The organism is Enterobacter sp. BIGb0383 (genome assembly GCF_003751845.1).
GTDB lineage: Bacteria > Pseudomonadota > Gammaproteobacteria > Enterobacterales > Enterobacteriaceae > BIGb0383.
This window is the reverse complement of record NZ_RJKQ01000005.1, coordinates 230,259-287,929: the sequence shown is the minus strand read 5'-3', so window position 1 is coordinate 287,929 and position 57,671 is coordinate 230,259. Positions and strand designations below refer to the sequence as shown.

The 57,671-nt window shown below is 56.2% G+C and carries 44 protein-coding genes and 1 pseudogene (2 of these 45 cut by a window edge); 23 read left to right on the top strand and 22 right to left on the bottom strand.

Annotated elements, in window-relative coordinates:
- Nucleotides 1-1,200 carry the 5' portion of a glycoside hydrolase family 28 protein gene (locus EDF81_RS21345; protein ID WP_123350170.1) on the bottom strand. The gene continues 183 nt to the left of window position 1, outside the view, so only the first 1,200 of its 1,383 coding nucleotides appear in the window; it begins with the start codon at nucleotides 1,198-1,200; its stop codon lies beyond the left edge, outside the window.
- A gap of 459 nt (nucleotides 1,201-1,659) precedes the next feature.
- On the opposite strand from EDF81_RS21345, the gene mmuP reads away from it, so the two are divergent.
- Nucleotides 1,660-3,060 carry an S-methylmethionine permease gene (gene mmuP / locus EDF81_RS21335; protein WP_123350168.1) on the top strand — a complete coding sequence of 467 codons (1,401 nt, stop codon included), beginning with the start codon at nucleotides 1,660-1,662 and terminating at the stop codon, nucleotides 3,058-3,060.
- Nucleotides 3,047-3,976 (top strand): homocysteine S-methyltransferase, encoded by a 930-nt coding sequence (gene mmuM, locus EDF81_RS21330; protein WP_123350167.1) that lies wholly within the window; start codon nucleotides 3,047-3,049, stop codon nucleotides 3,974-3,976. Before mmuP ends, mmuM begins: the two co-directional genes overlap by 14 nt.
- Nucleotides 3,977-4,024: 48 nt before the next feature.
- Here the strand turns inward: mmuM and fbpC are convergent, their stop codons facing one another.
- The 6 genes from fbpC to EDF81_RS21300 all read right to left on the bottom strand — a co-directional run bounded on the left by fbpC (nucleotide 4,025) and on the right by EDF81_RS21300 (nucleotide 11,813).
- A complete protein-coding gene (gene fbpC, locus EDF81_RS21325) occupies nucleotides 4,025-5,071 on the bottom strand; it encodes a ferric ABC transporter ATP-binding protein (protein ID WP_123350166.1) in 1,047 nt (348 codons plus the stop codon).
- Nucleotides 5,072-5,075: 4 nt separating this feature from the next.
- Nucleotides 5,076-7,154: an iron ABC transporter permease gene (locus EDF81_RS21320; RefSeq protein ID WP_123350165.1), complete on the bottom strand. Its 2,079-nt coding sequence runs from the start codon at nucleotides 7,152-7,154 to the stop codon at nucleotides 5,076-5,078.
- A gap of 68 nt (nucleotides 7,155-7,222) precedes the next feature.
- Complete coding sequence (locus EDF81_RS21315; RefSeq protein WP_123350164.1) at nucleotides 7,223-8,254, bottom strand: ABC transporter substrate-binding protein; 1,032 nt, start codon at nucleotides 8,252-8,254, stop codon at nucleotides 7,223-7,225.
- Between the two features lie 14 nt (nucleotides 8,255-8,268).
- Complete coding sequence (uhpC, locus tag EDF81_RS21310; protein ID WP_123350163.1) at nucleotides 8,269-9,558, bottom strand: MFS transporter family glucose-6-phosphate receptor UhpC; 1,290 nt, start codon at nucleotides 9,556-9,558, stop codon at nucleotides 8,269-8,271.
- Nucleotides 9,559-9,642: 84 nt separating this feature from the next.
- The gene (locus EDF81_RS21305; RefSeq protein ID WP_123350162.1) at nucleotides 9,643-11,184 is read right to left on the bottom strand and encodes an MASE1 domain-containing protein; all 1,542 of its coding nucleotides are present in this window, start codon (nucleotides 11,182-11,184) and stop codon (nucleotides 9,643-9,645) included.
- Nucleotides 11,184-11,813, bottom strand: a complete 630-nt coding sequence (locus EDF81_RS21300) for a response regulator transcription factor (protein WP_123350161.1) — start codon at nucleotides 11,811-11,813, stop codon at nucleotides 11,184-11,186. The genes EDF81_RS21305 and EDF81_RS21300 overlap by 1 nt, the downstream gene beginning before the upstream one ends.
- Before the next feature lie 322 nt (nucleotides 11,814-12,135).
- Here EDF81_RS21300 and EDF81_RS21295 point away from each other — a divergent pair, with 322 nt between their 5' ends.
- The 6 genes from EDF81_RS21295 to tauD all read left to right on the top strand — a co-directional run bounded on the left by EDF81_RS21295 (nucleotide 12,136) and on the right by tauD (nucleotide 17,839).
- Nucleotides 12,136-13,263 (top strand): YdcF family protein, encoded by a 1,128-nt coding sequence (locus EDF81_RS21295; RefSeq protein ID WP_221180835.1) that lies wholly within the window; start codon nucleotides 12,136-12,138, stop codon nucleotides 13,261-13,263.
- Between the two features lie 94 nt (nucleotides 13,264-13,357).
- Nucleotides 13,358-14,287 carry a haloacid dehalogenase-like hydrolase gene (locus EDF81_RS21290; RefSeq protein ID WP_123350160.1) on the top strand — a complete coding sequence of 310 codons (930 nt, stop codon included), beginning with the start codon at nucleotides 13,358-13,360 and terminating at the stop codon, nucleotides 14,285-14,287.
- A gap of 141 nt (nucleotides 14,288-14,428) precedes the next feature.
- Complete coding sequence (gene tauA / locus EDF81_RS21285) at nucleotides 14,429-15,391, top strand: taurine ABC transporter substrate-binding protein (RefSeq protein WP_123350159.1); 963 nt, start codon at nucleotides 14,429-14,431, stop codon at nucleotides 15,389-15,391.
- Between the two features lie 11 nt (nucleotides 15,392-15,402).
- A complete protein-coding gene (tauB, locus tag EDF81_RS21280; RefSeq protein WP_123350158.1) occupies nucleotides 15,403-16,170 on the top strand; it encodes a taurine ABC transporter ATP-binding subunit in 768 nt (255 codons plus the stop codon).
- A complete protein-coding gene (tauC, locus tag EDF81_RS21275) occupies nucleotides 16,167-16,994 on the top strand; it encodes a taurine ABC transporter permease TauC (protein WP_123350157.1) in 828 nt (275 codons plus the stop codon). Before tauB ends, tauC begins: the two co-directional genes overlap by 4 nt.
- Complete coding sequence (gene tauD, locus EDF81_RS21270) at nucleotides 16,991-17,839, top strand: taurine dioxygenase (protein WP_123350156.1); 849 nt, start codon at nucleotides 16,991-16,993, stop codon at nucleotides 17,837-17,839. Before tauC ends, tauD begins: the two co-directional genes overlap by 4 nt.
- A gap of 27 nt (nucleotides 17,840-17,866) precedes the next feature.
- On the opposite strand, the gene EDF81_RS21265 is transcribed toward tauD, so the two are convergent.
- From EDF81_RS21265 to ampH, 8 genes are all read right to left on the bottom strand, one after another.
- Nucleotides 17,867-18,652 carry a hypothetical protein gene (locus tag EDF81_RS21265; RefSeq protein ID WP_123350155.1) on the bottom strand — a complete coding sequence of 262 codons (786 nt, stop codon included), beginning with the start codon at nucleotides 18,650-18,652 and terminating at the stop codon, nucleotides 17,867-17,869.
- A complete protein-coding gene (locus EDF81_RS21260; protein WP_260232749.1) occupies nucleotides 18,637-19,050 on the bottom strand; it encodes a hypothetical protein in 414 nt (137 codons plus the stop codon). Before EDF81_RS21260 ends, EDF81_RS21265 begins: the two co-directional genes overlap by 16 nt.
- A gap of 176 nt (nucleotides 19,051-19,226) precedes the next feature.
- Nucleotides 19,227-20,045, bottom strand: a complete 819-nt coding sequence (locus EDF81_RS21255) for a sugar phosphate isomerase/epimerase (RefSeq protein WP_123350154.1) — start codon at nucleotides 20,043-20,045, stop codon at nucleotides 19,227-19,229.
- Nucleotides 20,046-20,154: 109 nt separating this feature from the next.
- Nucleotides 20,155-20,613, bottom strand: coding sequence for a hypothetical protein (locus EDF81_RS24155; protein ID WP_123350153.1), 459 nt, complete (start codon nucleotides 20,611-20,613; stop codon nucleotides 20,155-20,157).
- Nucleotides 20,614-21,264: 651 nt separating this feature from the next.
- Nucleotides 21,265-21,768, bottom strand: coding sequence for a hypothetical protein (locus EDF81_RS21245; protein WP_148049949.1), 504 nt, complete (start codon nucleotides 21,766-21,768; stop codon nucleotides 21,265-21,267).
- A gap of 647 nt (nucleotides 21,769-22,415) precedes the next feature.
- Nucleotides 22,416-24,143, bottom strand: coding sequence for a lysophospholipid acyltransferase family protein (locus EDF81_RS21240; protein ID WP_123350151.1), 1,728 nt, complete (start codon nucleotides 24,141-24,143; stop codon nucleotides 22,416-22,418).
- 107 nt (nucleotides 24,144-24,250) lie between these two features.
- A complete protein-coding gene (gene hemB / locus EDF81_RS21235; protein ID WP_123350150.1) occupies nucleotides 24,251-25,222 on the bottom strand; it encodes a porphobilinogen synthase in 972 nt (323 codons plus the stop codon).
- Between the two features lie 99 nt (nucleotides 25,223-25,321).
- Nucleotides 25,322-26,467 (bottom strand): D-alanyl-D-alanine-carboxypeptidase/endopeptidase AmpH, encoded by a 1,146-nt coding sequence (ampH, locus tag EDF81_RS21230; protein WP_123350149.1) that lies wholly within the window; start codon nucleotides 26,465-26,467, stop codon nucleotides 25,322-25,324.
- A gap of 428 nt (nucleotides 26,468-26,895) precedes the next feature.
- Between ampH and EDF81_RS21225 the strand changes: the two genes are divergently transcribed.
- The 5 genes from EDF81_RS21225 to sbmA all read left to right on the top strand — a co-directional run bounded on the left by EDF81_RS21225 (nucleotide 26,896) and on the right by sbmA (nucleotide 43,276).
- Entirely contained in the window at nucleotides 26,896-34,404 is a 7,509-nt protein-coding gene (locus tag EDF81_RS21225; RefSeq protein ID WP_123350148.1) for a neuraminidase-like domain-containing protein, read from the top strand.
- 52 nt (nucleotides 34,405-34,456) lie between these two features.
- On the top strand, nucleotides 34,457-38,719 hold the full coding sequence (locus tag EDF81_RS21220) for a SpvB/TcaC N-terminal domain-containing protein (RefSeq protein ID WP_123350147.1): 4,263 nt from the start codon (nucleotides 34,457-34,459) through the stop codon (nucleotides 38,717-38,719).
- Nucleotides 38,720-38,779: 60 nt separating this feature from the next.
- Nucleotides 38,780-41,269: an RHS repeat-associated core domain-containing protein gene (locus tag EDF81_RS21215; protein WP_123350146.1), complete on the top strand. Its 2,490-nt coding sequence runs from the start codon at nucleotides 38,780-38,782 to the stop codon at nucleotides 41,267-41,269.
- Between the two features lie 135 nt (nucleotides 41,270-41,404).
- Nucleotides 41,405-41,938: an isochorismatase family protein gene (locus tag EDF81_RS21210; RefSeq protein ID WP_123350145.1), complete on the top strand. Its 534-nt coding sequence runs from the start codon at nucleotides 41,405-41,407 to the stop codon at nucleotides 41,936-41,938.
- A gap of 117 nt (nucleotides 41,939-42,055) precedes the next feature.
- A complete protein-coding gene (sbmA, locus tag EDF81_RS21205; RefSeq protein ID WP_123350144.1) occupies nucleotides 42,056-43,276 on the top strand; it encodes a peptide antibiotic transporter SbmA in 1,221 nt (406 codons plus the stop codon).
- A gap of 46 nt (nucleotides 43,277-43,322) precedes the next feature.
- Here the strand turns inward: sbmA and EDF81_RS21200 are convergent, their stop codons facing one another.
- Complete coding sequence (locus tag EDF81_RS21200) at nucleotides 43,323-43,625, bottom strand: DUF2755 family protein (RefSeq protein WP_123350143.1); 303 nt, start codon at nucleotides 43,623-43,625, stop codon at nucleotides 43,323-43,325.
- A 257-nt stretch (nucleotides 43,626-43,882) separates the two neighbouring features.
- On the opposite strand from EDF81_RS21200, the gene EDF81_RS21195 reads away from it, so the two are divergent.
- Nucleotides 43,883-44,104 (top strand): DUF2754 domain-containing protein, encoded by a 222-nt coding sequence (locus EDF81_RS21195; protein WP_123350142.1) that lies wholly within the window; start codon nucleotides 43,883-43,885, stop codon nucleotides 44,102-44,104.
- On the opposite strand, the gene ddlA is transcribed toward EDF81_RS21195, so the two are convergent.
- The gene (ddlA, locus tag EDF81_RS21190) at nucleotides 44,105-45,205 is read right to left on the bottom strand and encodes a D-alanine--D-alanine ligase (RefSeq protein ID WP_123350141.1); all 1,101 of its coding nucleotides are present in this window, start codon (nucleotides 45,203-45,205) and stop codon (nucleotides 44,105-44,107) included.
- A gap of 96 nt (nucleotides 45,206-45,301) precedes the next feature.
- On the opposite strand from ddlA, the gene EDF81_RS21185 reads away from it, so the two are divergent.
- The 3 genes from EDF81_RS21185 to iraP all read left to right on the top strand — a co-directional run bounded on the left by EDF81_RS21185 (nucleotide 45,302) and on the right by iraP (nucleotide 47,876).
- Nucleotides 45,302-45,985 carry an extensin family protein gene (locus tag EDF81_RS21185; protein ID WP_260232758.1) on the top strand — a complete coding sequence of 228 codons (684 nt, stop codon included), beginning with the start codon at nucleotides 45,302-45,304 and terminating at the stop codon, nucleotides 45,983-45,985.
- 168 nt (nucleotides 45,986-46,153) lie between these two features.
- The gene (locus EDF81_RS21180; RefSeq protein ID WP_123350139.1) at nucleotides 46,154-47,368 is read left to right on the top strand and encodes a multidrug efflux MFS transporter; all 1,215 of its coding nucleotides are present in this window, start codon (nucleotides 46,154-46,156) and stop codon (nucleotides 47,366-47,368) included.
- Between the two features lie 250 nt (nucleotides 47,369-47,618).
- Nucleotides 47,619-47,876: an anti-adapter protein IraP gene (gene iraP / locus EDF81_RS21175; protein ID WP_123350138.1), complete on the top strand. Its 258-nt coding sequence runs from the start codon at nucleotides 47,619-47,621 to the stop codon at nucleotides 47,874-47,876.
- Between the two features lie 56 nt (nucleotides 47,877-47,932).
- Here iraP and proC read toward each other — a convergent pair whose 3' ends face one another.
- Nucleotides 47,933-48,742, bottom strand: coding sequence for a pyrroline-5-carboxylate reductase (gene proC / locus EDF81_RS21170; RefSeq protein ID WP_123350137.1), 810 nt, complete (start codon nucleotides 48,740-48,742; stop codon nucleotides 47,933-47,935).
- Between the two features lie 113 nt (nucleotides 48,743-48,855).
- Here proC and EDF81_RS21165 point away from each other — a divergent pair, with 113 nt between their 5' ends.
- The 5 genes and pseudogenes from EDF81_RS21165 to ppnP all read left to right on the top strand — a co-directional run bounded on the left by EDF81_RS21165 (nucleotide 48,856) and on the right by ppnP (nucleotide 51,641).
- Nucleotides 48,856-49,314 (top strand): YaiI/YqxD family protein, encoded by a 459-nt coding sequence (locus EDF81_RS21165; RefSeq protein ID WP_123350136.1) that lies wholly within the window; start codon nucleotides 48,856-48,858, stop codon nucleotides 49,312-49,314.
- A gap of 292 nt (nucleotides 49,315-49,606) precedes the next feature.
- Nucleotides 49,607-50,119: pseudogene (aroL, locus tag EDF81_RS21160) on the top strand (shikimate kinase AroL); the annotation flags it as partial.
- Nucleotides 50,120-50,169: 50 nt separating this feature from the next.
- On the top strand, nucleotides 50,170-50,361 hold the full coding sequence (gene yaiA / locus EDF81_RS21155; protein WP_123350135.1) for a protein YaiA: 192 nt from the start codon (nucleotides 50,170-50,172) through the stop codon (nucleotides 50,359-50,361).
- Nucleotides 50,362-50,604: 243 nt separating this feature from the next.
- Entirely contained in the window at nucleotides 50,605-51,282 is a 678-nt protein-coding gene (locus EDF81_RS21150; protein ID WP_123350134.1) for an AroM family protein, read from the top strand.
- Between the two features lie 74 nt (nucleotides 51,283-51,356).
- The gene (ppnP, locus tag EDF81_RS21145) at nucleotides 51,357-51,641 is read left to right on the top strand and encodes a pyrimidine/purine nucleoside phosphorylase (RefSeq protein ID WP_123350231.1); all 285 of its coding nucleotides are present in this window, start codon (nucleotides 51,357-51,359) and stop codon (nucleotides 51,639-51,641) included.
- Nucleotides 51,642-51,684: 43 nt separating this feature from the next.
- Here the strand turns inward: ppnP and rdgC are convergent, their stop codons facing one another.
- The gene (gene rdgC, locus EDF81_RS21140) at nucleotides 51,685-52,596 is read right to left on the bottom strand and encodes a recombination-associated protein RdgC (RefSeq protein WP_123350133.1); all 912 of its coding nucleotides are present in this window, start codon (nucleotides 52,594-52,596) and stop codon (nucleotides 51,685-51,687) included.
- 128 nt (nucleotides 52,597-52,724) lie between these two features.
- Here rdgC and mak point away from each other — a divergent pair, with 128 nt between their 5' ends.
- Nucleotides 52,725-53,633 carry a fructokinase gene (gene mak / locus EDF81_RS21135; RefSeq protein ID WP_184999556.1) on the top strand — a complete coding sequence of 303 codons (909 nt, stop codon included), beginning with the start codon at nucleotides 52,725-52,727 and terminating at the stop codon, nucleotides 53,631-53,633.
- An 18-nt stretch (nucleotides 53,634-53,651) separates the two neighbouring features.
- Here mak and EDF81_RS21130 read toward each other — a convergent pair whose 3' ends face one another.
- The 3 genes from EDF81_RS21130 to sbcC all read right to left on the bottom strand — a co-directional run.
- The gene (locus EDF81_RS21130; protein WP_123350131.1) at nucleotides 53,652-54,521 is read right to left on the bottom strand and encodes a nucleotidyl transferase AbiEii/AbiGii toxin family protein; all 870 of its coding nucleotides are present in this window, start codon (nucleotides 54,519-54,521) and stop codon (nucleotides 53,652-53,654) included.
- On the bottom strand, nucleotides 54,515-55,564 hold the full coding sequence (locus EDF81_RS21125; protein WP_260232746.1) for a type IV toxin-antitoxin system AbiEi family antitoxin: 1,050 nt from the start codon (nucleotides 55,562-55,564) through the stop codon (nucleotides 54,515-54,517). Before EDF81_RS21125 ends, EDF81_RS21130 begins: the two co-directional genes overlap by 7 nt.
- A gap of 166 nt (nucleotides 55,565-55,730) precedes the next feature.
- On the bottom strand, nucleotides 55,731-57,671 hold the 3' portion of the coding sequence (gene sbcC, locus EDF81_RS21120) for an exonuclease subunit SbcC (protein WP_123350129.1). Its footprint extends 1,122 nt past the window's final position; only the last 1,941 of its 3,063 coding nucleotides appear in the window; its start codon lies beyond the right edge, outside the window; the stop codon is at nucleotides 55,731-55,733.

The window sequence follows — 57,671 nt, the reverse complement described above, 5'->3', positions numbered from 1 at the left end:
CGCCTTGCTGTTGCCGGTAGAGGTCAGGTTCTCCACGGTGATATTGCTGAAGTGCGGCGTCTTATGCTGGTCGAACGGCTGCTTCGGATCGCTGTCCGGCGGATAGATCTGCTCCCCGAGGGTAAAGCCACCGGCTTTCAACTGCTCGTCCACTTCGGCCTGCACGATCGGCGCGGCTTTGTAGTAGGCGGAGAACACCAGCGGGACTTCGACATTGTGCATTTTGGTATCGCGGTAGACGATATTCTTCACCTCACCGCCTTTACCCCGTGGGCTCTTAATTCGCAGACCGTACATCGATCCTTCGAAGGTATTATTTTCGACCACCACGTTATTTACGCCGCCGGCGCTTTCGCTGCCGATGGAAATACCCCTGCCTTGTTTCAGGGTATTATTAGCGATATAGATATTGTCGACCACGCCATCCGGGAAACGGCTGTCCGGTTTTTCCGCTTTAATGGCGATATGATCGTCATTACAGTCAATATAGTTATTGGTAATGCGGATATTCTGGCTATCGATTGGGTCGATCGCGTCGGTATTTGGCGCATGCCACGGGGATAAAATACGCGTGCCGTTCACGTCCACATCATGGGAATAGCGCATGACTACGTGGAAGCTGGGGGAATGGGTCAGGGTGACGCCGTCCACCAGGACGTTGCTGGAGCGTTTGATATAAATCAGACGCGGGCGGTCGGTACTGCCTTTTTTACCGGTAGCGCGAATGTTTTCACGCCAGCGCTCCCACCAGACCGCGCCCTGGCCGTCGATGGTGCCTTCGCCGGTAATGGCGACGTTTTTCGCGTCGGCGATGCTGATAAACGGCAGCCAGCCGTTCTCCGCTTCTGCGTATTTGGTTTGCTCATTAGCCCGATAGGCGGCGACTTCCGTCGAGGCGACGATAGTGGCGTCTTTCTCCAGCTTGAGCTGAACATTACTCTTTAAAAATAAGGGGTTGGTCAGGTAGTTACCGCGCGGCACCAGCACCGTACCGCCGCCCGCCTGGGCGCAGTCGTCGATGGCTTTCTGAAAGGCTTCGGTATTCAGGGCAATCTGCAGACGATGGCCTTCAGCGCCATATTGCGTCACGTTGCAAATTTTGTCCGGAAATTTTACATCACTTGCAGCAGAGGCAGAGGTAAAGGGTAATGCGCTGGCAAGACACGCCAACGCGCAAGACAGACCGATCCTGTTTCGCATCTCTATTCCTTATTGAAATAATGTTTCTAAAAATTAACACCATTATTTCTTTTATGTTTTCGAGTAGATCACGCTTTATTCAAAATCGTTAATTTGCCTGGTTTTTGTTGCTATTTTGTGGCCCAGTCGACACGTTTTTCGGGCAAATGTCTATTGCCCTGAGAGGTGGCGCATTTTCATCCGATTCTGAATCAGGAGAGTGACGAGGAGCCAGGAAATAAATCCGGGGAGCTGCCACAGTTTGATTATCATCAGACAGGACGGAGGTGTTTATGGCCTGGCGACCGATACTCTATGTGATTGTGACCGCGTATCCGCTGCGGACGCCGCCGCGGGGGAGACTGGTGCTGATTCGCTGATGCTCTTCAGCCTGTTGCCTTCCTTCTCGCTTTTTCTTTACAAAAGCGCTATAACGTACGTCATTTAGCAGTTTAGATGTCCATACGTTTAGAAGGTAATATGCAAACAGAACCGCAGGGTGGGCAGCTTAAGCGCACCATGAAAACCCGCCATCTGGTGATGCTCTCCCTCGGCGGAGTGATTGGCACCGGCCTGTTTTTTAACACCGGCTATATCATCTCCACCACGGGCGCAGCAGGCACGCTGCTGGCCTACGCTATCGGCGCGCTGGTGGTCTGGCTGGTCATGCAGTGCCTCGGCGAGCTCTCGGTGGCGATGCCGGAAACCGGCGCCTTTCACGTTTATGCTGCCCGCTATCTCGGACCGGCGACGGGCTATACCGTGGCCTGGCTCTACTGGCTGACCTGGACCGTGGCGCTCGGGTCGAGCTTTACCGCCGCCGGGTTCTGCATGCAGTACTGGTTTCCGCAGGTGCCTATCTGGGCGTGGTGCGGCCTCTTCTGTGCGGTGATCTTCGCCCTCAACGTGATCTCTACTCGCTTCTTTGCCGAAGGGGAATTCTGGTTCTCACTGGTGAAGGTGATCACCATCATCGCTTTTATTCTTCTCGGCGGAGCGGCAATCTTTGGCTTTATCCCGATGCAGGATGGCTCACCCGCGCCGGGCCTGTCGAACATTACCGCTGAGGGCTGGTTCCCGCACGGCGGCCTGCCGATCCTGATGACCATGGTGGCGGTAAACTTCGCCTTCTCCGGCACCGAGCTGATCGGGATTGCCGCCGGTGAAACGGAAAATCCGCATAAGGTTATCCCGGTTGCCATTCGCACCACCATTGCCCGGCTGATTATCTTCTTTATCGGCACCGTATTTGTGCTGGCGGCGCTGATCCCGATGGAGCAGGCGGGCGTGGAGAAAAGCCCCTTTGTGCTGGTCTTTGAAAAGGTGGGGATCCCTTATGCGGCGGATATCTTTAACGTTGTGATCCTGACGGCGATCCTCTCCGCGGCCAACTCCGGGCTGTATGCCTCCGGTCGTATGCTGTGGTCCCTGTCGAACCAGAAAACACTGCCGGCCTGCTTTGCCCGGGTCAATAAAAATGGCGTGCCGCTGACGGCGCTGTCGGTCTCCATGCTTGGCGGCGTGCTGGCGCTGTTCTCAAGCGTGGTCGCGCCGGATACGGTGTTTGTTGCCCTGTCGGCAATTTCCGGCTTTGCGGTTGTGGCGGTATGGATCAGCATCTGTGCCGCGCATTTTGTCTTCCGCCGTCGCCATCTGCAGGCCGGGAAAACCCTGGCGGATCTGCAGTATCGCGCTCCCTGGTATCCGCTGGTGCCGGTACTGGGCTTTGTACTTTGCCTGGTGGCCTGCGTCGGACTGGCTTTTGATCCCAGCCAGCGCATCGCCCTTTACTGTGGGCTGCCGTTTGTCGCGCTGTGTTATGGTGCGTACTTCTTAACGCGTCCTAAATTTGTGCAGGAGCCTGAACATGTCGCAGAATAATCCGCTTACCGCCCTCCTTGAACGCCCCTTTGTGGTGCTGGACGGGGCGATGGCGACGGAGCTGGAAGCGCGAGGTTGTAACCTGGCCGATAGCCTGTGGTCCGCCAAAGTGCTGATGGAAAACCCATCGCTTATCCGCGATGTCCATCTGGACTATTTCCGCGCCGGGGCGCAGGTGGCGATCACCGCCAGTTACCAGGCGACGCCGGCCGGTTTTGCCGCGCGTGGTCTGGACGAGGCGCAGTCCCGTGCGCTGATTGGTAAAAGCGTGGAGCTGGCGCGTAAAGCGCGTGAGGCGTATCTGGCCGAGAACGCGAATGCCGGCACCCTGCTGGTGGCCGGTTCCGTGGGGCCGTACGGCGCGTACCTTGCCGATGGCTCGGAGTATCGCGGCGACTATGTGCGCAGCGAAGAGACTTTTATCGATTTTCACCGCCCGCGCGTCGAAGCGCTGCTGGACGCCGGGGCCGACCTGCTGGCCTGTGAAACCCTGCCCTCGTTTGCGGAAATCCGCGCCCTGACGGCGCTGCTGGCAGAGTATCCTCGCGCCCGGGCATGGTTCTCCTTTACCCTGCGCGACAGTGAACATCTCAGCGACGGCACGCCACTGCGCGAGGTGGTGGCCTGGCTTGCGGAATGCCCGCAGGCGGTGGCGCTGGGGATTAACTGCATTGCGCTGGAAAATACCACGGCGGCGCTTGCGCATCTGCATAGCCTGACCGCGCTACCGCTGGTGGTCTATCCCAACTCCGGTGAGCACTATGATGCGGTCAGCAAAACCTGGCATCACCACGGTGAAGCCTGTGAAACGCTGGCGGGATATTTGCCGCAGTGGCTGGCGGCGGGGGCGAAGCTGATTGGCGGCTGCTGTCGGACAACGCCGAAGGATATTGCGGGGCTGGTGGCGACGCGGTAGTCATATTCCCCTCTGCCAAAAACGGGAGAGGGGAATATCCGGTTTTATTTATGCGGCATCCGCCAGCACAAACATCCCGTACGGGTGGATCTCCAGATAGTAGCTTTCCCCTACGTCCGGCTGCAGTCGGGTCGCATTGACCTGCAGCAGGATCTGCTGCCCGTGCCACTCCACCATCACCTCATACTGCGGTCCCATATAGGCCACGTGACGGATAATACAGCGCTGGCTCTCCGTCCCGCGATCGCTCAGGGTAATGGCTTCCGGACGTACGCCAACGGTGCCGTTGCCGCTGCTGATAAAGTGCGCCGGGCGCGGCAGCGCATAGCCGTAAATATCCACATGATCCGCCGTGAAGGTGGCCGGGAAGAGGTTGGCATCGCCCATAAAACTGGCCATAAAGCGTGACGCCGGCTGGCGATAGAGATCCTGCGGCGAGCCGATCTGCATAATATTCCCCTTGTTCATGACCAGCACCGTATCGGAGACGGCAAAGGCTTCGCTCTGATCGTGGGTGACGTACAGGGAGGTAATATTAAACTGCTTTTGCAGTTCGCGAATTTTATCGCGCATGCTGCGGCGCAGGTTGGCATCGAGGTTACTTAATGGCTCATCAAACAGAAGTACCTTCGGCTTGAGGATCAGCGCACGGGCCAGGGCCACACGCTGCTGCTGACCGCCGGAAATCTGATCGACATAGCGGTCTCCAAATCCTTCCAGATCGACCATCGCCAGCGCCTCGTGCACCCGCGTTTTAATCTCACTTCGCGACACGCCCAGCATCTTGAGGCCGTAGCCGACGTTCTCGCCCAGTGACATATGCGGGAAGAGCGCGTAGGACTGGAACACCATACAGATATCGCGCTGCTGAATTGAGCGATGGGTGACGTCCTCACCGTCGATAAAAATCTGCCCTTCGCTGGGTTTCTCCAGTCCGGCGACCAGACGCAGCACGGTGGTTTTGCCGCAGCCCGACGGCCCGAGCAGGGTCACCATCTCACCCTGAGGGATGGCGAGGTTGATATTTTCAATCACGCTATTGCTGCCAAAGCGTTTGCTGACGTTGCGCAGCTCAACAAAATGTTTCTGAGTCATAGTATTACGCCTGGTTTTTGGCTTTGGAGCGGGAAATACGTGCTTCACCGATCAGCCAGTCAAAGAGGAAAATAATCGCCAGCATCACGACGATCAGAATGGAGCCGTAGGCGATAGCCACGCCGTATTCGCCGTCTTCCACGCGGTTCAGGATATAGGCCGTCGCGACGCGGGTATCCGGCGTGACGAGGAACACAATGGCGCTGACGGTGGTGATCGCACGCACGAAGCTGTAGATCAGCGCCGAGAGGATCGCCGGGCGCAGCAGCGGCAGCAGGATATGCGTGATGGTACGCAGGGACCCGGCGCGCAGGCTAAGAGAAGCTTCATCCAGCGACTTGTCGATCTGACCCAGACCGGCGATACCGGCGCGGATACCGACCGGCACGTTACGCATTACCATCGAAATAATCACGATGGCCGCCGTCCCGGTGAGATACACCGGCGCGCTGTTAAAGGCGAGGATATAGGAGACCCCGGCCACGGTGCCCGGCACCGCAAAGCAGAGCATGGTGGTGAACTCGATGGTCTTCTTGCCCTTAAACTGCTGGCGCACCACAACCCAGGCAATCAGCAGGCCAAAGATAGCGGTAATCGGTGCCGCGATCCCGGCGTAGAGCAGGGTATCGAGCAGGGAAGGCCACGCGCCGTCGCTCATGCCCTGGCCGAACAGCTTGATAAAGTTATCGAAGGTCAGTGTGTAGTCCACGCCCCAGTTCACCGTAAAGCTGCCGTAGAAAATGCTGCCGTAGAGCAGGGCGTTAAAGGCGATCCACACCGCCAGCAGGGCCAGCACGCTCCAGACCAGGGTAACCGGCAGCGGCTGAACATCGCCACGGTAGGACTTGCCGGACACGGTGACGTAGGAGCGCTTGCCGATCCACATATACTGTACGCAGAACACCAGCAGCGAGAACAGCAGCAGGAACGCGCCCAGGGTACTGGCGGCCTGATAGTCGAGCTGGGAACCGGTGATATAGAAGTAAATTTGCGTTGCCAGCACGTCGAAGTTGCCGCCGAGCACCAGCGGGTTACTGAAGTCCGCCAGCGACTGCACCACCACGATCAGGAAGGCGTTCGCCAGGGCCGGTTTCAGCAACTGAACAAAGACGCCGTTAAAGGTCTGCCAGCGGCTGGCGCGCAGGGTATAGGACGCCTCTTCCAGCGACGGATGGATCGTCTTGATCGCCCCGTCGAGGATCATAAAGGCCATCGGGGTAAAGGCCAGTACCTGCGCCAGCCAGATCCCGGTAAAGCCGTACAGCCAGTTGGTATTGGTCAGCCCGAACCAGTCCACCATCAGCTCGGTAATATAGCCGGATCGGCCCATCATCAGGGTTACGCCGAGGCCAACCACAAACGGCGGCGTCACGATCGGCAGGATCGAGAAGATACGGCCAATAATGGCTCCGCGCTGTGCAATACGGGTGGTGTAGATCGCCAGCACCAGGCCAAAGAAGGTACAGCCGACGCCCACGGCGATAGAGAGAAGAATCGAGTTCAGGATGACCTGAATGATATGGGCCTGGGACAGGACGTTTATAAACGCCAGCGGGGCGAATTCACCCGCGTCGTTGCTGAACATCGGGATAAAAATCGCGATGCTGGGCCAGACGATAAAAATACCGATCAGCGCAACGATGGCGATAAGCGAGCCGATCACAAACCGGTCGCCGCCCAGCCATTCCAGACGGGTTAAGGCCTGAGCCATAATGGCCCCGAGAGCCACAAACAGTACGATGGTGGCGTAGCCCAGACCGCGACCTTCCACGGTAGCGCTGACGGCGATAAAGGCGATGCACAGCAGCGCCCAGCCCGCGTCAAACCAGTGGCGGCCACGGGCTTCGCGTCGGGCTTCACGCCACGGGCGCACCAGCAGGAGCGTTGGCAGCAGATACCACAGCCAGCTCAGGTTAGGCTCTGACCAGCCGTAGGCCGCGTAGATTTCGTCCGAGGTGGACTCCAGCAGGCCGTAATCCAGGCTCCAGCTCGGCAGCAGGGCAAACGCCAGCCAGCCGAGTAAAACCCACAGGAATACCGCATCCCGTTTTTTGACGGGAGGGAGAGTGATTGCATGTGACATAGTGGCACCGAGTTGACTGGCCCGACAGCGACGCGCCGCCGGGCGATAAGGCTCTTCTTATGGCGGGCTTATTTGCCCATCTTCACTTCGCTAACCCATTTGTTGATCAGCGCTTTACGCACGTCAGTAGAACCGTACTTGTCCATGTCGTAATTAATCAGCTTCAGATCATCCAGTTTGAGCGAGTTCGGTGAGGTTTCGGCGGTGGTGTTGGTCAGGATCTGATAGGACTTCCCTTTTTTCCACGCCAGCTCCTGGGCTTCTTTCGACAGCACCCAGTCCACGAACAGCTTCGCATTATCCGCGTTGCGTGCCCCTTTCAGGATGCTGACGCCGCCGATTTCATACCCGGTGCCTTCGCACGGAGAAACTAGCGTCAGCGGTGCTCCCTGCTCTTTTTCCAGGGAGTAGTCGTGGAGGAAGCCGATACCGATAGCGGTTTCACCGCGGGCGGCGTTACGCGCCGGGGCGATACCGGACTTGGTGTACTGGGAAACGTTGGCATTTAGCTGTTTCAGATATTCGAAAGCCGGTTCATCGCCCCACAGCTGGGCGAAGGTCGCCAGCGCGGTGTAGGCGGTGCCGGAGCTTTGCGGGTCGGCAATCTGGATTTCGCCTTTGTATTCCGGCTTGGTCAGATCTTTCCAGCAGGCCGGTACAGGCAGGTTTTTCTCTTTCAGACGCTGGGTGTTCACGCCAAAGCCGAGAATGCCGACGTAAACGGCGGAGGAGTAGTTACCTTTTACCTTTGCCGGATCGCGGAACTGCTCCATGATATTTTTCAGCTCGGGCGACTTGTACGCCTGCAGCAGGCCCATTTCACCAGCCTGAGATTGCGGGTCGAGGGTGCCACCGTACCAGACGTCGGCCTGCGGGTTTTTCTTCTCGGCGTCGATTTTCGCCAGCGTGCTGCCGGAGCCGTTGCGGATAAACGAGGTTTTGACATCATACTTTTCGCCGAAGGCTTTGGTTTCGGCCTCGCACATCTCGTTGGTGGCGCTGCAGTAAACCACCAGGCGGCCTTTGGCCTGGGCGGCGCCCGCAAGGGTTGCCAGCGTAATACCGGCGGCGATCAGGGTACAGAGCGGTGTCATTTTCATTATTGTGTCCTTTATCATTTCAGGTGACTGCGTGAGGCGGTTATCCCCGCCATCAGCAGCGGCATCAGCAATAAACCCATCAGTACGGCGGCAACCGAGAGCAGGCTGAACATTCCGGACCAGCCGTAGCGTTCAATCACCTGCGACAGCGGCCATCCCGCCAGTGCGGCTCCCAGGTAGGCAAAGACCCCAAGGAAGCCGGTTATCGAACCCGCAGCCCCTTTATGGCCACACTCGACGGCGGCGAGGCCAATCAGCATTTGCGGGCCAAAGACAAAAAATCCGACGCTAAAGAAGCACATCGACAGCAAAACATAGTGATGCACCGGCGCCAGCCAGAGGGCGGCAACCGACACCACCAGCCCGAGAGTAAACAGCAAAATCATCGGTGCGCGCTGGCCGCTGAACAGCAGGTCGGAACCCCATCCCGCAAAGAGCGCGCCCAGTAATCCGCCCACTTCAAACAGCATCACCGCGCCGTTAGCGCTCAGCAGGTTGATACCGTGGCTTTCCGTCAGCCAGATATTGCCCCAGTCGTTAAGCGCAATGCGGATGAGATATACCAGTACATAGGAGACGCCCAGTAGCCAGATCAGTGGGTTATGCAGCATCGTTGTGCGCAGCATCTGCCACAGTCCCATCGGCGGGCTGGCGGCGGTCTGTCGCAGCTCCAGCGGATCGTGCCGCCATTCACCCACCGTCGGCAGACCCTCTTCCTGCGGTGTTCCCCGCAGTTGCGTGGTCAGCCATATCCCCAGTGCCATGCTGATGATCCCCGGTGTCAGCATCGCCGCCTGCCAGCCCCACAAATGGGCGGCAAAGGCGCAAATCAGCGGGATAATCGCCCCGCCGATATTGATTGAGGCATTCCAGCATCCCCACCACAGTCCGCGTTCGTTGCGCGAGTACCAGTGAGTCAGCAGGCGAGCGCAGGGAGGCCATCCCCATCCCTGAAAAAATCCGTTCAGCGTCCAGACCACCAGCAGCATCGGCAGCGATTCGCCAAAGGCGAAAAGTACGTTCAGCACGCCGGTAGCGAACAGCCCGACGCCCATAAACCACTTCTGTCCATGGCTGTCGTGCCACAGTCCGGCGGCAAATTTCGACAGCCCGTAGCTGAGATAAAACAGCGAGCCGAGCAGGCCGATATCACCTTTATCTAACCCCAGATCCGTCTGCAGGGCGGGCAGGATGGTGTTCACGCTTTTTCGCGTCAGGTAAAACGCGGCGTAACCTATCACCATGCACAGCAACAATCGCGGGCGCAGGGCCCGGTACTGCTGGTTGATTTGATCTGCGCGCATACGGCCTCCACTGGCGCTGACTATAAGTAAGTGGCTAAGAAAGGGGATGAGACAAAGTCCGGCGTGACTAAGACTTTTTCCTGGTTAGCGTGGGGTTTGTTGCAAAAGTGTGGGCAGGTTAACAATTACGCGCGTGCCCTGACGTGATTCCAGGGTTAGCTCACCGCCGAGCGCGCTGACGCGCTCGCGCATTCCCTGGATGCCGAAACCTGGCTGGCCGCCGCTGACAAGGCCGACGCCGTTATCCCTGACCGCCAGATGCAGGCGATCGTTCTGCTGCCAGAGGGCGATGCTGACCTCGCTGGCGTCCGCGTGTTTGCAGACGTTGTTCAGCAGTTCCTGAAGCAGGCGGTAGAGGGTAAAAACCAGGGTTTCACTCTGTGGCGGCTGCGCCAGACGGTAGTCAAAACGGCACTGAATGCCGCGTTCGGCAAAGGCGAATTCGTTGACCAGATGGTGCAGGGCCTCTTCAAGCGATAATTCATCCAGTACCGGCGGACGCAGCTGGCGCAGGAGCTGGCGCGTAGAGTGGTGAATACGCCGTGCCAGTTCGTTAATCTGCCCGGCCGCCGCCAGCGCCAGGTCCGTATCGCTGCTGCGCTTGACCAGCTGGGTCTGGATTTGAATGGCGGTAATGTTCTGGCCGATCTCATCGTGCAGCTCCCGGGCCAGGCTTTTACGGGTGTCTTCCTCGCTGTGGATCAGCTTCTCCGTTAGCTGGCGACGGGCATCCAGCTCCGCTTCCAGCCTTCGGCGGTAGTGGTCCAGGTTCTGGGCCAGGTGCTGCTGACGGCTGATGGCGATCCCCAGACCGATTCCCAGCAGTGACTGGGTGGAGAGAAAAATCTCCAGTTCAATCAGGCTGCTGAATCCCACGCCGACCTGGCGGGCGATGGTAATCATCATGCTCCCCAGCAGCCCGGCCAGCACGCCGCCCTGCCAGCCAAACTTCCACGCCATCACCACGTTCGGTAAAAACACCACGATCAGCAGCAGGCGCTCGATCTGGGGTGACATCACCATCTGGGTGCCGATACCGATGATAAAGAACAGGCTGCACCAGATAATCAGGGAGGTGCGCAGCGGCGGGTTGCTGGTATCCAGCCCCAGCAGGTGGTAGCGATGCTGCTGACGCAGAAACTCAAAGATCAGATAGACAAAGGGCGTCAGCAGTACGCCGCCGGTAAAGGCCGCCATGCCGATCATAATGGCGCTGCTGTGCAGGAAGGGTGCCAGCAGCAGGGTGTTAAGCAACGAGGCGAAGGTCACGGCACCGAGCAGCAGCGATAGCCGCTGCCAGTAGAGGGGAAAGCGATGCCAGTAGTGCTGGGCCACCAGCGCCGGGATCAGGTTGATCAGCGGCGTGGCCAGCATGGTGTAGCTGGTGAGCAACTGTTCGCTGTGCAACCAGAGCGTCGCGACCAGCTGAGGCAGCACCAGCGCGGGCCAGAAGCGCCGGGAGAGTAAAATCAGCAGCGCGAGGCTGACGCCGTGGGGCAGAAACAGTACTGCCTGCTGGCCGTTCTGAGTGAGGTAGACGCTAAGCGTCCACAGCATCAGCCAGCCGGATCCCCAGGCGAGGGTAATAAACAGGGACAGTACGGTCAAACGCAGGGATCGCGACATCAGTGGCCTGCCAGCAGCTGATTATCCAGCGCGAAGTGCACCAGCTCGATGGTGCTGGTGCACTGGAGTTTGCCCAGCACATTAGCCCGGTGAACATGGACGGTTTTATGGCTGAGATCGAGGCGGAAGGCAATCTCCTTCACGCTGTGGCCCTGTACCAGCAGGGTAAAGACTTCCCGCTCGCGTGGGGTCAGGGCATCCAGCACCGCAGGCGTTCGCTCGCCGCCGCGCAGGGCTTTTAGCGCATCAGAGCAGAGATAGTGGCCGCCGAGCCCGACGGATCGCACCGCATGGACCAGCTCTTCCGGCCCGCAGCGCTTGGTCAGATAGCCGCTGGCGCCTGCATCCATCGCGCTCTGCACAAACGCCGGGGTGTCATAAATACTGAGGATAATCGCGCGGAAGGCGGGGCGCTGCTGGCGAAGGCGCTTCAGCAGGCTCAGGCCATTTTCATCCGGCATGGCAACGTCGAGAACCGCCACGTCAACGTCATCGCGCAGCAGCGCGGGCCAGGCGGCAGCGGCGCTGCTGAACTGATCGGTAACCTGCAAATCCTCTTCCAGATTTAACAGCTGGGAGAATCCGGAGCGTACTACCACATGGTCGTCCACCAGTATCACTCGAATCATAACGTCATTCTCTTGCCATAAAAGGATATATCATGCCTGCCAGGATGGGGCAGGCAACGTACTTATTTCTGGAATGTAACGGATGTAACATAAATGCAATAGTCACATTTCAGGAAATCCATCCGCTATTTGCCTTGCTGTAAAAATGACAAAATGCTATTTGTTATTTCGCATAAAGAAATAACCTTGTTGTATCAAGGCAGGAAATAAATAAACGTAATGCTTATGCATATGACAAATAACGTGATTTATTTCACCGGGTAAGCCGTAATAGACCGATAGCTGACCGCTATCCGACTGAAAATGACACAGGAATTTCGCAATGAAAAATAAGCGTTCTTATCGCCATTCAGGCAGCCGGCTACTGATGCTCACTATCGGTGCTCTCTTTTCGCTGCAAAGTGCCGCTTTTAGTGGGGTAACGCAGCCGGAAGCGAGCTTTGACCAGTACGTTACGCAGCGACAGACCGTCGATATGCTGGTCGCCGACGCGCTGCAGGCTTTTAAAAATCCGGCCCGTATCTCCGGGGCTGGATTTACCGGAAAAACTGCCTCCAATATGGAAATTGTGGCGGAGAAATTACTCCAGGCCCATCAGCTGGAACCCTACCGCGTCGACCTGCTATTCAGCGCGGCCAGCGCGTATATCTATAATGGCAATATCGACAAAGCCGTTGCGTTATACCAGCAGATTTTGTCTGACGCGCCGGGAGACGTGGATGCGCTGATCTACCTTTCCGCCTGGAATCGCTTCCTGAAACAGAATGCCGAGAGCGAAAAGTCTCTGGCCGCGCTGAAAGAGATCGATCCCCTGCAGGCAGAAAAAGTGACGCGTTTCTTTAAGGCGATAGACGATGCTTCGGCGATAAAAATTACCGATAGCCTTACTGCGGCCCAGGTTGAGCAGATCAACGCCGACGGCAGTACTCCGGCAATCGTAACGCTGGGCTATGCCCTGAATCCGGACGGCACCATGAATGAGGTGCTGATCCAGCGACTGGAAAAAACGCTGGAAGTCGCAAAACAGCTGCCGGAGTCTCTGATTATCGTGACCGGCGGCGTGCCGCAGAATGGCAAAACCGAAGGCAAGCTGATGGCCGACTGGCTGGTCAGCAAGGGCGTTGACGCCAAACGCATTTATCAGGAGAACTACGCCCGCTCCACCGTTGAGAACGCCCTCTACAGCCGCTACGGGCTGGCGAAGCATCGGGTGAAAGACGCGGTGATTATTAGCTCCGGCAGCCACGTTCGTCGCGCCGAAGCTATCTTCCAGATTGCCGGATGGCAAACCGGCCCTCACGACATCCGCTTTACCACCGTTGCTGCGCTGGACAAACCGCTCAAAGATCTCCAGACCATGGGACGCCCTGAACTGCAGGGTATCTACCGCGACGGCCTGAAAGCACTGGGCCTGTGGAGCTTCCGCAGCCCGCCGCTGGAAGAGAGATAAGCCTTCCCGGCACAGGTAAATACAACGCCTCTATCCCGTTTGTTTCATTAAGCGGGCCAGGGGCAGATTGCTTATTCAGAGGGGAAAGATTTCCATGACAACGAAACGTTTTCTCGATTGCAGCGCGTCTGACCTGGCAGCGATGAACAAAGATGAGCTGTTGTACGCCTTACGCGCCAGCGAAGGGCGGGTGATGGTAAGCGAAACCATCGCGGTGACTCAGCCACTGTTAAACAATGTCACCAACGCTGAACTGGCCGCGTCACAGGGCGCAGATATTCTGCTGATCAATATGTTTGACAGCGAAAACCCGCAGATCCAGGGAATGCCTGCGAACACGCCGCCTGAAGAGGTACTGCGCACGCTGCAGCATCTGACCGGGCGGATTATTGGCGTCAACCTTGAAGCCGTGGATCCGGCGTACGCCAGCAGCCATGACGAGATCTGGAAAATGAAGCAGGGACGGGCGGCGACGGCAGCCAACGCCCGGAAACTGGTCGCGATGGGCGCCAGAATCCTGGTGCTGACGGGCAATCCAGGTAACGGCGTCAGCAACCGTGCCCTGGGCGAGGCGGTCCGGGAAATCCGCGAGGCCGTCGGTGATACCGCCGTATTGATTACCGGCAAGATGCATGGTGCGGGCATCGTCAGAGAAAGCGGCAGCGCCATTATCAGCGAAGAGGATGTGACCTGGTTTGCCAGCCAGGGCGCTGACATCGTGCTTGTTCCTGCGCCCGGTACTATTCCGGGTATGAGCCAGCAAAAAGTCGCTGCGCTGATTGAGTGTGCCCATGCCTGTGGCGTCATGGCGATGACCGCAGTGGGCACCTCTCAGGAAGGCGCTGATGTGAATACGATCCGCCAGATTGCCTTAATGAGCAAAATGGCCGGCGCTGACCTGCACCATATTGGCGATACGGGCTATATGGGCATTGCGCTGCCGGAAAATATCCTCGCCTACAGCATTGTGATTCGCGGTGTGCGCCATACCTATACCAGACTGGCGAGATCGGTTAACCGCTGATTCTTATTTCCCGACGTGTGACTAAGCTTTGCCGCTTTTTTGCTAAAAACAGAAAGGAATTAAAAAGAATTTTTAATTCCTTTATCAATATCCGCCGCCTGGAAATACTGCGCCCATAACAGCAAAAACGGGAGCAGGACAATGGGCATCACATCGCGTATTTCACTCTTAGCCGCAGCAGCGGTTATGACATTCCAGGCGCAGGCGGTCAACGTCACCGTTGCGTATCAGACCTCTGCCGAACCGGCCAAAGTTGCCCAGGCAGACAGCACCTTCGCCCGTGAAAGCGGGGCCAGCGTTGACTGGCGTAAATTCGACAGCGGCGCCAGCGTGGTGCGTGCTCTCGCCTCCGGCGACGTACAGATCGGTAATATCGGTTCCAGTCCGCTGGCAGTCGCTGCCAGCCAGCAGGTGCCGATCGAAGTCTTCCTGCTCGCCTCTCAGCTTGGTAACTCCGAAGCGCTGGTGGTGAAAAAAGGCATCACTAAACCGCAGGATCTGATCGGCAAGCGTATCGCGGTGCCCTTTATCTCCACCACCCACTACAGCCTGCTGGCGGCCCTGAAGCACTGGGGCATTAAGCCAGGTCAGGTGCAGATCCTTAATCTTCAGCCCCCGGCGATTATCGCCGCCTGGCAGCGGGGTGATATCGACGGAGCCTACGTATGGGCGCCTGCGGTCAATGAGCTGGAAAAAGACGGCACCGTACTGACGGATTCCGCCCAGGTCGGGCAGTGGGGCTCGCCAACTCTCGACGTCTGGGTCGTGCGCAAAGACTTTGCCGAGAAACATCCTGAAGTCGTGCGCGCCTTTGCTCACAGCGCTCTCGAAGCCCAGCGTCCCTATATCGAAAACCCGGAAGCCTGGCTGAAACAGCCGGACAACCTTAGCAAGCTGTCGCGCCTGAGCGGCGTGCCGGAAGCGGACGTGCCGGGCCTGGTGAAGGGCAATACCTACCTTACCGCTGCCCAGCAGGTCACCCAGCTTACCGGTCCGGTCAATAAGGCGATTATCGACACCGCGCAGTTCCTGAAAGAGCAGGGCAAAGTCCCGGCGGTGTCGGACGACTATAGCCAGTACGTGACCGACCGCTTTGTGAAGTAACCGGAGGACGGATGCTACAGATAGCGAATCTTTATGCCGACTACGGCGGGCGACCGGCGCTGGAAGATATCAACCTGACCCTCGATAGCGGCGAGCTGCTGGTGGTGCTTGGCCCGTCCGGCTGCGGCAAAACCACGCTGCTGAACCTGGTGGCCGGGTTTATCCCGCTACGTCACGGCAGTATCACGCTGCAGGGGAAACGTATTGAAGGGCCGGGCGCGGAGCGCGGGGTGGTGTTTCAGAATGAAGGGCTGCTGCCCTGGCGTAGCGTGCTGGATAACGTTGCGCTCGGTCTGCAGATTGCGGGCGTTGAAAAAGAAGAGCGTCGGCAGACCGCCCGGCAGATGCTGAAGACCGTCGGGCTGGAAGGGGCGGAAAACCGCTTTATCTGGCAGCTCTCCGGCGGCCAGCGTCAGCGGGTCGGCATCGCCCGTGCGCTTGCTGCGAACCCGCAGCTTCTGCTGCTGGACGAACCCTTCGGGGCGCTGGATGCCTTTACCCGGGAGCAGATGCAGACTCTGCTGCTGCGGCTGTGGAATGAAACCGGCAAGCAGGTATTGCTGATCACCCACGATATTGAAGAGGCGGTGTTTATGGCCAGTGAGCTGGTGCTGCTCTCGCCAGGACCGGGCCGGGTGCAGGAGCGCCTGCATCTCGACTTTGGCCGCCGCTTTGTGGCGGGTGAATCCTGCCGCAGCATTAAATCCGACCCGCAGTTTATCCAGCAGCGCGAGTACGTGCTGAGCCGGGTCTTTGACCAGCGGGAGGCGTTTCAATGAGCGTGGTCATCAATGATAAACCCCGTCGACGCAGTCTTAACCTGCACTGGCCGCTGTCCCGCCAGCTGACGTTAAGCCTCGGCACGCTGCTGGTGCTGCTGGCCATCTGGTGGGCGGTTGCGGCCCTGCAGGTGGTAAGCCCGCTGTTTCTGCCGCCGCCGGGTCAGGTGCTGCAAAAGCTGCTGCTCGTTGCCAGCCCTCAGGGTTTTATGGACGCTACGCTGTGGCAGCATCTGGCAGCCAGCCTGAGCCGTATCTTAGTGGCGCTGCTGGCGGCGGTGGCCCTTGGTGTCCCGGTGGGGATTGCCATGGGTCTCAGCCCTACGGTGCGCGGTATTCTTGACCCGCTAATTGAACTCTATCGTCCGGTGCCGCCGCTGGCCTATCTGCCGCTGATGGTGATCTGGTTCGGCATCGGCGAGACCTCGAAAATTTTACTGATTTATCTGGCGATATTCGCCCCCGTTGCCATGTCGGCGCTGGCGGGCGTGAAGAGTGCGCAGCAGGTGCGGATTCGCGCTGCCCAGTCTCTGGGCGCCAGCCGGGTGCAGGTACTGTGGTGGGTGATCCTCCCCGGTGCGCTCCCGGAAATCCTTACCGGGGTGCGTATTGGCCTGGGTGTTGGCTGGTCCACGCTGGTGGCGGCGGAGCTGATTGCCGCCACCCGGGGATTAGGTTTTATGGTGCAGTCGGCGGGTGAATTTCTGGCAACCGATGTGGTGTTGGCCGGGATCGCGGTGATTGCTGTTATCGCTTTTGCGTTAGAGCTGGGGCTGCGCGCGCTACAGCGTCGCCTGACCCCCTGGCATGGAGAAGTCCAGTGAGTGAACGTCTGAACATTACCCCGCTGGGGCCGTATATTGGCGCGCAGGTTTCCGGCGCTGACTTGACCCGTCCTCTGAGCGACAACCAGTTTGAGCAGCTCTACCATGCGTTGCTGCGCCATCAGGTGATTTTCCTGCGTAATCAGGCCATCACGCCCGCGCTGCAGCGCGACCTGGCCCTGCGGTTCGGAGATCTGCATATCCACCCGGTTTATCCTCAGGCCGAGGGCGTGAAAGAGATTATCGTGCTGGATACCCATAACGATAATCCTCCGGATAACGACAACTGGCACACTGACGTCACCTTTATCGACACGCCGCCTGCGGGTGCGATTCTGGCCGCCAAAGAGCTGCCGTCCACCGGAGGCGATACCCTCTGGACCAGCGGTATCGCCGCCTTTGAGGCGCTGTCGACGCCGTTGCAGACGCTGCTCAGCGGCCTGCACGCCGAGCACGACTTCCGCAAATCTTTCCAGGAGTATAAATTCCGCAAGACCGAAGAAGAGCACCAGCGCTGGCTGGACGCGGTTACGAAAAACCCGCCGCTGCTCCACCCGGTCGTGCGCACCCATCCGGTCAGCGGCAAGCAGGCGTTGTTCGTTAACGAAGGCTTTACCACAAGGATTGTCGATCTGAGCGAAAAAGAGAGCGAGGCACTGCTGGGCTTCCTGTTCGCCCATATCACCAAACCAGAGTTTCAGGTGCGGTGGCGCTGGCAGCCGGATGATATCGCCATCTGGGATAACCGAGTCACCCAGCACTACGCCAATGCCGACTATCTGCCACAAAGGCGCATTATGCATCGGGCAACCATTCTGGGGGATAAGCCGTTTTATCGGGCATAAAGTGCAACGAACTATTCCTTCGGCATTTCACCGGACGCTTAATCGGGGTCTGGTGGAATCAAAGGTTGTGATACCGACAGGATGGTAGCGATCTACAGCCGATACGATAGCGAGGATTTTATCTGCCGGGTCGATGCTGAGCGCATTGGGATTCCAGTGTGATATTTGCTGTTCACTGAGCCGCAGGGCGTCCCAGGGTTTAAAACCGTCGATGCCGATACCGCCCTGGGCCAGAACATCTACGAAGTGCTTTTGGGTATCGTCATAAACCTGAACCCGGCCAATCTGGAGCATTCCGCTAGCCCAGATTTTTGCGCCAAAGACAGTCTGATGATTGTCGCTAATGATATGCCGATACCAGTTTAACAAGAACGCATAGACTGTCCGGGCCATTGTCTTTTTCTCTTTAGATGGCTGAACAAAAGCACCTTTTATCTGAATGCCCGTCTCTGTACCTGCCCGGGAGCGAAAGAGGAAATCTTTATAAACGAAGCGGGCGATCTGTTTTTCGTCATCATCTTCTGACTCGCCAACGATTCTGCGAATGCAGTGAATGACATCTTCTTCGCTTTCATCGTCGAGGCGAAGCTCAAGGGCAAGTTCACGCAGCCACGCATTATCTTGGCCACCCACGATCGAGACGGTGACACAGTAGCGGTATTTTTCGGGGGAGTTAGTGAGTTTCCATTCTGTAAGACGTAGCACATCAAATACCGGGGAGATTAAATAACCCACCCGGTGTTTTACACAAAAATCACAATCAGGAAATGAATCCAGGTCCTTGGTATAACTGACAATTATCGATGGGCCCATTGATTATCGGCGCGCCTCTTCACTGAGGGTTTATTGCGCACCAGACTAACATCGACCCTGTACTTGCTCTTCAGGAATTGCGCAAGATTGCGTTCGATCTCTGAGAAAATCTCGTCTTCACTACCGGCGATTTCAGGATACTGTGTTTCAGGCATCACAACGAAACGAAGACGATTATTGAGCACAACCAGTTCAGCAAAAGGTTTAATGGAAAACGTAGCCTTATCAACATCACTTCTGACCGTAATGATGAAATGCTGATCGCGAAGCGCACCTTCGCTTTTCAGGTGACGGATCTGGAGTGCATCATCCCAATGACGTAGCGGAACCGTTGCGATCATATCGGTGCAATCTCTGATTGTCTGAACTGAGCGAGATGAATTAAGTGCGTTTAGCATTTTTCCGCCTTGGCCGGGACGGTGCCCGGTAATCCCGTGGGGATTAAGAAACGACGAAGATGAGGTGTTTCGCCGCGTAAATATGGTGGATGGTATCGTCGTCAACTGTTCAGAAAATCTACGCCTTTAGCCGACAAAGATCAATCTGCCCTCGGGTTATGCCTGATAAACAGAGTCTAAGGCCTTAGACATTTTTTCAGCGCCCGCATAGCCTCTCCGGCAACCTCCCGGGGAGGTTTTTGACGTAGCACATCACTGAACACTTCCAGTCCCAGCGGTCCCTGATAGCGGTTTACTGCCAGATAATCGAGCAGGGTATGCAGGGGGAAATTCCCCTCACCCGGTAGCAGGCGATGGTGCCGCGCCGTCTCTATTATGTCCCCGGCTTCAGGCAGCACCTGGAGATCCGAGAGCTGTACCAGGAATATTTTGTCCATCGGGATACCGGCCAGGTCGGCAACGGTACGGTTGCGGGCAAAGATATGAAAGGCATCGATCACCAGTCCCAGATTCGGCTCATTAATTTGTTCCACGCAGCGCCATGCCGCATCCGTGGTATTGATATGTGTGCTCCACGCCATGGCTTCAAATGCCACTTTGAGATCCCGCTTTGCGGCTTCGCGACTAAGCCAGTACAGGTCGTCCGTTTCACGTTCGGCCATACAGTCCGGATGCGTGGAGGCGGGAGCTAACAGCGTTGTGGCCCCCAACGCTGCGGCGGTATCGAGCATCGCCAGCGCTTCTTCGCGCTTCTGTTTTTGCATTCCATCTGGCGCGCCATCGAAATCCAGCAATACCTGATAATCCGTCAGTCCGAGATGATGATGCCGTAACTGCCTGACAATCTCTGCGGTGTTTCCGCCCACGGCCTCTATATCCTGCCGCCATATTTCAATCTGGGTAAACCCCGCGTCGGCGGCGGCGCGGATTTTTTGCTCCGTTGTGCCACCGAGCAGGACGGTATTGATAAACAGCTTGTTAACGTTAAAACGCACTTTTCCTCCGGCCTGGTGATTAACATATTGATTGTAGTAGAAATGGCATGAGGGTAACGGACGGGCTAAGGCGCGTTGGCTGCACCTTAGCCAGAAAGAATGGAAAGGATTAGTGCAGGCTCTCCAGAGAGATCGTCTCACCACCGGTTTTCAGCCAGCGCGGCGCTTTTACGGTGTCAGCGAAATAATCGACCAGCTCGCAGAGCAGCTCCGCGATAACCGTTTCTGTTTCTGCTGCCAGTGCTCCCCCCATCAGCAGACCGGTCAGTGCCTGACAATAGCCTGCCAGCTGTGTGGCCTCTGGCTCAAATGCAGGACGATGTGCAGGAATATCCTCTACCGTCAGACTGGGTTTTAAACAGTCCGGAACAGGATCATTAAGCGTCGGCTGTAGCAGGGCGAGGCAGGCAGAGAGTCGGCCGCAGAGGGCCATCTTTTGCAGTGGCTCGTCGCTGCTCGCGATCCCGTGAGCGAAACGTTCGCAGTGATCGGCCAGCTCGGTAAAGTCGGTCACGTGGGTAAAGGGCAGGGTGAACAAAGAGTGGTATTGGGTTGGGTAGACAGGCATAGATAGCCTCCAGTGAATAGTCTTTATCACCACCACCCGAGGTTCCAATCTCATTGGTGGTGGAGCCGGGCAGGGTTGGAACTACTGGCTTCACTGACACCAGCGCACTTTTCAGTGCCCCCGCCCGGTCCACCATGGAGATGTAGCCGAGCGCACGACACAAAAGTAGTGTCGTCAGTGAAGTGATTCAGGGTTCCAATCCTGGCACCTGATTTTGCAGGTGCGGGAAGACCATACTGCTCACCGAAACGGACGACAAGGCTTTTACGCCGAGCTGAGCTGCACTTTATCACTTACCCGAGCCGCCTCGCAAAAAACGCCTAAAATTGCAGTTTGTTTCACTTTGAATTGTCCTTTGACTATAGACAATGAGAGGACGGAAATTATGTTTCTTATTTCGATGCATAAAATATTCATTGCTAATCGAGAAGGGGGGCTGTATTGAAGGTGAGTCTTATTTATATGATATATGTTGCTTTTGTGGGGTTCTAAATTAACATTTGTCATGGCTTTATTTACTTTTAGGGGGTACGGCTAATCCTCCTTCATTTTTCCTTGGTCCCTCGCGCACGTAGGTTTCTTCGAGCCCTATATGCGCAAGGGGAGCATAAACATCGTAAATATTAAGCAATGCTGTGTATGTATGCCACTTTAAGCAAAGGACTCAATCTTTGCGAAGAAATTTTCCTCATTAAATTCTTCAACAACTCTGCCTGCATGGTTACTTGTAACGATAACCCAGCCCTCGTACTGCTCCGGTACACCCTGCGCTCGTAAAGCCCTGTCACGCATATGAAGATTAAATGTTTGAGTATTAGGAGCTCTGCTCATATTGATAATTTTTACTGTGAGCGACCCAGTGATTCCGCCTGCGAACCTAAGGCCTTCAGGATCGATTGAAAGAGTTTTTTCCCCATTTCGGAGAAAAAGTGAAACTACATAATTGACCTTACTTGGTTCTATCGTATCGTTAATGGCCTTTCTATCAGTTTTTGCGGTGATAGCGCTCCCTTCAAACCACGATTGTATTTGTGTTAGGAGTTCTAGTGTTTTCTTTTGAAACTCATCTAACTCTCTATTAAATGATTCTTTGAAGTTTTTAGTTGCTTCATTATTTTCACCTACTTTCTGAAAAAAAATCTCGCGTGAATTCATCTTTCCTCCGTCTGTAATCAATAGTTTCAAAGGTATGATAACTTGCATCAATGGATTTGCATCTGTAGATACTGACTATACACACTTTAAAGCTCTGTTGTACTGGATTCATTTTCTGCAGTGCCCGTCTGAAGATAGGTCTGAGTGGGGGGATAAAAAATAGTTTTTAAGCATGCCAAAAGAGTATGTAGATACAACTCATGGCTTCGTAAACGCTTCTCTTGATAATCTGAAACACGTTCAGGTTATGGTGGAGTGAGCGCTGTGTCTTGCAAAAAGCTCCGACAGTTACCGTTTATTTCATTGTTTTTACTGTGTAAAGCGCATGAGTATGTAAAAAAATTGAAGTTGGCGGATATTCAAACAAGGTAACGTACGATGACAATTTATCGCAGTGCAGGGAAATCTTCTGAGTTTCTTAAACGAGGAAAGCCCACCTAAGGTGAGCTTTCAGTAGCGCGTTGCCTGTAGTGCAATGCGACTAGAACCAGTTAAGGGGAAGTTAGCGTTGCAGGCGGGTTCGCAGAAACCCTACGGATAACAAGTAAGCAAGTCAATCTGTAGAGTTTATAGGGAATAAGAATCTGTGATGTGCAGCAGAATATTCCGCTGAACATCACACGGCCAACATTCCCAGGAGACTGCACTCACGCCGCCGTCTCCTCAATCCCCACACCCCTGTGCGCCCCAATATACCGCTGATACCGGTTTGCCTTCAGATAGGTCAGGTCCACCAGCACCAGGCCGTCGACGCAGTCGTTAAACGCCGGGTCGCTGCCGAAGTCGATAAACTGCACGCCGCCGGGCTCACACAGCTCTGAATACTGCTTATAGAGCGGTGGGATACCGCAGCCGAGATTGCCCAGCAGCGACTTAAGGCGCGTCAGATCTTCCGTATAATCTTCTCCGCCGAACTGCGCCAGTACATCCGGGAGCGTTGCCGGATACGGACGGCGTGAGGCGGCCAGCGGATGGCTTGCCGGGAACCACAGGCGATAGAAAGCGACCAGCAGATCCCGTGCGGCAGGTGGCAGGCCGCCGGAGATGGAGACCGGACCAAACAGATAGCGGTATTGCGGATAGCGCGCCAGATAGGCCCCGATACCGGACCAGAGATAATCCAGGCCGCGACGACCCCAGTAGCGCGGCTGAATAAAGCTGCGCCCCAGCTCGATGCCCTGGCGCAGAACATCGTCCATCTGCTCGCCGTAGTGGAAAAGGCTGTGGCTGTAGAGGCCTTCCTCGCCGTGCTTTTCCACCTGACCGGCGGTAGGCATAAAGCGGTAGGCGCCGACAATCTCCAGATCCTCTTCATCCCACAGGATCAGGTGCAGATAGTCGTCGTCGTAGCTGTCCGTATCCCGGCGTTTGCCGCTGCCTTCGCCCACGGCGCGGAAGGCGATTTCGCGCAGGCGTCCCAGCTCGCGCAGTACCGGCACATCTTCCTGACCGTTACGCTGCCAGAGATAGATAACCTTGCCGTCGGCGGTGCGGCCCAGGCATTCGGCACGCAGCAGTTCTCGCTTAAGCGTGGCGCGGTCTTCCGGACGGGCAATGGCGCTTTCAGTTTTAAAGATACCTTCCTTGCCTTTGCCCAGTCGAATGACGTGTCGACGGCACTTCTCGGCCAGTTCGCGGGACGGCGTACCGGCGTGGTACCAGTTGGACCAGGCGATCTGCTTGCCGATGGAAATAGGCAGGCAGCTGTCGCGACGGCGAAACATTTGCTGCATCAGCAGAAGCATCGGCAGAGTCGGGGAGATCAGGGTGCTGCAGTAAAACAGCATACTGTTGCGGGCGCGGATATGCATCGGCAGCAGCGGGGCGCGGAATTTCGCCGCCAGCTTGATAAAGCCGGTATGCCAGCGCTTATCGCGAATACCTTTACGCGTCGGGCGCGAGACTTCGCCCGCCGGGAAGAAGATCAGGGCACCGGCGCTTTGCAGATGCTGTTCCATCTGCTGCAAAGAGGTTTTGCTGGTGCGGCCATTAATATTATCCACCGGAATAAACAGAGAGCTCAGCGGTTCGAGGTGGCTGAGCATCCGGTTGGTCACCACTTTCACATCGCGACGCACGCGGGAAACTGCGTACAGCAGCGCCAGACCGTCAAGGGTGCCGGTCGGATGGTTGGCGATAATCACCAGTGGGCCATGTTCGGGGATTTGTTCGAGGTCGTGGGCCGGAATGGCGCAGCGAATGGCAAGGTGGTCGAGTACCTGTTCCACCATATCCAGCCCTTTCAGGTGGCGGTGGTGTGCAGCAAAGGACTGGAATTCCTCTTCGTACAATAAACGTTTGAGAACACTTTTTTGCCAGGGGGCGGGTTTCGCCTCAGGCCACAGGTCATCGAGTACGTTGTCGAGACTAAACATGGTCGCTTCTCCTCACGTCTTGCCCAGACAGTAGAAGCGAAATATGACGGTGACATTGCAGAGCGATGAACATTTAGAAGGGCGGGGGATCAACCCGCCCTGAGGGATCAGAGGATGTTTTTCTCCGCCAGATCGAGAGCGAAGTAGCTGAAGATCAGATCGGCACCGGCGCGCTTGATTGCACCCAGGCTTTCCAGAACCACTTTCTCTTCGTCGATGGCCCCGGCCTGCGCCGCGAACTTGATCATCGCGTATTCACCGCTGACCTGGTAAGCGCCAATTGGCAGCTGGGTGCGTTCGCGGATATCGCGCAGGATATCGAGGTAGGCACCGGCCGGTTTGACCATCAGGCAGTCCGCGCCCTGGGCTTCGTCCAGCAGGGATTCACGGATGGCTTCGCGACGGTTAAGCGGGTTCATCTGATAGGTTTTACGGTCGCCTTTCAGCGCGGTACCGGCGGCTTCACGGAACGGGCCGTAGAACGAGGAAGCGAACTTAGTGGAGTAGGACATAATCGCGGTATCGATAAAACCCGCCTTGTCCAGCGCCTGGCGGATCGCCTGTACCTGACCATCCATCGCCGCAGAAGGGGCGATAAAGTCGGCTCCGGCCGCGGCAGCAACCACTGCCTGCTTGCCGAGGTTCTCCAGGGTCGCGTCGTTATCCACGCCGTGGTCGCACAGCACGCCACAGTGACCGTGAGAGGTGTATTCGCAGAAGCAGGTATCGGACATGACGATCATTTCCGGCACCGCGTCTTTGCAGATACGTGACATGCGCGCTACCAGACCATTTTCCTGCCAGGCATCGCTGCCGGTGGCGTCAGTGTGGTGAGAGATACCGAAAGTCATCACCGAGCGGATCCCTGCGCGGGCGATACGTTCGATCTCGCGCGCCAGATATTTTTCCGGAATGCGCATGACGCCAGGCATCGCTTCGATGGCTTTATAGTCGTCGATCTCTTCTTCAACAAAGATGGGCAACACCAGATCGTTTCGGGTCAGGGTTGTCTCTTCAAACATGGCGCGCAGCGCAGGGGACTGGCGCAGGCGGCGCGGACGGGTGATTAAATCGGTCATGGTTTGCCTGAAGGTTGTGCAACGAAGTGAGCAGTCTACCAAATATGGTCGTGGGGTGTTTTGCAAAAGTTATCTTTACCTTCCACGACCATTATGGGATTACGGACGAGCTTTATTGGTACTCAGCTCTGAGACCAGGTCGTTCAGACCGTCGCTCATATTGGTAAAGCGGGTCAGCGGTGAGCGGGTGATCACCACAAAAGCGCCGACGTTATGCTGCGGCACCATCGCCATATAGGTAATAAAGCCTGCGGCACCGCCGGTTTTCTGCACGATCCCCGGGCGGCCCTCTTTCGGTGCCATATACACCCAGCCGAGACCGAGTGCGTCGGCTTTGCCCGGTACGTCCATACCGACCACGCGGGTAAGCTGGCTGCGCGGGTAGATAAGCGTCTGCATCCGGTCCGCCTGCGGGCTGCGGGTGTAGAAGTCTGATGACAGGAACTGCTGCATCCAGCGCATCATATCTCCCGGCGTAGAGTAGATACCCCCGCTGCCGATCGCGGCCAGGGTGTTATTGCACGGGCTGGCGCTTTTTTCCGGCACCATCAAACGGCGGCACTGGTCCGGCGATGGGGTATAGGTCGTATCTTTCATCCCCAGCGGGCGAGCGATTTGCTCCTGAAAGAGCTGGGGGTAAGGCTTACCGGCGGCGGTGGAGAGCGCATCTGCCAGCAGGTCGAACCCAAGATTGGAGTAGTTAGCCTGGGTGCCGGGCGTCGCCTTCAGATTTGCCGTGGAGATCCAGCTCCAGCGCTGGGCGCGGGTCGGCCAGATAAACACATGACGGTTGGCCGCGCCGCCGGGCTGCTCACGCGGCAAAATGCTGGTGTGGGTCGCCAGGTTCTTCAGGGTAATCGGTGCGCCCTGATACGTCGGCACGCGTGCGCCGGGCGGAGCGAACTTGCTCAGGGGATCGTCGAGTTTTACCACACCCTGATCCATCAGCTTCACCAGCATTTCACTGGTCATCACTTTTGTCAGGGACGCTATGCGGATCACTGAATCAAGCTGGGGATGGACGTTACTGCCGGGGCGAGTCTCACCGAAGCTGCGAAACACCCGCTGATTACCGTCGATAACCACCATCGCCATACCGGTAGCGCCGCTACCGTAGAAGATATGGTTGGCGTAACGATCGACGATATCGGACGCGAAAACGGGGTCGGTTAACGGCTGCGCCGCCTGGACCTGTGTCAGTGACGCCGCAGCCAGGGCGGCAGAAAAAAGCAGACTACGTTTCAACGAAGGTATCCATAAGCTAAGTGGAAAAAAGTAAGCGTATTTATACTATGGGCGGGTGCGTTGCAAAGCGCCTTTCACACAATCATAGCGGCTAAAACGTAACTATGAGTAAACGTCGGCGGTTTTTTATGCTCTGGCGAGCACCACAGGAGCTGGCGATGAGGGTCTCAACACGTTTTTTGCATTGGGGTATTCTAAAAATTGCCGATGTTATTTTCGGTTTTGTGTTATTTGTCTGGCTTATTGAGTTAATTTAAATATCACATCTTGTTTTTATTATTGCATTAGAGAATGTATTTTTAGGTTTTTATTTCGTTAATCTATAAAATGTTTTAAATTGAATTGTTAAGAGTTCCCTTGCTACGATGGCGATCGAATAGTTATTTTTTCATTGGGAGAATATTCCAGCCAATAATAAGGTGGGAGCTATGTATTGTATTGATGATATTCTGGATAAAATTAACCATGTAAATACTTCAGGCGTCCGCAGCCTGTCCGCCAGCGAGTCGAAGATTACCCTTTCCGATATTATGGTCCGCTCATTTTCTGAGGTAAAAGACCTTGCCGGGGAGAGTCTTAGCTGGGGAGAGAGCAATTATCTCTACCAGCAGGCGCAGACGGCGTTAAAAGAAAATAAACTGGCAGAGTCGCGTATTCTCAGTCTGGCAAATCCCCAACTGGCCAAAGCGGTAAACCTCGGGATCCGCCAGTCCTCCATGCTGAAGAGCTACGACGGTTTTTTCCCGCAGCGTGCCCGTTCGTTCGTTAAGCCGGGCTCTGTAGCCTCGATGTTTTCGCCCGCGGGCTATCTGACGGAGCTGTATCGTGAAGCAAGGGACCTTCATCCGGAGGTGAGCGAGTACCGGCTTGATACTCGTCGTCCTGATTTAGTGGAGCTGCCGCTTTCCCAAAGCAATATGGATGATGAGCTGTCAACACTGACACTTTCCAGTGAATTGCTGATGAATAATATTCAAAAGTATGATGACAAGAGTTATGACGGCGTGCTGGAGAATTTGTCCATCTGGCGACACTCCGGTATGACTCCGTTCCATTTGCCGTATGAAGCGACGCGCCGCTCAATCATGTTGCAGGATGAGACTTTTTCCGCTTTCCGGCGTAACCCGGAGGTCGCGCAACTGATGGATAGCTCGTCGCTGCTGGGGCTTGAGTCGGATATTTCTCCGGATTTATTCGCTATTCTGACGGAGGAGGTGACGGAGAAAAATGCGGCAGAGCTTGTTAATAAAAATTTTGGCGAGATCGATGTCGATTATTTTCAGGACTTCCAGTTTCTGTCTAAATATTATGGGATAAGCCATGATGAAATGGCCCTTTTCCTTGAGATGGTCACTGAAAATAATGGCTATGCTGATGATGTTTTAAATTCATATGTGGTCGATGAAACGGGCATGTTGCAGCGTTATCGCATTACCCGAACAAAAGGAAGTCACTACGATGCGCAAACGCACTTTATAGATTTATTTAAAGTTTCGGGAAACCGGTTTTATGTCAGGGTTAAGTTCAGGGACGATTATGGTTCGGTCAGCGTCAGAATGGACTCCCCGAGGGAAGAATATCTGTGCGAAATCAACGGGTCGACGATGGCGAATGTCGTCTATCAGTCGCCTGAGTTTCTGTTAACCGATACCGATCTGGCCGACGAGTTTGGACTCTATCTGTACCGATATGGTGAAAAAGGTAGTGATAAAAAAATATCGACCAGGGTAAAGTTTCGTTTTGAACAGGTCCAGTCCGGGACTGATACGGGTATGGGGGCCACTCGCCTGACTAACCTTCTCCTGCTCAAAATGAATAAACTGATCCGTCTGTATAAAGCGACCGGTATTTCGCCTGGTGACATTCGCAGCGTTGTTGAGAACAGTAACAATTATCTCGAGATTACCAGCAAGGTACTCAGTGAATTGTTCTGGGTACACTATTATATGCAACGCTATCAGACTACGCTCTCTGATAGCCTGATCCTCGCCGGTGCGGCAATCAATCAAACCAGCTATCGCCACCGCCCTTCTGCATTTACCCGGTTATTTAATTCACCGCCCTTAAACGGTCAGATTTTTTCCGCTGATGGCGCATCGATTGTGCTGGAACCCTCGATGGTGACCGACACCTTCCGCACCGGGGTAATGAAAGGGGCTTTTCAGGTCAATGATACCGAACTTTATACCCTGTGGACGCTGGCGAAGGGGAAAAGTACCCAGGTGCATTTCACCTGTACTATTGACGATCTCTCCGCGCTGTATCGGGTTAAACTACTGGCCGATGCGCATGGGCTGAGCGTCACGGAACTGGCTGCACTACTGTCCGTCTCACCTTATGCATCGACCGCTATCGCGACGCTTTCAGGCCAGGCGCTGGCTAATCTGGTTAGTTTTATCGGCCTCTGTACCGAATGGCTCAGGGAGCAAAACCTGACCATCAGCGATCTCTGGCTAATGACCACGACGCGTTATAGCACCGCCCTGTCGCCGGATATTGAAAACCTGCTGACGACGCTAAAAAATGGTTTAGGCGACCGGACGTTTAGCGACTGGAATGAACGTTCGCTCGCGCTGGCGCCTTTCGTGGCCGCCGCCACGCAGCTGGATTCGGCGGATATCGCCTGGTATCTGCTGGTCTGGCTTAACAATTTGCAGCCTCAGGGGCTGACGCTTTCGGCTTTTCTGACGCTGGTGATGAAGGAAGGCCGCACGGCCGCAGAGACGACAAAAGTGGTCGGTTTTAGTCAGGTGCTGGGGCAGCTGGCATTAATGGTCAGCACGCTGAAGCTGACAGCCGGGGAACTCGCCCTGGCGGTGATGTCGCCAGCGAAATTCCAGGAGAACGCGGGTGTCACAAACCTGCCGCATAGTCTGTCCACGATGCGTGGGCTGACTCGCCTTCACCACTGGCTACAGCGCTGCGGTTCTTCGGCTACGGAAGTGCTGTCTGCACTGGGCGAGGGAAAACTAACGCCTGCACGGTTGGCGCAGGCGATGATGCTTGATGAACAGCTGGTTGCCCAGGGCCTGACTCAGCATAACGGTGTCGCGTTGACCTTCAGTAGCTGGCGGGATATTGATGTGACCCTGCAGTGGGTGGATATCGCCACCTCGCTGGGGATAACGCCTGCGGGCGTGGCCAGGTTGATGGGCATGAAATACACCACCTCAAATAGTTCGCCTGCCTATGCTGACTGGAAGGCGATGGGTCAGATTCTACAGTCGGGGCTTAATACCCGGCAGAAGACCGAGCTACAGGCGGCCCTGGATGAACGTCTTAGCGCCGCGCTTAGCGCCTACGCGATTAAGTATATCACCCCCGCCTGGGTGACGGACCGCGATAAACTCTACAGTTGGCTGCTGATTGATAATAAGATCTCCGCGCAGGTAAAAACCACCCGTCTGGCAGAAGCGATTGCCAGCCTGCAGCTGTATGTCAACCGGGCGCTGACGGGGATTGAAGACGGAGTAACAAACAGCGTCAAATCCCGGCCATTTTTTACCGACTGGGATCTCTGGAACAAGCGCTATAGCACCTGGGCAGGCGTTTCGCAGCTGGTTTACTATCCGGAAAACTATATCGACCCGACCCTGCGTATTGGCCAGACCGGTATGATGGATGAGATGCTTCAGTCGCTGAGCCAGAGCCAGCTGTCGAGCGATACCGTGGAAGATGGGTTTAAAACCTATATGACCCGCTTCGAGGAGATCGCTAACCTGAAGGTGATCGGCGGCTACCACGATAGCGTCACCGACCAGTATGGTCTGACGTATATCATTGGACGAGCGGCGAATGGCGATTATTACTGGCGTTCAGCGGATATTGGTAAAATGGCAAATGGCACGCTACCGGCCAATGCCTGGCGTGAATGGACAAAAATTAGCGTCGCGATTAGCGCCGTCAACGATCTGGTGCGTCCGGTCATCTTCCAGTCGCGGCTGCATATTTGTTGGGTGGAAAGCCGGGAAATTTCTGTCACCAGCGGCAGCACAACCACCCGGTCCATTGAGTATCAGCTGAAATATGCGCATATTCTGCATGACGGCACCTGGAGTGTTCCGGTATCGGTGACCTCAGCACGGAATATTTTGCCCCCGCAAAGTATCCCGATTAGTGCTATGGGAATGTACTGCGGCTGTGATACGCATAATGAACGGCTTTATTTCTTTTTCCATAAAAAACTCGCCAGCTATGGTAATAAATTATCAAATATTTCCGGGGTGCGTATTTTGCCCGATGGTCATATTGAGGAGCTTGCCGAAGCGGCGGCTCAGGAGTTAGCTGCGCCTGTCTCCTCTCAGCTAAGTACGACCTCTGCGGTACTTTTGAATTCACGCTATTGTAGTGTTGGTGTTTCGAAACCGGTAAGTCTGGGCTATGGATGGGGGGATGGTTATTATTCAATAATGAATGGCAGCTCGGTATCGCCTGTCAATGTCTCCTTGACGAATAACGGAAAAGTGGCGCTGAAAATTAATGCCACTGCAAAAGTAATTTATAATGGCTATAAAGGTGCACGGAGCGGCACTCTGGTCGACATGATGAAGCAGTCCGGTCTTATGGGCGAAGAGTTCTATCTTCCACGAAGTGTGTCGGTAGGGAGTTATGCCTCATCACAAAAGTATGTTGTAGATTGTCTAATCAAAAAAAACAGTCGCCTTGTATTTTTAAGTGCATCATCACAGTATATCAATGGGGGGTTTGTTCCTCATTTCAGAATAGCCGATATTCCTGCATCAAATAAGGATTCGCAGGCTGCATTTAAATGGGGGGAGTTATATCGGGCGGTGTCAAAATATACAGTGGCACATCCTCCAGCTCCGGTATCGGTTTGTCGGAGTAACCCATTCCCGTCAGCCGGGCCTGATTTTACCTTCAGCAGTTTTGAGTATATTAATACCACTATTAACCCTGCGGATGTGAAAATTACGGTGACGGGAGGCGGTAACGTAAGCTTTATCTCCGACCGACGTTCTAAATTTACATTTGGCGAATCACTCTTTTTGTTTGAAAATAAAACAATCGAAGTGCCGCTAAGCGCATTTGTTAACAACACCCTTGACCTTACGCTCACCTGCAGCGCATCCGCGCCGGCCGGAGACGGGCGCTCGCTGGGTAAGGAAAGCTTCCGCGTGACGCTGACCCTCGACGCCGTACCCGTTATTACGCTAAACCAGACGACGACCTCTGCGCAGTATCTGCAGTATGGCGTTCACCGTATCAGGGTCAATACGCTCTTTGCTAAACAGCTGGTTACCCGGGCGAATACCGGTCTTAACACCGTGCTGTCAATGGAAACCCAGCTATTACAGGAACCCCAGCTGGGGAAAGGCTTCTATGTGGATTTTGTGCTGCCCCGCTATAGCGCAAGCGTTCACGGAAGCAGCCGCAAATTTTACCTCAGCCTTAAACATGTGGTAGATAACGACGCGCACGTTGTTTATACCGGTATGCTGGCCGATACCGAATTGAGCGTGCGGCTATTTATTCCTCTGGATGCGACACCGCTCAATACGGAATATTGCGCCCGCGTCTTTTTAACCACCGATAAAATGGGTGATAGCTCATGGCTGGGTGCCCACTTCAAGTATGTGGACGACACCCGGACCGCGATAGAAATTAATAGTCAGTCAAAACTCTCGATGTTTGAAAACGTGGTAATTCTCGATCTGCAGACGGAACCCATGGATTTTAACGGGGCTAACGCCCTCTATTTTTGGGAGATGTTCTACTATGTGCCGATGATGGTCTTTAAGCGTCTGCTGCAGGAGAGTCGATTTACCGAGGCGACCCGCTGGATTAAATATATCTGGAGTCCCGAAGGGTATCTGCTTGATGGTCAGCCTGCCGCCTGGCAATGGAATGTACGCCCGCTGGAAGACGATATTTCCTGGAATGCCAGCCCGCTGGATTCGGTAGATCCGGATGCGGTAGCGCAGGCAGACCCGATGCACTATAAAGTGGCGACCTTTATGTCCTGGCTTGATCTGCTAATTGCCCGGGGTGATGCCGCCTACCGCCTGCTTGAGCGCGATACTCTTAACGAAGCCAAAATGTGGTATGTCCAGGCGCTGAGCGTGCTCGGTGACGAACCCTGGCTGACCTTTAGTGCCGACTGGAGCAATCCTCGTCTGGGAAATGCCGCGGATCAAACATTGAAAACTCGCACCCTGCAGGCGCTGGAGGCGGTACGCCAGCAAACTGACTCGGTGGAACTCTTTACCGCCAATTCGCTGACCGACCTGTTTCTGCCGCAGCAGAACGATAAGTTGATTGGCTACTGGCAGACCCTGGCACAGCGTCTGTATAACCTGCGTCACCATCTCTCCATTGACGGGCAACCTCTGTCGCTGGCGATCTATGCCGCGCCCGCCGATCCGGCGGCGCTGTTGAGTGCTGCCGTTATTGCATCTCAGGGCGGGAGCAACCTGCCTGCGGCAGTGATGCCGCTGTATCGCTTCCCGGTCATGCTGGAGAACGCCCGTGGGATGGTTAATCAGTTAACCCAGTTTGGCAGTAATCTGCTCAGTATCACGGAGCGCCAGGATGCAGAAGCGCTCTCGGAGTTATTACTGACTCAGGGGGCGGAGCTGATGCTGCAAAGCCTTTCCCTGCAGCAAAAAAATATTACCGAGATCGACGCTGACCAACTGGCGCTTGAAGAGAGTCGCCATGGGGCGCAGTCGCGCCATAGCCACTACAGCAAACTCTATGACGAAGATGTCAATCGCGGAGAGACGCAGGCTATGGAGCTTGCCCTGAGTTCGGCCGTATTGTCCACTACGGCACGCGCGGCCTATACCGTTGCTGCGGGCCTGGATGCGGTGCCCAATATTTACGGTATGGCATTCGGCGGTTCCCGCTATGGTGCTATCGCTAAGGCAGTGGGAACCGGTATTGAGATAGGGGCTTCTGCTTCGCATGCCGCTGCAGAGCGTATCACCCAGTCTGAAGCCTATCGTCGTCGCCGTCAGGAGTGGGACGTTCAGCGTAATACGGCAGAGTGTGAGATGAAGCAAATTGACGCTCAGCTGGCCGCGCTGGCGATTAAGCGTGAGGCGGCGGTAATGCAGAAAACGTATCTGGAGACGCAGCAGACCCAGACCCGGGCGCAGATGACCTTCCTGCAAAATAAATTCACCAACAAAGCCCTTTACAGCTGGCTGCGTGGCAAGCTGGCGGCGATTTATTACCAGTTCTACGATCTGACCGTGTCCCGCTGTCTGATGGCGCAGGAAGCCTGGAAATGGACGATGGGGACGGCGAGCGCCACGTTTATCCGTCCTGGTGCCTGGCAGGGAACCTATGCCGGTTTAATGGCAGGTGAGACGCTACAGCTCAGTCTGGCGCAGATGGAAGAACGTTATTTACAGGCCGACGAGCGGGAAAAAGAGGTGACGCGTACCGTCTGTCTGTCTGAGGTTTATGCCGGGCTGGCCGGGAAGGATGCCTTTACGCTGGCAACGGCGGTCACGACCCTGGTCACTGCGGGCAAAGGCAGTGCCGGGGCTGCCGTTAACGGCCTGACCGTGACATCGGATAAGCGGCTGCAGGCTTCTCTGAAGCTCTCCGACCTTAAGATCGATAAGGATTATCCGGACGCGCTGGGTAAAACGCGACGCATCAAGCAAATCAGCGTCACGCTGCCCGCCCTCACCGGCCCGTATCAGGACGTGCGGGCGGTGCTCAGCTACGGCGGCAGCGTGGTTTTGCCACGCGGGTGTGATGCGCTGGCGGTCTCTCATGGGATGAATGACAGCGGTCAGTTCCAGCTCGATTTCAATGACAGCCGCTGGCTGCCGTTTGAAGGGATCCCGGTGGAGGATACCGGGACGCTGGTCCTGAGTTTCCCGGACATTGGGGACCGACAGAAAGCGTTGCTGCTCAGTCTGACGGACATCATTCTGCATATCCGCTACACCATCATCGGTTAATTCTTGTATCTGCTATCAGGCTCCCCTGCGGGGAGCCTGAGGAGAGTCTATTATGCAAAATTCAGAGAATTTAGCCCTGACCGCGCCTTCTCTTCCCGAGGGCGGTGGCGCGATAAGCGGGCTGAAGGGGGATATTGCCGCTGCCGGTCCGGATGGTGCGGCGATGCTATCGGTACCTTTACCCGTCAGTGCCGGACGGGGCTATGCTCCGCCCCTGACGCTGAACTACCACAGCCGCAGCGGTAACGGACCGTTCGGGATGGGATGGAATATCCACCGTCCGGCGGTCCGTCTGCGAACCCACAAAGGCGTGCCAGCCTATGACGGCACCGATACCTTCACCGGACCGGACGGCGAAGTCCTGGTACCGGTACTGACGAAGAGCGGCATGGCGGAGATCCGCAGCGCCACGACACTCCTCGGCGTCAAAGTCGGTGGGAACTACCGGGTTCATGCGTACCGCTCGCGGGTGGAAACCGATTTTAGCCGCCTGGAGTACTGGGTGCCGGAGACGGCAGGCCAGCAGGACTTTTGGGTGTTATATCGCCCGGACGGTCAGGTGCATCTGCTGGGCCGCACTGCCCAGGCCCGTATCAGTCATCCGGACGATCTGTCCCGGACCGCCGTATGGCTTGAGGAGTCCTCCGTCTCAGCGACCGGGGAGCAGATCTACTATCAGTATCGGGATGAAAATGGCGCTAACTGCGACGCAGAAGAGCTTGCCCAACACCCCGCCGCGACGGCCCAGCGCTATCTGGCTGCGGCCTGGTATGGCAATAAGCAGGCCGGTCGCACGCTGCCCGCGCTGGTGCTGCCGCCCAAAGAGGATGACTGGCTGTTTGTGGTGGTGTGCGACTACGGCGATCGTCAGAGCGGTGATGCAGATATCCCGACATGGCAAAACCCTGACGCCGGAAACTGGCCGTGCCGCCAGGACTGCTTTTCCAGCTGGGAATACGGCTTCGAGGTCCGTACCCGACGTCTTTGTCATGAGATCCTGCTGTTTCATCGGCTGCAGACCCTGGCCGGTGTGCAGGAAGAGAATGAAACCCCTGAACCGATCTCTCGCCTGCAGCTGAACTATGCTCAGGCCCCGACCATGACGACACTAACTTCCGCTTACACGGTAGGCTATGAAGCGGATGGCGCTCCGTGTGCTTTGCCTCCGCTGACCTTTGGCTGGCAGGCATTTGCGCCGCCGGAGAGGGCGGAGTGGCAGCAGCGTGACGATATGGGGGCGCTGAATACGTTACAGCCGTACCAGATGGTGGATCTCAACGGTGAAGGGACCGCCGGTATTCTGTATCAGGACCGCGAAGCCTGGTGGTATCGGGCACCGGTGCGCCAGCCAGGGGATGATGCGGATGCCGTTACCTGGGATCAGGCCATGCCGCTACCTTCGCAGCCTTCCCTGCGGGACGGCGCGGTTCTGGCCGATTTCAACGGCGACGGACGGCTGGAGTGGCTGGTAACTGCCCCCGAGGTGGCCGGGCAGTATGCACGAACGGCTGAGCGGGAGTGGCGGAACTTTACACCGTTGTCTGCTCTGCCGGTGGAATATCATCACCCGCGTGCACAGCTGGCGGATATCCGCGGTGCGGGTCTGGCGGATCTGGTGCTGATCGGGCCGAAAAGCGTACGGCTCTACAGCGGAACCGGTGCCGGCTGGAGCAAAGCGCAGACGGTGCTTCAGCCCGAGGGTATCACGCTGCCGATCCCCGGAACGGATGCCAGGGTACTGGTTGCCTTTAGCGATATGGCCGGCAGCGGTCAGCAGCATCTGGTGGAGGTGCGGGCAGAAGGGGTTTGCTACTGGCCCAATCTCGGACATGGCCGCTTTGCGCCACCGATTATCATGCCGGGTTTTACTCAGCCTGCTGTGTCTTTTAATCCTGACCAGCTTTTTCTGGCGGACATCGATGGCTCCGGCACCACCGATCTTATTTATGCCCTCAGCGACCGGCTCCTGATTTACCGCAACCAGAGCGGGAACGACTTTACGGCTCCGTTCAGCGTGAGTCTGCCGGACGGGGTACGCTATGAGCGAACCAGCAGCCTGCAGCTGGCCGATATCCAGGGGCTTGGGGTTGCCAGTCTGATACTGACGGTCACGCATCCGCAGCCGCGCCATTATGTTTGTCCGCTGACTGACAGCAAACCCTGGCTGCTAAATGCCATGAGTAACGGTATGGGGGCCAGTCACGCACTGCTTTACCGTAGCTCGGCCCAGTTCTGGCTCGATGAGAAAGCCGACGCAGCGGCGGCGGGAAAATCTGCGCCGGTATGCTATTTGCCGTTTGCCCTGCATACGCTCCGGCGCACGGAAACACGCGATGAGATTAGCGGTAACCAGCTAATCAGCACCATCCGCTACCGGCACGGCGTGTGGGATTCGCAGGAGCGTGAGTTTCGCGGGTTTGGCTTTGTGGAGTCCCGCGATGCCGATACCCTGGTGGGACAGAGCACGACGGCCAGTATTCAGCGCAGCTGGTATGCCACCGGTTTACCGGAGGTGGATGATCGGCTTGCGGATGAGTACTGGAAAGGCGATACGCAGGCTTTCGGGCTATTCAGACCCCGATTTACCGTCGGAAGCGGTGAGGATGAACAGGTCTGTATGCCCGATGCGTCGACTCTGTTCTGGCTGCGTCGGGGCCTGAAAGGCCAGCCGCTGCGTGGCGAGCTTTTTGGCGCTGACGATCCCCGCGTCCCTTATTCGGTGACGGAACATCGTCCCCAGGTGCGACTGGTGGCGTCCAAAGGAGACGCGCCGGTTATCGCGCCGGCGATTGTGGAAAGCCGGACTTACCTTTATGAGCGGGTCAGCAGCGATCCGCAGTGTCGCCAGCAGGTGGTGCTCAGCCGCGATCCTTACGGTCAGCCGCTACAGCAGGTCAATATCTGCTATCCACGGCGAACTCAGACTTCGGCAAGCCCCTATTCAGCTGAGCTGCCGGAAACCCTGTTTGCTGCCAGCTTCGATGAACAGCAGCAGGTGCTGCGGCTTGAACGGATCCAGGAGAGCTGGCACTGCCTGGCGAATATCGAACAGGGAGTCTGGCTCCCCGGTCTGGCGGATGCCACCCGTCGAGATGCGTTTACGTATCCCGTGACTGCCGTTCCGGCGGGCGGGCTGAGCCTGGAATCTCTCCGCGACGCTGGCACGCTGCTGGCCGACAGTCAGCCTTATCTCCTGGCCGGGCAGGAGCAGGCCTGGTATCTGGACGCCCAAAATAACGCCACGGTCCAGGCTCCGGCGTTTCCACCCCGGCGGGCTTTTAGCGAAACGGCCGTTTTTGATGAGGCGATCGTCAGCGCGCTGGCGGAAACGATCCCAACTCAAACGCTCTCTGACGCAGGCTGGCTGCAGGCCAGCTATCTTTTTGCGCGCCCTGCGGAAGCGAGCAAAAAACTGTGGGTGGGGCGTCAGGGCTATACCACCTGGGCATCGGCAGCGCACTTCTGGCAGCCTGAAACCTGGCGCGACAGTCTGCTCACCGGGGCGGTCACGGTGACGCGCGATGCGTATGACTGCGCGATCCTGCAGCTGAAGGATGCCGCCGGGCTGACCACCACCGCCGAATATGACTGGCGCTTTCTGTTGCCGGTCAGGGTTACGGACGTGAACGACAATGTGCACGCCGTCACCCTGGATGCGCTGGGACGGGTAACCTCGCGGCGCATTCGTGGGACGGAAAATGGGGTTGCAGCCGGATACAGCGATACCGCTATGGCGATCCCGAAGACGGCAGATCAGGCGCTGGCCCTGGCGGCACCGCTACCGATCTCACTTTGCCTGATCTATGTTGCCGACAGCTGGTTAGAAACCGGGGATGCGAAGCTGCCGCCGCATGTGGTGACTCTGGCCACCGACCGCTATGACAGCGATCCGCAGCAGCAAATTCGTCAGCAGGTGACGTTCAGCGATGGTTTTGGCCGGGAGCTGCAGACGGCAAGCCGCCAGACGAACGGTGAAGCCTGGCAGCGAACGGCATCCGGTGCGCTGGCGACCCGCTCAGACGGTACGCCGGTGCTCGCGGAAACAACGTTTCGCTGGGCGGTCACCGGCAGGACGGAGTTCGACAACAAGGGCCAGCCGGTTCGCGTGTATCAGCCCTATTTCCTCGATAGCTGGAAATATGTCAGCGATGACAGCGCCCGTCAGGACCTGTATGCCGATACCCACTGCTACGACTCGACCGGGCGCGAGTGGCAGGTTGTGACGGCAAAAGGCTGGCTGCGTCGAACCCTGTTCACGCCCTGGTTTGTGGTCAGTGAAGATGAAAACGACACGGCCAGCGGAATCGCCGTGTAATGCGATACCGGCAGCGCTGCTGCCGGTGTTTCTGGAATGATTTACCCATGGAGTTCTCTTATGAGTGCATCCCTTTATGCGAAAACCCCCTCGGTCACCGTGCTGGATGGCCGTGGGCTGGCCGTGCGCGATATTGTCTATTACCGGCATCCTGATAGCCAGGATAACACCGAAGAGCGCATCACCCGCCATCAGTACGATGCCCGTGCTGCGTTGGTGCAAAGCACCGACCCGCGTCTGTTCCGCTCCGGCGTGGCAAATATTAATTACCTGCGCGATCTGTCCGACAGAGTATTACGGACCACCAGCGCGGATGCCGGGGTTTCCGTTCTCGTGAACGATCCTGCCAGGCGGCCTGCCGTGACGGTCGATGCCCTGGGGACGGTTGGGACGTTTCAGTATGAAAGCGCGGAATTACCTGGACGCCCGCTGAGTATGACGGAGCAGGTGAAGGGGGAGAATGCGCGGATCGCGGAGCGTTTTGTCTATGCCGACAACGCCGTCGCCAATAAAGCGCTAAATCGGGCCGGTCAGTGCGTGAGCCACTACGACACGGCGGGGCTGATGCAAACGGAGAGCTTCTCTCTTACAGGCGTCCCGCTGTCCGTCACGCGGCAGTTGCTGAAGGCGGCTGATACGGTCGACTGGCAGGGGAAAGATCCTTCTGTCTGGAACGGCCTGCTGGCCTCTGAGGCTTACACCACGCTGACCACTACCGATACAACGGGTGGGGTACTGACCACGCGTGATGCGCTCGGTCATCTGCAGCGCATGGCCTATGACGTGGCAGGCCAGCTTTCGGCAAGCTGGCTGACGCGAAAAGGCGGGAAGGAACAGGCTATCGTCCGCTCCCTGACCTGGTCTGCCGCCGGTCAGAAGCTACGTGAAGAGCACGGTAATGGCGTAGTAACGATCTCCGTTTACGAGCCGGAAACCGGGCGGCTGAGTCGGATCACCACCGTACGGCCGACGGGGCACCCTGGCGGTGCTAAAGTGCTGCAGGATCTGCACTACGCGTACGATCCGGTGGGCAATGTGCTGCGTATTCATAATGACGCGGAGGATGTCCGCTTCTGGCGCAATCAGAAAGTGCTGCCTGAAAATACCTGTACCTATGACAGTCTGTACCAGCTGGTCAGTGCGACCGGGCGTGAAATGGCAAATGCGGGTCGGCAGGGTAGCGCGCTTCCTGCACTCTCTTCTTTCGACGATGTGACTTACACCTCATATACCCGAGTGTACACCTACGATACCGCTGGCAATCTGACGCAAATACGCCACAGCGCCCCGGCCAGCGGTAACAACTACACCGCGGATATCACGGTCAGCAACCGCAGTAACCGGGCGGTACTGAGCACGCTGACGAAAAACCCGGCAGAGGTGGATGTACTGTTTACGGCGGGCGGGCAACAGAAACAGTTATCGCCGGGTCAGGATCTGCTCTGGACGCCGCGAGGAGAGTTGTCGAGGGTGATGCCGGTGGTACGTGACGGTGCTGAGGATGATCGGGAAGAGTACCGCTACGACAGTGACAGCCAGCGTATTTTGAAAACGCGCTGGCAGAAGATAAACGGCGGCACGCAAACGCAGCGCACGCTCTACCTGCCTGGTCTTGAGTGGCAAACCACGGCAAGAGGCAGTGCGATAATGGAAAGCCTGCAGGTCATCACTCAGGGTGAAGCCGGGCAAACTCAAGTACGTCTTCTGCACTGGGAGAGCGGAAAGCCGGACGATATCGGCAATGATTCGCTGCGCTGGAGTTATGGCACGCTTACCGGCAGCAGTGCCCTGGAGCTGGACGCCGACGGTGCGACGATCGGTATGGAAGAGTTTTACCCCTTCGGCGGCACGGCGGTCTGGACGTCGCGTAGCCAGGCGGAGGCGGATAATAAAACGCGGCGTTATTCGGGAAAAGAACGTGATGCGACCGGTCTCTATTATTACGGCTACCGCTACTATCAGCCCTGGCTGGGACGCTGGTTGAGCGCGGATCCGGCAGGCACCGTAGATGGACTGAATTTATATCGAATGGTGAGGAATAATCCTTTGTTATACGTTGATAAAAAGGGGTGTGCCCCTGTAAAACCAGATATTGATCTGGTTGATGAAATGTTGAGTGCGATTGTGGCAGAAAGACCCCACGACATAAAACCCAAAGAGGTTGCCCGCTCGGACCGGATGGTGAATAAGCTGTTTAACCTCGGTGAGGAAATATCTCCGGCTTTACCTGATACCGGGAATATTGCCCCTGTGACAGGTCAGACGTCATTAGTGAGCGTTGAGCGACATCCTGCGCTGAATGCCTACAGGGCGGAGCGTGCAGTATTTAAGGATATTTGTAATGAACAATTTAGTAGCCTGATTAAACATGCAGCGATTGAGAAACTGCCCGAATATTCTGGCGCTGGCAGGCATTTTAGTGACGATTCTTCAGTGATGGTAAATTATCAGTCGAAATTACAGGAGTACACTTTATTCCGTCATGCTCAGGCGAATATGGCAAAGGCTAAAAAAGATGTTCGCACGGAGATTATTCAACATTTTCGTTGAGTTATTCTAAGCCATTATTTATTTAACCGGTGAGGAGAAGTGCGTTACGGCGCACTTCCCCTCTTTGCTCACGCCTGCTGCAGTCGCGCCAGGGTTCTGGTAACCTCCTCTTTTACCTTATTCAGGAGAGGGACAATGGCGGGTAAGCGGGTAGTGATGGTCGTAGATATGCAGCAGGGTGTGTTTGCCACGCCGCGTATTCAGCGCGAGCAGTGCGTGGCGCAAATCAACAGGCTGACCCTGGCGGCCGACCAGGTCATTTTTATTCAGCATGCCGAAGCGGGCGGGCTGGAGGAGGGGAGTGAGGGCTTTGCGCTGCTGCCCGAGCTGGAGCAGCCGTCGGGCGCACTCTTTGTAACCAAAACCGCCTGCGATGCGTTTTACCGTACTGAGCTGGAGCAGGTGCTGCGCGAGCACGCCATCGATAGTTTTGTGATGTGCGGCTGTGCAACCGACTACTGCGTCGATACCACCCTGAAAAACGGTGCCAGCCGGGGCTATGCCATCACCGTGGCGGAAGATGCCCACACGACCGCCAATCGTCCTGCCGCTCCGGCAACCACGCTGATCGCTCACTACAACGAGGTGTGGCGAAACCTGACGGTACCGGGTAATCCGGTGACTGTGAAACCTGTCGCAACAATTCTTAACGACTGGCAGACGAACTAAGTCTCTGCATTCCTGTCAGAAAAATCAGCCCTGCATCGCTGAGGCGGTGGCGGGGCTTTATATGTAGTGCACAGCAACAGTGATAACGATAAGAAGTAAGCAGGAGAGTCATGTCGTATGTTTAAGTCCTTTTTCCCGCAGCCGAAGCTGTTTTTTTTGTCGGCTTTTATCTGGACCGTTCTGACGGTGATGTTATGGCAGTTTGGCGGCAGCGCCTGGCTGATGCGTATTACCGGTGCCAGCAGTGAGGTACCCATTGGTTCGGCCCGCTTCTGGTCCCTGAGCTACCTGCTGTTCTACGCGTACTATTTTCTCTGTACCGGGCTGTTCGCCCTGTTCTGGCACATTCGCGCGCCGCACCGCTGGCAGCGCTGGTCCGTGCTGGGCACCGCCCTGATTATCTTTGTGACCTGGTTTATGGTGCAGGTCAGCGTCGCCATTAACGCCTGGTACGCGCCTTTTTATGACCTGATCCAGACCGGTCTCAGCGCGCCACATAAGGTGACCATCGACGAGTTTTACAGCGGTATTGCCACCTTCTTAGGGATCGCCCTGATTGCGGTCACGGTGGCGGTGCTGAATAACTTCTTTGTCAGCCACTATGTCTTCCGCTGGCGTACGGCGATGAACGAATACTATATGGCGCACTGGCAGTCCCTGCGGCATATCGAAGGCGCTGCTCAGCGCGTACAGGAAGATACCATGCGTTTCTCCACCACCCTGGAAGGGATGGGGGTTAGCCTGCTGAAGTCGATTATGACGCTGATTGCGTTTCTGCCGGTGCTGGTGGTGCTCTCAGCCCACGTGCCTGAGCTGCCGATTGTCGGCTATGTGCCTTACGGGCTGGTGATCGCAGCCATACTCTGGTCCCTGTTGGGTACCGGTCTGCTGGCGGTGGTCGGGATTAAGCTGCCGGGGCTGGAGTTTAATAACCAACGCGTCGAGGCTGCCTACCGTAAAGAGCTGGTTTACGGGGAAGATCACGCCGACCGCGCCGCGCCGCCGACCATGCAGGCGCTGTTTTCCGCCGTGCGGTTTAACTATTTCCGCCTCTATTTCCACTATCTGTATTTCAATATCGCCCGTATTTTCTATCTGCAGATGGATAACGTTTTCGGCCTGTTCCTGCTGTTCCCGTCGATCGTTGCCGGTACGATTACGCTGGGTCTGATGACGCAGATAACCAACGTTTTCGGCCAGGTGAGCAGCTCGTTCCAGTACCTGATTAACTCATGGGTAACGCTGGTGGAGCTGATGTCGATTTATAAACGTCTGCGCAGCTTTGAGCGCACGCTGGATAATCAGGACAGCCTGCCGGTGATTAACACGCTTGGCTGAAAAGGATAGATAAGCAGTCAGGCGTGCGGTACTGCACGCCTGACGGTTACAGGTAGCGGCGCCAGCGCAGAAACAGCGCCACGCTGCCGAGGAGCAGGCAACCCATCAGGAAGGGCACCAGACCAAACAGGGTGCCGACCGCCAGGCCGATTTCAACTTTCGGGCGGCTAACGTCCTGAATTTGCATCAAATGCTCATAAACCCCTGGGGTGTGAACCAGCAGGTTTAAGAGCTGGGCACCGGCCCAGAAGCACAGCAGAACAAACAGCGCATACGCGATATTACCCGGGGTGGAGGAATCCCTTTTCTTTCCACTGGCAATCGACTTTGTCAGGGTGAACTCTGCCATAAAAGACCTCCGAAACATTCTCTTAACGCTGGCATCATGCCAGGTGGTACGAGAGTAAGTTTGTCAGGTCATAAGGATTGTCAATATCAGATTGATGACAATTTGCGCTTCGGAACCCCCCTGAATTTTCATTTTTTGCTTTTTGTCACAAAAAAGGGCTTTAAGTTAAATTTAAGTGACGTTTGTAATTTTCTGTTGAGGTCGCTGACGCGCGCGGGGAAGTGTGCGAGGATGCTTTTTTTCCTGCCGGAGTTGTTATGAAGCTGCCCGTAAAAATCCGCCGTGACTGGCACTACTATGCGTTCGCCATTGGTCTGATTTTCATTCTGAATGGTGTGGTCGGTCTGCTGGGATTTGAGGCTCAGGGCTGGCAAACCTATGCCGTCGGGCTGGTGACGTGGGTTATCAGTTTCTGGCTGTCGGGGCTGGTGATCCGCCGCCGCGTCGATGAAAGCGAGGACGCGACGGCAAAAGAGTGATTAGCCGTTAACGGAGGTTTTCAGTCCGCTGTTGGCGCGGTGACGCTTCAGCGCCAGCTCAATCAGGCGGGTAATCAGGTCGCGGTAGCTCAGGCCGCTGGCCTGCCACAGTTTCGGGTACATGCTGATATTGGTAAAGCCGGGCAGGGTGTTGATCTCGTTGATCACCACCTGGTTTTCATCCGTTAAAAACACATCTACCCGCGCCAGGCCGCTGCAGCCCAGTGCGCTGTAGGCTTCTACGGCAATCCGGCGGATCCGGTCGTTGACCTCAGGTGCAATCGCCGCCGGGACTTCCACTCGCGCACCGTTATCGTCGATATACTTGGTGTCGTAGGCGTAGAAGTCGCTGTTCAGCACGATCTCGCCGCAGACGCTGGCTTCCGGGCTGTCGTTACCCAGCACGGCACACTCAATTTCTCGCCCTTTAATCCCCTGTTCCACAATCACTTTATGGTCGAATTCAAAGGCCAGATCGACCGCCTGCTGATACTGCTCCTCACGGGTCACTTTGCTGACGCCCACGGAAGAGCCCTGGTTGGCCGGCTTCACAAACAGCGGGAGTCCAAGCTTTTCAACAACCTCAGCAAAGCCGATGCGCTGACGATTAACTCGCGTCAGGGTGATAAACGGGGCAATGGCCAGACCCGCGTCGCGCAGCAGGCGTTTGGTCACGTCTTTATCCATACAGGCGGCGGAGGCCAGCACATCAGAGCCGACAAACGGCAGGTCAGCCATACGCAGCATCCCCTGCAGGGAGCCGTCTTCGCCGAGGGTGCCGTGCACAATCGGGAAGATAACGTCAATGGCGGGCAGAGGTTGACCACTGCTGGCATCGATTAGCGACTGGCCGGTACGACCTGGGATTTGTGCCAGGGTGTTGTCGGACGGGCGCAGGGCGATATGGGCCGGATCGTTGGCGTTAAGCAGGAAATTACCCGCATCGTTGACATGCCACTGACCCTGTTTGTCGATGCCCAGCAATGCCACCTCAAAACGCGACTTATCGATCGCATCGGCAATGTTTTTCGCCGACTGGAGGGACACTTCATGCTCCGCCGATTTACCGCCAAAGACGATCCCTACCCGTAACTTCGCCATCTCACACTCACCCATCACATAACGGAAAGCCGATAACATACCACGTCAAAATCGTGCTATCTGCCATAATGTTGTTTTTATTGCGCGGGAGGGATGGTGAGAGGAAAAGGGGCAATTTTTTTAATCCTGGTACTGGGGGCCGGGTGGCTGGGCTACCGTTTTCTGCCGCCGCATTACAATCCCTTTGCGCCGTTACAGCTCAGCGATCCGCCGGGAAGAATCACCCAGTTTAAGCTGCGGCGGCTGACGCCTGAGGCGTGCTCCGTCCTGCTGGATGAGGCAAACCGGCAGCGGCTAATTAGCAGTCAGCCGGTGGCGGATACCCAGGGCACCTGCCCGCTGGAGAACGTGGTGCGGGTGCGTAATTTTGGCAGCGTGGCCCTGAGCAGCAGTTTTCTCGCCAGCTGCCCGCTGGCATTAAGCAGTGCGCTCTTTGTTGAACAGCAGGCAAAGCCGCTGGCCAGAGATCTCGTCGGTAGCTCGCTACGGCAAATAGACCATCTTGGCAGCTACGCCTGTCGGAATATTTATAACCGGCCGGATGCCCGCCGCAGCGAGCATGCCAGCGCGGAGGCCCTGGATATCGCCGCCTTTCGTTTTGCTGACGGGCGGCGGGTGGCGGTATTAAACGGCTGGCGTCAGTCGGATACCCAGCCTTTCCTGCGTGCGCTGCTGGATAGCGCCTGCCAGTATTACGGCAACGGGCTTGGCCCGGAATACAACGCCGCCCATGCGGATCACTTCCATCTTGGAATGCGTGGCTATGGGCTCTGCCGCTGAGGATAATGCTCTGCGTGCTAATGATTTTTTTGTGACATATTTCACGGTAAGTAGCGTTAGGGCGATAAAACCCTGAACTCAGCGCGTGGGCATTTCTGGTCATTACGCGCTGGCCGCAACTTGCTAAGCTAAATAACCCCTGACAAAACAATGTAATGACGCCTGTTTATGGAATCCTGGAAGGTTAATCTTATTTCGGTCTGGTTCGGCTGCTTTTTTACAGGACTGGCGATCAGCCAGATCCTGCCGTTTTTGCCGCTCTACATTGCCGAGTTGGGCGTCACCTCCCATGAAGCTCTCTCCATGTGGTCGGGGCTGACCTTCAGCGTCACCTTTTTGATCTCGGCGATTGTCTCCCCGATGTGGGGCAGCCTGGCCGACCGCAAAGGCCGCAAGCTGATGCTGCTTCGCGCCTCCCTGGGAATGGCGGTGGCCATACTCTTACAGGCGTTCGCCACCAACGTCTGGCAGCTGTTTTTCCTGCGGGCGCTGATGGGTCTGACCTCCGGCTATATCCCTAACGCCATGGCGCTGGTGGCCTCGCAGGTGCCGCGCGAACGCAGCGGCTGGGCGTTGAGTACCCTGGCGACCGCGCAGATTAGCGGCGTGATCGGTGGGCCGCTGCTGGGGGGCTTCCTGGCCGATCACGTTGGCCTGAGGCCGGTCTTTTTTATCACTGCCATACTGCTGATGGCCAGCTTCACGGTAACGCTATTTCTGATCAAAGAGGGTGCCCGGCCGCAGGTTTCCCGTGCACAACAGCCGGGCCTGCGAGCGGTCTTTGCTTCACTGCCCTATCCGGGACTGGTGATCAGCCTGTTTTTCACCACGCTGGTGGTACAGCTTTGTAACGGTTCCGTGGGGCCGATTCTGGCACTGTTTATCCAGTCGATGAGCCCGGACAGCCAGAATATCGCTTTTTTGAGCGGAATGATCGCCGCTATCCCCGGCGTCTCGGCGCTGATTTCCGCGCCCCGGCTGGGCAAGCTGGGGGACCGCATCGGGACGGGAAGGATCCTGCTGGCGACGCTGCTGTGCTCGGTAGTCCTGTTCTTCGCCATGTCTTTTGTCACCTCGCCGCTACAGCTTGGCGTTCTGCGTTTTCTGCTGGGCTTTGCCGACGGCGCGATGCTGCCTGCGGTCCAGACCCTGCTGCTAAAGTACTCCAGTGACCAGATCACCGGGCGTATCTTCGGCTACAATCAATCCTTCATGTATCTGGGCAACGTGGTGGGGCCGCTGATGGGGGCCGGTATTTCAGCCATGGCCGGTTTCCGCTGGGTCTTTATTGCCACGGCGGTCGTGGTGGCGATTAACCTCTGGCAGCTATGGGCCGCGCTGCGTCGCAGCCAGCTCCAGGCTGACATTTCCCGCGCCGGTTAACCCCGGCGTATTAAGCAATAATATTCCCTTATCTACCTAACAGTTAATAATAGCTAAAACATCTGTTTAGCCACAGTAAATAATATCCGTGAGCGACTTCTTTTAAATTCTGCAATAAAAACGTTTCGCTGGCCTCTTTATTATTTGTTTCCTGGTAAATATTATTTTTGTCATAAAATAGTTTTTATTTTCACTGGCTAATATTCGTTGCGGGTGTTACCGTCAGCGGAAATATCCTGGGGGATGCGCGATGAAAAACTTAATTGCAGAGTTATTGCTGAGACTGGCTCAAAAGGAAGAGGAGTCAAAAGAACTGACGGCGCAGGTTGAAGCGCTCGAGGTGATGCTGACTGCCCTGCTGCGCCAGATGCCACAGGTGCAACAGCGGGATCTGTTTGAGCGGATTGACGTCGTGCTCGACCATACCAGCCCTGAAGCTCAGGTTTTCCTGCGCGACAATGAAGTCCTGCGCCAGTATATACATAAGGCCGTTCAGGCTTCCGCATGACGGAATTAATTCACGGGTGGAGAAGCCACCATCCACCCGTGATAAATCGTTCCTGCTCAGGATTTACTGAGCTTCTCTGATTTTTCCATACATTTGTTCATTGCTTCGATCACCGCCGCACGGAATCCGCGATCTTCCAGTACGCGCACGGCTTCAATGGTGGTGCCGCCGGGTGAACAGACCATATCTTTCAGTTCACCGGGGTGTTTCCCGGTTTCCAGCACCATTTTGGCGGAGCCCATCACCGCCTGGGCGGCGAACTTATAGGCCTGGGCGCGCGGCATACCGCCAAGCACGGCGGCATCAGCCATGGCTTCAATAAACATAAATACGTACGCCGGAGCAGAGCCGCTGACGCCCACCACCGGGTGGATCATCGCTTCAGCGACGACCTCAACGTCTCCCACACTGCGGAAAATGGTCAGCACATCAGCGATATCTTCCGGCGTGGCCAGCGCGTTAGGGGTGACGGAGGTCATCCCGGCATTGACCAGCGACGGGGTGTTGGGCATGGTGCGGATAATTTTACGATCGTGACCCATTGCGCGGGCCAGCTGATCGAGCGTAATGCCTGCGGCAATAGAAACCACCAGCGTCTCTTTATTGAGGCTGGAGGTGATGTCGCTCAGGACTTTGATCATGATGCCCGGTTTGACTGCGCCGAAAACAATATCGGCCACCTGGGCGACTTCCTGGGCGCTCTGCGCGACGTTAATACCGTAGCGATCGCGCAGTGCGGAGAGTTTATCCGGCGAAGGGGTGTAGACCCAAACTTGCCCGGGCTGCACCTGTCCACTGGCGATCAAACCACCGAGGATCGCCTGGCCCATATTGCCGCAGCCAATAAAGCCGATTTTCTTATCCATCTCCATCCCTCTGCTGGTAATTGATTAAAGCTTTCCTATTGTGGCATCTGCGGCTTTGCGCGCAAGCAAAAGCAGGCGACAATAGTCTTTTGGTTAACGACAGCGACATCACAATGGCGATATGGGTAGATGCGGACGCCTGTCCGAACGTAATTAAGCAGATTTTATTTCGTGCCGCCGAGCGCACGCAGACGCCGCTGACGTTGGTCGCAAACCAGACCCTGCGCGTGCCGCCTTCGCCGCTGATCCGCTCACTCAGGGTGCCGGCCGGTTTTGACGTTGCCGATAACGAGATCGTACGCCTGTGTGCGGCAGGAGATCTGGTGATCACCGCCGATATTCCGCTGGCGGCGGAAGTGCTGGGAAAAGGCGCGGTGGCGCTGAACCCTCGTGGGGAGCGCTACAGCGAGGCGACGATTCGCGAGCGGCTGACGATGCGCGATTTTATGGATACCCTGCGCGCCAGTGGGATCCAGACCGGCGGGCCGGACACGCTCTCCCAGCGCGATCGCCAGCAGTTCGCCGCCGAGCTGGACAAATGGCTGCTGGAAGTACAGCGGCGCGGAAAGTAAAAATTCACCGCGTTGTCATCATTATTTTCCCTACGTCGCGTAAGGTGACAGCGCATCGGGCTTGTCAGCGGGCGTCACTTTACAGTATGGTGGCCCGCATACTCTCCATGCCATCATAACTTTACATCTCTCGATCCCTTGTGATATCTGAATTTCTGCTCAATATGAAGCAGATATTGTCCGTTGATTGTAGCGATTAATTTACGCTTAGTTATGTACTAGTTTGATGGTATTATTTTTTTCCATTGCTGAGATCCCGCACCGTTGCGGCATCAAGGGGAACATCTTGTTTATGACGCAACCCATCTTTCTTATCGGCGCCCGGGGTTCGGGAAAAACCACGGTCGGTCAGCTGCTGGCTCGCGCACGTCATTATCCGTTTGTTGATACGGATCGCTGGCTGCAGGACACGGCGCAGATGACGGTGGCGACGATTGTTGAACAGGAAGGATGGGAACAGTTTCGCGCCAGAGAGAGCCAGGCACTGGAGGCGGTAACGCATCCTGAGACGGTCATTGCCACCGGCGGCGGCATTGTGCTGGCGGAGCGTAACCGGCTGTTTATGCGCCAGCACGGGATCGTGGTTTATCTGTCGGCTCCCGCTGAAACTCTGGCCGGTCGGCTGGAGGCGTTCCCGGACGAGGGTTTGCGCCCGACGCTGACCGGCAAACCCGTTAGTGAAGAGGTTCGCGAGGTGCTTGAGCAGCGCGATGCGCTTTACCGCGATGCGGCACACTATATTGTGGATGCTGCACGTCCCGCCGATGAGGTGGTTGATGCAATCCAGACTCTTCTGCGATCTGGCGAGGTCAGCGAGGGCTATACTCATTATTCCCCTGCTGACAAGGACACACTATGCCAACAAGACCTCCCTATCCGCGAGAAGCCCGAATCGTCACCGTTGAAAAGGGCGTAGCAGGACGCAGCGAGACCTGGTATCAGCTGCGCGCCGATCATCCTAAACCCGATTCGCTAATTAGCGAGCATCCCAGCGAGCAGGAAGCGCGGGATGCCAAAAAACGTTACGAAGATCCGGATAAGGACTGAGTACGTCCGCGTCGGCTGCCGCGTTCTGAGGGGCCGGAAGTCGACGCAAATCACATTTTTACACCCTGACACAGATGCGGAAAAAAAGTAATTATCAGCAATAACAGGAAGATTCTGGAATTAATCGGAATTTTTATCCTCGCTGCCCACCATCGGCTGCTACGCTTGTGAGCGGTTATTCTTTCGGCGACGGTAAACCGGATCGTCATCAGCTTTAAAGCAGTGGCAGGAGAGAAGGTAAAAATGAGTACGACCCTGGCTATTCTTACGATCGGCGTGCTGCCGTTTCGTGAGGTTCTGCCGTTGTTAACTGAACATATTCCTGAAGAGCAGATCACCCACAAGACGCTGCTGGGGAATCTGCCCCGCGAAGAGGTGATGGCCCGCTATGCCATTGAGCCGGGCGAGGATGACGTTCTCACCCTACTCAGCGATAGCACTATTGCCAGTATCTCCCGTCAGAAAGTTGAGCGCGACCTGCAGGCTGTGATCGAAGTGCTGGATAACCAGGGCTACGACGTGATCCTGCTGATGAGCACCGCGGATATCAGCGGACTGTCTGCCCGTAACGCCATTCTGCTTGAACCGCGACGCATTATCCCACCGCTGGTCGCGTCTATCGTCGACGGGCATCAGGTCGGGGTCATCGTCCCGCTGGTCGAGCAACTCTCTGCCCAGCAGCGTAAATGGCAGATGCTGGAAAATGCCCCTCTCTACGCTATCGCCAGTCCGATACATGATAGCGACAGTACCCTGATTGCCGCAGGGAGTCAGCTGCTGGCGCAGGGCGCGGACGTACTCATGCTCGACTGTCTCGGTTTCCATCAGCACCATCGCGACGTACTCCAGAAAGCGCTGGAGGTGCCGGTCCTGCTCTCTAACGTCATGCTGGCGCGTCTGGCATCGGAATTACTGGTCTGACGGATTGTGCGTGACAGCCGCGAAGCTCTGCCCCTATATTGGTTGTTTCAGTCAGCGATAATAAGGGCCAGTTTATGCTTCAAAGTAATGAATACTTTTCCGGTAAAGTGAAATCGATTGGTTTTACCAGCAGCAGCACTGGCCGCGCCAGCGTTGGCGTGATGGTTGAAGGCGAATACACCTTTGGTACCGCAGAGCCTGAAGATATGACCGTGGTAAGCGGCGCGCTGCGCGTTTTATTGCCGGGGGAAACTGAGTGGAGAACCTACGTCGCCGGGGACGGATTTAACGTGCCGGGCCACAGCGAGTTCCATCTGCAGGTTGCGGAGCCGACCTCTTACCTCTGCCGCTATCTGTAATGCTTTTTGCCCGGTCGCCTTGCGCTGACCGGGCTACCTGCTTTTAGCGCTGGGCTTCGCCGCCCAGGCCTTCCACTAGATCCTTGATCAGCGCGGCCAGTTCGCCGGTCATCAGGATCGAGTCGGCGTCAAAACGTCCGGCAAAATCTTCCCGCTCAATATCGTCATTCTGATCGCGCAGCTCGTCGGCGAATTTCAGACGTTTGATCGAGGCATCGTCGCAGATCATAAACTGAATACGCTGCTGCCAGTCGAGTGCCAGCTTAGTCACGACTTTCCCGGCTTCGATATGGGTCGCGATCTCATCGCTGACCAGATCCTGTTTCTTACAGCGGATCACGCCGCCGTCATCCAGCAGGGCTTTCAGCTCGGCTTCGTCCAGCAGCTGGAAGCCCTGGGCGACGTTGCCGGAGCGGACCCACTCGGTCAGCGTCAGCTCAATCGGGTTTTCCAGCACCAGCGGAACGACCGGCAGAGAGCCGAGGCTTTTACGCAGCAGGGCGAGCGTGTCTTCCGCTTTTTTGGCGCTGGCGCAGTCGACCATAATCAGGCCGTTGACCGTATCGATCCACATCATGGTCTGACTGAAGCGGCTAAAGGCGCGTGGCAGCAGAGAGTGAAGCACTTCATCTTTCAGCGCGTCTTTTTCAGTTTTACGCAGCTTGCGGCCCTGATCGGCTTCGAGGCGGGAAATTTTGGCTTCCAGCGTCTGCTTGATCACCGGCGTCGGCAGAATTTTCTCTTCTTTGCGTGCGCAAATAATAATCTGGCCGTTATTCTCGTGGGTTAAGGCTTCGCTCTTTGAACCCATCGGCGGAACCCAGCCGGTTTTGGCCATATCCTGGCTGCCGCACGGGGTGAATGAGAACTCCGCTAACTGTTTTTCCATCTCGTCCGCACGCAGCGAAACGTCGCGGCTGAGGCGGTAAACCATTAAATTTTTAAACCACAGCATGATAATTTCCACGGCCTTGTCATTAAATTTCAGCGGGCATAATAACGAATTGTCGACGGGCTTGCATTGCCAATCCCGTGGGACAGCTCTACTCTCTTGTTATTTCAGACATTGATAAGGAACGGCCCGTGCGTATTGGTATTGACTTAGGCGGTACAAAAACGGAAGTCATCGCGCTTGGCGAACGGGGCGAACAGCTATTTCGCCATCGTCTGCCCACGCCGCGTGATGACTACGCGCAGACCATCGAAACCATTGCCACTCTGGTGGCGATGGCCGAGCGTGAAACCGGCCAGCCCGGGTCCGTCGGCGTGGGGATCCCCGGGTCGATTTCGCCCTTTACCGGCAGGGTAAAGAACGCCAATTCCACCTGGCTGAACGGGCAGCCCTTCGATAAGGATTTAAGCCAGCGGCTGAATCGTGAGGTGCGGCTGGCCAATGACGCTAACTGTCTGGCGGTTTCCGAGGCGGTTGACGGCGCGGCAGCGGGTGCGCAAACCGTCTTCGCCGTCATTATCGGCACCGGCTGCGGTTCCGGCGTGGCCATCAACGGTCGTGCCCACGCGGGCGGTAACGGCACGGCGGGCGAGTGGGGGCATAATCCGCTGCCGTGGATGGATGAGGACGAGTTGCGCTATCGCCAGGAAGTGCCCTGCTACTGCGGCAAACAGGGCTGTATCGAAACCTTTATCTCCGGCACTGGCTTTGCCACCGACTATCATCGCCTGAGCGGAAAACGGCTGCAGGGCAGCGAGATTATTCGTCTGGCAGAGGAACAGGATCCGCTGGCCGAGCTGGCCCTGAGTCGCTATGAACTGCGGCTGGCAAAGTCGCTGGCCCACGTGGTGAATATTCTCGACCCGGATGTGATTGTGTTGGGCGGCGGGATGAGCAACGTCGACCGGCTCTATAAAACCGTCCCGGAGTACGTCAAACAGTGGGTGTTTGGCGGCGAGTGCGCGACGTCGATTCGCAAGGCGGTCCACGGCGATTCCAGCGGCGTACGCGGGGCGGCCTGGCTGTGGGGAGAGGTATAGCCCCATCCACTGTATCCGCTATGACCTGAGCTTTATGGCTCGCAACCAGAAATCGACCTGCCCGAACGCATCTTGCTGCCATTGCTCCGGGGTGCGTTCATTGAGCAGGCGGGTCTCCTGAACAAACTCTTTTACACAGGTTGGGCCATAGCCATCGAAACTATCAAATTTTCTGTTGATATAGCCATACCCGGTGGCAGCACTTGCGTGTGCAAGTAAGGGAATGCATTTCTCAGCAAGGGCTTGCGGGCCACCCTCATAATTACGGATGCAATAGTAGATGTCGTAGGCGTCTTTGCGCTTGTGCCGATTATTAAGTGCATACCCTTTCATGGCCAGCAACGCTGGCACTGAGCATACGGTAATTTCAACGCTGTTTTTACCTCCTCCGGGCATAGTGCCATCCAGCGTGATAAGTTCGTTAAAATCAATAGCGAGGTCTGCCCCGGATGCCGGAATAACTGCAAAATCTTTGACAAGTGGGGGATTGTTTTTTTCAATGGCCGCATTTTCTGGCCTGAGAAAATCAATGACAATATCAATATCTGCCCCGCCATCTGTGGCTTTAACCGTACGAATCAGCTGAAAGAAGCGAGCGTCTTTTCGTTGCTCATAACCCTGAGTCATCAGGCTATCAACGAGTGTGGCATACTCCCCGTCGCCAAGTGCTTCTGAATCAAGTCCGAGGTCGATATCCAGTGTGCCGACGTGTGGCATATCTTCGCTGTGTAGCAACAGCCAGGGAACGGCTCCCCCGATGACAGCGAACTTACCCCTGTAACTTCCTAAAATTTGTCCGATTTCAATCAGGACTGATTTAACGGCTGCCGTGGTTCGGTCTTCATATTCTGCTGCTGATTGTGGTTCTTGTTTTGTCATTTTTACCATATTCCCTGGTTTCTAAGATGTTCTGCCGCTTCGAGGCCGCGTTCTCCATAGGTTGTAAGATCAAGGTAAGTTTGTACCGCACCCGTTGAGAATACGCCTTCTGCAGGTTCAATTGAGTCACGGAATATCCCCGAATCCTTAGGGAGGGTGATCAGGATATTTGCGCCTTTTAATGATGGGCTTAGTTGCAACGCTGAGACTAATTTCTCCAGACCTTTTTTATCCGCGTAGAAGTAATCGACACCCGTTCGGCCATAGGGAGCAAGCCACTGCGCGGCCGAAAATGAGGCAAGGATTGCTTTACCCGCTTTTTCGCTACAGCACAGCACTTCACGCAGGCGAGATTCAAGGGTGCTACCGTGCAGTGTGGTATAAAAGCTCAGCGCCTCTCCTGCGGGAGGCTGATAACTTGTTTTCCACGCATCAAGAATTAAATCGGGCTTCAGGACGCTCAAACCATTGTTATGCACAATGGCCCAATTTCGGTTAAGTAAGCTCTGTCGTACGTTGCTTACCTGCCCGAGGCTAACATGACTTTCTTCGGCAAGCTCCAGTACCCGCCAGATTCTGTGGGGATCTTTGAGTATTGTTCTGAGAACTTGCGCTGATTTCGGGCTAAAGAGAGAGCGAAGGCTGCGTTTTTCGACAGCTGGTTTGTTGGTCGTTTGGTGTTCAATATAGATCCCACCGAACATGATCCGGGCATTACCTTCCATATCAAGAAAGGCAATGCCGTTTTCGTTGCACAGAGCCTGAGCCTCGGGAGAGAGCCAGGGAGCAATAATGACGGGGACAAAAGCGTCCTCTGCACTGAACATGAAAGCCTGCAGCTGGGCTATTGCTGCCTGAATAAATCTGGGCTGGCCATTACTTTTTACTTCGCAGGCAAGTAAATACGCGGTGTTCCCTGTTCTGACATTAAGCACGGCATCAACACGGCTGAACTGTTTTTCAGCATCAACGTTGTCAATGACGGGAACCTGACGAAGCAATCCACAAAGCTGTGTTATGGCTTGATCCTCAAAGACATCTTTCTCTTTCACTATAAACTCCCATTTCATCATTTGCTGAAATGCTACTTTTTAGTGAAATCTACTTTGCCAGTCTTATCAAATTTTACAAGTCATGGGATCGAATTTCACTATCAAAATCACTTTCAGCAAATGCTGAAAGTGCCATTTTCAATGAAAAAGAGCATTGCTTAGTTGCTTAGACCGCAAACCCTTTATCCAGCTTGCTGTACCCCAGCCCGTTGATTTTTTTCACCTTGATCTGCACCGGGATCCGCTCCTTCATTGCCTCGACGTGGCTAATCACGCCGATGGTTTTGCCGCTGGCGTTCAGGGCATCCAGCGCATCGAGCGCCGCATCAAGCGTTTCGCTATCCAGCGTGCCGAAGCCTTCGTCGAGGAACAGGGAGTCGATTTTGGTTTTATGGCTGACCAGATCCGAGAGCGCCAGCGCCAGCGCAAGGCTGACGAGGAAGCTTTCGCCACCGGAGAGGGTGCGGGTATCGCGCACCGCATCGGCCTGCCAGGTATCAATCACCTCCAGCTCCAGCGCCTCGCTGGCTTTGCGCTGAAGCAGATAGCGACCGTGCAGGCGCGTGAGCTGGTTATTGGCCAGCCAGACCAGGTTATCGAGCGTCAGACCCTGGGCGAATTTACGGAACTTATCCCCCTCTTTTGAGCCGATCAGCGCGTTGAGATAATCCCAGTCCTCCAGTCGCTGTACCGCACCGGCTATCTCCTGCATCAGTGCTTGCTGGCGCTGGCGGTTATCGGCATCCTGCTTAAGCTGCTGGCGGATCTCGCCCTGGGCCGCGCTGTTTTCCCGCACCTGCTGATTAAGCAGGGCAAGCCGGGTCTGAACCTGTTCCAGCGGCGCCTCGATATCCGCATCCTGCGGCGGGTGTTGCAGGTGCTGCTCCTGCATCTGCTGCGCCTGGGTCGCCAGCACCTGGCTTTGCTGTAACGCCTGCTCGCGGGCCTGTTTTAAGGCTTCCAGCTCCCGGCGAACGGTGTCGTCGAGCAGCGCGGCAAGAAACGCCTCGCGATCGGCAAAGGGGCTGGCGGCAAGGCTCTCTTCGAACTGGGTTTGCGCCTGCTGTAAGCGCTGGTTTTCCAGCGTTTCCTGCTGCTGTAAGGTCTGCTGGCTGGCCTGCAAAGAGACGCACTCATCGGCAATCTGTCGCCAGCCGTCGAGCGGTACGGCATCAAACGGACCGTCAGACTGCGGCTGCGGCAGCGATTCCAGCACCGCTGCCAGCTGTGCGAGCTGTTCGCTGATGCCCTGGTATTCGGTCTGCTGCGCCTGCCAGCTGCGGGCCTCTGCCTCGCGGGCGGCCAGCCAGACCTGCTCTTCACCGGCTTCAGGTTGAGGCAGATTAAAGGCCGTCAGGCTTTCATTAAGCGACTGCTGCAGGCCGTTAATCTCCTGCTCCAGCTCGCTGATGTGCTGCTCGAGCTGGAGCTGGCGCTCATACTCATCCTGCTTATCCAGCCAGGCGGTAATATCGTCCTCGGGCGTCAGGGCAATCTGTAGCCCGGCGATAACCTCCTGCCACTGCTGATTCAGGGACTGGGCCTGCTGCTCCAGGGATTCGGCCTCGCGGGCCTCCTTTTCCTGCTGCTGAAGGCGAGCTTCCCGCTGGCCGCGCAGGGCCGCGCCCTCTTCGGCGAGTTTGCGGACGCTTTTTTCCAGCTCATCCCTGCGTTGACGGTTGGCATCCGGCGTCAGGGCCTGGTAAGCGGCAATCGCGGGATGGTCCGTTGCGCCGCACAGTGGGCAGGGTGCGCCGGGCTGAAGGCGGGCACGCTCGGCCTCAAGACGAAGAATGGTTGCTTCCAGATCGCAGATAGCCCGTACGTCGGTAAGCTGCTGGTTTTGCTCTTTATACTGCTGGCGGCGCTGGCTCAGGCTGACATCGAGTTCGGCCAGCGCTTTTTGCGAGGCCTGCAGGCTGGTCTCCAGCTGCTGACGCCGCCGGGCTAACGGCGCAAGCTGGACATGCAGACTGCTGAGCCGCTGGCGTAGCGGACGTGCCTGACGATGTTGCTCCAGTGCCGGAGCCAGCGCGTCAGCCGCAAGGGCGAGGTCGGTGGTCCGCTGCTGTTCGAACGAGCGAAGTTTACCGCTTCGCTCATTCAG

Excerpts from the sequence above, each read along its gene's own strand:
- mmuP (WP_123350168.1), top strand. The coding sequence starts at position 1,660 with ATGCAAACAGAACCGCAGGGTGGGCAGCTTAAGCGCACCATGAAAACC.
- mmuM (WP_123350167.1), top strand. The coding sequence starts at position 3,047 with ATGTCGCAGAATAATCCGCTTACCGCCCTCCTTGAACGCCCCTTTGTG.
- fbpC (WP_123350166.1), bottom strand. The coding sequence starts at position 5,071 with ATGACTCAGAAACATTTTGTTGAGCTGCGCAACGTCAGCAAACGCTTT.
- EDF81_RS21320 (WP_123350165.1), bottom strand. The coding sequence starts at position 7,154 with ATGTCACATGCAATCACTCTCCCTCCCGTCAAAAAACGGGATGCGGTA.
- EDF81_RS21315 (WP_123350164.1), bottom strand. The coding sequence starts at position 8,254 with ATGAAAATGACACCGCTCTGTACCCTGATCGCCGCCGGTATTACGCTG.
- uhpC (WP_123350163.1), bottom strand. The coding sequence starts at position 9,558 with ATGCGCGCAGATCAAATCAACCAGCAGTACCGGGCCCTGCGCCCGCGA.
- EDF81_RS21305 (WP_123350162.1), bottom strand. The coding sequence starts at position 11,184 with ATGTCGCGATCCCTGCGTTTGACCGTACTGTCCCTGTTTATTACCCTC.
- EDF81_RS21300 (WP_123350161.1), bottom strand. The coding sequence starts at position 11,813 with ATGATTCGAGTGATACTGGTGGACGACCATGTGGTAGTACGCTCCGGA.
- EDF81_RS21295 (WP_221180835.1), top strand. The coding sequence starts at position 12,136 with ATGAAAAATAAGCGTTCTTATCGCCATTCAGGCAGCCGGCTACTGATG.
- EDF81_RS21290 (WP_123350160.1), top strand. The coding sequence starts at position 13,358 with ATGACAACGAAACGTTTTCTCGATTGCAGCGCGTCTGACCTGGCAGCG.
- tauA (WP_123350159.1), top strand. The coding sequence starts at position 14,429 with ATGGGCATCACATCGCGTATTTCACTCTTAGCCGCAGCAGCGGTTATG.
- tauB (WP_123350158.1), top strand. The coding sequence starts at position 15,403 with ATGCTACAGATAGCGAATCTTTATGCCGACTACGGCGGGCGACCGGCG.
- tauC (WP_123350157.1), top strand. The coding sequence starts at position 16,167 with ATGAGCGTGGTCATCAATGATAAACCCCGTCGACGCAGTCTTAACCTG.
- EDF81_RS21265 (WP_123350155.1), bottom strand. The coding sequence starts at position 18,652 with ATGGGCCCATCGATAATTGTCAGTTATACCAAGGACCTGGATTCATTT.
- EDF81_RS21260 (WP_260232749.1), bottom strand. The coding sequence starts at position 19,050 with ATGCTAAACGCACTTAATTCATCTCGCTCAGTTCAGACAATCAGAGAT.
- EDF81_RS24155 (WP_123350153.1), bottom strand. The coding sequence starts at position 20,613 with ATGCCTGTCTACCCAACCCAATACCACTCTTTGTTCACCCTGCCCTTT.
- EDF81_RS21245 (WP_148049949.1), bottom strand. The coding sequence starts at position 21,768 with ATGAATTCACGCGAGATTTTTTTTCAGAAAGTAGGTGAAAATAATGAA.
- EDF81_RS21240 (WP_123350151.1), bottom strand. The coding sequence starts at position 24,143 with ATGTTTAGTCTCGACAACGTACTCGATGACCTGTGGCCTGAGGCGAAA.
- hemB (WP_123350150.1), bottom strand. The coding sequence starts at position 25,222 with ATGACCGATTTAATCACCCGTCCGCGCCGCCTGCGCCAGTCCCCTGCG.
- EDF81_RS21225 (WP_123350148.1), top strand. The coding sequence starts at position 26,896 with ATGTATTGTATTGATGATATTCTGGATAAAATTAACCATGTAAATACT.
- EDF81_RS21220 (WP_123350147.1), top strand. The coding sequence starts at position 34,457 with ATGCAAAATTCAGAGAATTTAGCCCTGACCGCGCCTTCTCTTCCCGAG.
- EDF81_RS21215 (WP_123350146.1), top strand. The coding sequence starts at position 38,780 with ATGAGTGCATCCCTTTATGCGAAAACCCCCTCGGTCACCGTGCTGGAT.
- EDF81_RS21210 (WP_123350145.1), top strand. The coding sequence starts at position 41,405 with ATGGCGGGTAAGCGGGTAGTGATGGTCGTAGATATGCAGCAGGGTGTG.
- sbmA (WP_123350144.1), top strand. The coding sequence starts at position 42,056 with ATGTTTAAGTCCTTTTTCCCGCAGCCGAAGCTGTTTTTTTTGTCGGCT.
- EDF81_RS21200 (WP_123350143.1), bottom strand. The coding sequence starts at position 43,625 with ATGGCAGAGTTCACCCTGACAAAGTCGATTGCCAGTGGAAAGAAAAGG.
- EDF81_RS21195 (WP_123350142.1), top strand. The coding sequence starts at position 43,883 with ATGAAGCTGCCCGTAAAAATCCGCCGTGACTGGCACTACTATGCGTTC.
- ddlA (WP_123350141.1), bottom strand. The coding sequence starts at position 45,205 with ATGGCGAAGTTACGGGTAGGGATCGTCTTTGGCGGTAAATCGGCGGAG.
- EDF81_RS21180 (WP_123350139.1), top strand. The coding sequence starts at position 46,154 with ATGGAATCCTGGAAGGTTAATCTTATTTCGGTCTGGTTCGGCTGCTTT.
- iraP (WP_123350138.1), top strand. The coding sequence starts at position 47,619 with ATGAAAAACTTAATTGCAGAGTTATTGCTGAGACTGGCTCAAAAGGAA.
- proC (WP_123350137.1), bottom strand. The coding sequence starts at position 48,742 with ATGGATAAGAAAATCGGCTTTATTGGCTGCGGCAATATGGGCCAGGCG.
- EDF81_RS21165 (WP_123350136.1), top strand. The coding sequence starts at position 48,856 with ATGGCGATATGGGTAGATGCGGACGCCTGTCCGAACGTAATTAAGCAG.
- yaiA (WP_123350135.1), top strand. The coding sequence starts at position 50,170 with ATGCCAACAAGACCTCCCTATCCGCGAGAAGCCCGAATCGTCACCGTT.
- EDF81_RS21150 (WP_123350134.1), top strand. The coding sequence starts at position 50,605 with ATGAGTACGACCCTGGCTATTCTTACGATCGGCGTGCTGCCGTTTCGT.
- ppnP (WP_123350231.1), top strand. The coding sequence starts at position 51,357 with ATGCTTCAAAGTAATGAATACTTTTCCGGTAAAGTGAAATCGATTGGT.
- rdgC (WP_123350133.1), bottom strand. The coding sequence starts at position 52,596 with ATGCTGTGGTTTAAAAATTTAATGGTTTACCGCCTCAGCCGCGACGTT.
- EDF81_RS21130 (WP_123350131.1), bottom strand. The coding sequence starts at position 54,521 with ATGGTAAAAATGACAAAACAAGAACCACAATCAGCAGCAGAATATGAA.